Below are 43,441 nucleotides of genomic sequence, written 5' to 3' on the forward strand. Positions count from 1 at the left end.
TATTTCACTTAACTCGTTTTTATCCGAACTAGGTACATTTATTGTATCAACATCTTGTATGTTATGCAAACTTTTGTTATTCTTTGTATATGGAAAATATTTTGGACAAAACTGACCGAGCTCTGAAGCTCCGCAACTACTCCCCAAAGACTCATAAAGCGTATACATTCTATATAAAAGAGTATATCAGTTTTTGTAAAGGGAAAGGAATTAAAGACAAGCAAAAAGCTATTGAGGATTATTTGCTCGATAAGCATATGCGGAAACAATCTCCGCAAACAATCAATCTGGCCCTTAACGCTGTAAAGTTCTTGTATGCGGAAGTTCTTAAAGATCCGCAAAAGATTGACCTAAAATTTGCGAAGAGAAGTAAAAAGTTACCGATCGTATTATCACGCTCTGAAATTCAGAAGATTATTGAAGCAACTGATAATTCAAAATATAAGCTTATGATCTCGCTCGGGTATGCATGCGGCTTGCGAGTAAGTGAGGTAGTAAGCTTAAAGGTTGCAGACTTAGATATTGATGAGCTTGTTGTGCATATCAAGGGAGCAAAGGGTAAAAAGGATAGGATTAGTGTGTTGCCAGAAAAATTGCAAAATGACTTGCGTAACATCATTGCTGGTAAGAGTCGGAATGATTTTATTTTTGCTTCTAATCGAGGAGGTGCGCTCACAACCACATCTCTGCAGAAGATGTTTCGCAAAAGTTTATCAAGGGCACAAGTGCAGAAGCCAGCAACTTTTCACTCGCTTCGTCACTCCTTCGCTACACATTTACTAGAAAATGGCACAGACGTCCGATATGTGCAAGAGTTGCTCGGGCACAGCAACATACGAACAACACAAATATACACACAGGTTACTAATCCAAAGTTAAAAAATATTAAGAGTCCATTATAAAATCGCAGAGCGAAGCAATGAAAAGAGAGAAACAAATTAAATCTTGGAAAAACAGGGTCGCTATCGAACGATTATTTGTTTTATAATAAATCGAAGATCCACGATAATTTAATTTTCTATTGAGCGGAGGGGTGTCCGAGTGGTTTAAGGAGCACGCTTGGAAAGCGTGTGGGCGCAAGCCCTCATGGGTTCGAATCCCATCCCCTCCGCTAAGTAGAAAATTATTATCAGGACTGTGCGGGGCAACCCGCCCGTGGGTTCCTCCGATTTGACTGCAAAATCGAGAGTCCTCGATGTGATCGTTAAATCAAAGATTTGTGATTATCACATCGGGAGAATCCCACCCTCTCCGCCAAATATAAAACCCCTCTACGAGGGGTTTTATTGTATTAAAAAACTTTAGCTATCCGCTCCATTGCCCAGTCAATATTGTTATGAGTGGTAATAAGCGGTGGTGCAAACCTGACTACATTTCCATGTGTATTGTTGCACAGAATACCATTTTCCTTAAGTTTAAGGCAAAAGTCTCGAGCGGGACCGGCGTCTTCTTTCAGCTCAATACCAAGCATAAGCCCTTTGCCGCGAATCTCTTTAATGTGTGGCGACTTTAAAGACGCAAGCTCTTTCTTTAAACGGTCCCCTATTGCGCGCGCGTTACGCGCCATACCCTCTTCTTTTAACGCCTTAAGGGCGGCGAGCGCCGCAGCGCTCCCAAGCGGATTCCCGCCAAAAGTAGAACCGTGATCTCCCGGGCCGAGTACATCCATTATTTTACGGTTGGCAACAACAGCGGAAACAGGATATGCTCCGCCACCGAGCGCTTTACCTAAAATATAGATATCAGGCACGACACCTTCATGGTCGCACGCAAACATTCTGCCTGTTCTGCCAAGTCCTGTCTGAATTTCATCTGCCATAAATAAAACGTTTTCCTTGGTGCACAATCCCCGCAAAGCAGTAAGATAGCCCTCAGGTGGCACAATTATACCGCCTTCGCCCTGAATAGGTTCTACAAGAATTGCCACGGTATTTTCTGTTACAGCAGATGTAACGGCATCCAAATCACCATACTCCACAAGCTTAAACCCGGGGGTAAAAGGACCGAAACCTTCCCTGTACTGCCCCTGAGAAGAAAAACCAACTATTGTAGTTGTTCTGCCGTGAAAGTTGTTGCCAAATACAACAATTTCGGCTTTACCTTGCGGTATTCCCTTCTCCTGATAACCCCATTTTCTGGCTATCTTTATGGCGGACTCAACCGCTTCAGCTCCTGTGTTCATTGGCAAAACTGCTTCTTTTTTGCAAAGCCTAGCCAGATATTCTACAAATTCTCCAAGGCGCGTGCTGTAAAAAGCACACGAGGTAAGATACAGTTCCGAAGCTTGTTTTGTCAGTGCTTCAACAATTTTAGGATGATTATGTCCCTGGTTTAAAGCTGAATACGCGGAAAGAAAATCCATATACTTATTTCCTTCCATGTCCCATACCCAGACACCTGCTCCCCTTTCAATTACGACGGGAATCCGGTCGTAGTTGTGGGCTCCCCACTTTTTTACAGATTCAATTACACTATCGCTTGCGGACATAATTCCTCCTTTTAAGTACTAAAGAAAGTATACCTACAATCCCCCTGTAACGCAATAAAAACGACCTTTAGGCCGTTTTTATTGCGTTTGATACCACTTACCTTACAATTTCAAAGTTTTTCTTTGGCGGCAAATTCTTTTTAAACTCTTGATTTTATCCGTTCTAGCAATTCTTCTGCCAACCCTCTTGTCGCGGCAGTAATGATTGGAGTTTTTTCTTTTTGTCCAAATTCCAAATATTTTTTATCTCCAATTGATACGCCTTCCAAATCAACCATCACAGCACCGGCCTCTGTTTCTAGCCCATACGCGACAGCAATTTCGAGATTGTTTTTACGCGTACATTCAAGAGCTAAGTCTGCAACGCCAGAGGCGACATCAACATAGTGAACAGCAGAAGAACCCACGGAAAAATCTCGTGATGTGGGTTTGAAATCTTGTAATTTTCTTGAAAAAGTATCTTTATTTATTTCAAAGTATTCATCAATATATATGTTTACATCGGGGCTTAGTTGGGTTCTATCCGAAGAATGAATTTGTGTTCTTTGGATTCCCTCAACAACAAAAGCTCCATTATTTTTTTGTGCAATAAACAAACGTTTGGTTGGGTGCTCCATTATTCCGCTAGTAAGGTAATCTTCATAATTTGGATCAACAGTGTTAAAAATTCCAAACATTGTTCCGTACCGGGCGCGCCCCCTTTCTTTTTTATAAACATTTGATCCGTCCAGCCCGTCTAAAATTCCTAAATAGCGCGGATTTTCTGTTATATCGACTTGTCCATGTTCTTCAGAAATAACGCGAATTGGAACTCCCGTCTCTTTCAGAAAATCGAGGATTGCTTTTTCACACTCTATGTCAACTCTCAACGCGGTTTCTCCGAATTGGTTTTTTTGAACAAGTTCTTCGCCGGCTTCACCAAGATTATCGTGTACCGATAATGCTCTGCGCAAACTATCAACGGTTGTTTGCTCAAATCGTTCTTTCCATTCGATTGAATTTTCCATTTTTTCAATTTTATCCATACTCATTTTATTAAATCTTCTATTGAAACGTCCAGCGCCTTAGCGATTTTTGCTATCACTTGGACGCTCGGCTTTTTCACAAAGTCGCCCTAAATTTTTTTATAGCGTTTGATTTTCAACACTCATACTCTACATCTCTTTTAACGCCTTTACTCTTTCCTGTACGGGTGGGTGCGTCATAAATAACTTTGCGAATTTGCCAACTTCCTTATCTTGAGCACCTCTTTTGTCAGCTTTAAATGGGTTTTCAAAAAATAAGTGTGCTGTAGCGTTGTTTGCAAAACGCATCTTTGTCGGATCCTGTGATATTTTTTCCAAAGCGCTTGCAAGCCCCTCAGGATAACGCGTTAAAAGAGCGCCCGACGCATCGGCAAGAAATTCTCTTTTACGAGACACGGCCAGTTTTAAAATTGTAGCTAAAATAGGCGCCAATATCATGGCCACCAAGCCAACTATCATAATAACTCCTCCGGCTCTTGAATCGTTATTTCTTCCGCCAACACCACCCCAAAGCATACTGCGAAATAAAATATCAGTTGCATAAATTATCACACCTGCCAAAACCACAACAACAGTTGAAACAAGCATGTCGCGATTGCCAATATGGCTCATCTCATGCGCCAAAACACCTTCAAGTTCGGGTCTGTCTAAAATCTCAAGAAGGCCTGTTGTTACAGCAACCACTGCGTGTTCCGGATTACGCCCTGTAGCAAACGCGTTTGGAGCTCTCTCTTCAAGAACATATAATTTGGGCTTAGGTAGTCCCGCGGTAATTGCAAGATTTTCTATAATATTATGTATTTCTTCAAATCTGCCCTCATCCGGCACAGGCTTAGCGCGTGTCATAGCAATTACCATTTTATCGCTCCACCAGTAGCTTCCCACGCTCATAAATATACTGATTGCAATAGCTATAACAAGTATTCCCGGAGCATTAAAATAATAACTAAGAAACCAGCCTAAAAACATTGTTAAAATAAAAAAACCCGTGATTAAAAACCACGTCTTTCTGATGTTTGAATCCTTGTGAGTGTAAAGTGATGCCATATTAGTAAAAATAAAGGGGCTAAACTTAGTTTAGCCCATAACACTTGAGGTAAAACTCTTTTTTACTGTGGTCCGGTGAAAATGATCCGACACCAAGCCCAAGAGAGCTGGAAAACAAAAACTCATTAAAAACTGCTATAAAAAGAGACGGATGAAAATCTTTTTCCACATTCTTTCCAAATATTTCGCTATATTCGAAACTATTATGAAATTTAACACAAAGCGGGCAGTAATCTTCGGAGGCCCACCCAAAACCAGATGAACCACACATGTGTTTTTTAAACACAAGATCGCCATGAAATTTTTTTGCCACAATGCGCAAAATATCTTTATCAATCCATTTTGTCAGAAGATTCGGTACTAACTTAGACTGTTCTTGAAGCCATTTCCACGTCTCATCAATAACATTTTGAGAAATATTTTCATTTTCAAGAACCTCTCTAAAATCCTTCTCGTCCACCTTACCTCCTAAATGAGCTGACTATATACTACCAAACTTTTTAAATAACTTCAACTTGTCTAAAACTCCACATTAGGAACACCTCGCTCTGTTTCTATCTCTATCTTAAAGAGTTCCTCGTGCTTAAAACGAAACATTCCCGCTATAAGATTAGTTGGAACAGATTCTATTGTTGTATTGTAATCACGGACATTGGTGTTGTAAAAGCGTCGGGCTGCCTGTATCTTATTTTCTGTATCGGAAAGCTCCCTTTGAAGCTCAAGGAAGTTTTGGGACGCCTTTAGGTCCGGGTAATTCTCTGATACCGCAAAAAGGCTCTTTAAAGCGTCTGTAAGCATGTTTTCTCCCTTCTGGCGGTCTTCAGGACTTTGCGCCTGCATAACCTCGGTTCGCGCCTTTGTGACGTTTTGAAGAACTTCTCTTTCGTGGGTCATATAACCCTTAACCGTATCAACAAGATTAGGGATAAGATCGTGCCTTCTCTTTAACTGAACGTCTATATCTGCCCAAGCTTCGCGTACACGGTTTCGACTTCTTATTAACCCGTTGTACATAAAAACAACGGCAAGAGCCAAAAATATTAAAACTGCTGAAAATATTACTACTGTATCCATAAAATTAAATTTAATTATATTCCTTTCTTACACATATACATTATACACCATTATTTTTTAATTAAGAAACCCCGCCAATACCCCGCACAGAATTTTGATTGTTGCGCAAGGCGGCACGCTCTCCACAGGAAAGGGCTATTCGCCCCCGCGTGCCGATAGATAATAATCAAAGAATGCAATTAACTACAAATTTAATATTATTATGTCCTGGCAAAATTTATGCGGGGTAAGGCTACACTAAATTCAAAAGCCGGTATTAACCGGCTTTTTCATTAAGTGAGTGCCTTACATCATTCCGCCCATTCCCGGGGGCATGCCCCCGGCCATTCCTCCTTCCGAATCTTTGTCATCTTCGGGGTTATCGGAAATTGTTGCCTCTGTTGTAAGAAGCATTCCTGTCGCCGAAGATGCATTTTGTAAAGCCGAGCGCACAACTTTTGTCGGGTCCATTACTCCTCCTTTTTTAAGATCCTCTTCCTGCATAGTCTTGAAATTAAACCCGTTAGCGCCCTCTGCTCCACGCACTTTATTTACCATTACACCCGTATCCATTCCCGCGTTTTCTGCGAGCTGGCGAAGGGGCGCTTCAAGCGCGCGGTAAACTATCTCCACGCCAACCTGCTCATCTTTATCATCAAGCTCAAGTTTGCGCACTGCTTCAGACATTCTTATGTAAGCTACACCTCCACCGGGTACAATACCCTCTTCAATAGCGGCGCGAGCAGCATTTAACGCGTCTTCAAGTTTTTGTTGTTTTTGTTTTGATTCTACTTCTGTTGCGGCCCCTACTTTTATCACAGCCACACCACCTGCCATCTTGGCAAGCCGTTCCTGTAATTTCTCTTTGTCAAAATCGGAATCTGACGCATCAATCGCGTTTTTTATTTGCGCTACTCGTTTTTCTATCGCGTCCTTCTTTCCTTGTCCACCTATTATAGTAGTACTCTCTTTTGTAGATGTTACCTTGTCGGCGGTTCCCAGCATATTTAATTCAACATTTTCAAGTTTTTGCCCTCTATCCTCCGCTATAAACTCGCCGCCGGTTAAAATCGCTATATCTTCCAGCATTTCTTTTCTTCTGTCTCCAAATCCAGGTGGCTTAACAGCAAGAGTGTTAAACGTACCGCGCAGTTTATTTACAACAAGGGTCGCGAGAGCTTCTCCTTCAACATCTTCTGCTATTATTACAAGGTCTTTTTTACCGCTCTGCGCTAATTTTTCCAAAATAGGAACAATATCACTCATAGCGGATATTTTCTGATTTGTTATTAGAATATATGGCTTTTCATAAACAGCTTCCATGCGTTCGGCATTAGTAACCATATAGGCAGAGATGTAACCCTTATCAAACTGAAGGCCTTCTACAAGCTCCTTACTAAGACCAAAGGTTTGTGACTCCTCTACCGTTACAACACCGTCCTTGCCAACCTCTGATATTGCCTCAGCAATTATATGACCCATCTCTTTGTCGTCGGCAGAATTTGTAGCTACATGCTCAATATCCTCCTTCTTTTCAGATATCTGCTCCGATATGTTAGCGAGCTCCTCAACCGCTGCCTCAACAGCCTTATCTATACCGCGCTTTAAAGCACGCGGGCTCGCTCCCGCTGCAATATTTTTAAATCCTTCGTTTAAAATAGCCTGGGCAAGTATGGTTGCCGAAGTCGTACCATCTCCCGCCGCCTCATTTGTCTGGTTGGCAACATCTTTAACAAGCGCGGCACCCATGTTTTCAATCTTATCCTTAAGTTCTATTTCCTTTGCTATAGTAACGCCATCATTTGTTACCATGGGAGCGCCGTACCCACGGTCTACAAGAACATTCCTGCCCTTGGGACCAAGTGTTACGCGCACAGCATCGGCTAATTTATTAACTCCCGATTGAAGTTTTCTTCTTGCTTCTTCACCATATAAAATTTCTTTACTCATAAATTTTGTGGCTAAGCCCTTTGGGCCGCCATCCCGGCCGTTAGGCCTAGGGATTCGCTCCGCCTCACAAAACAAGATTACACTGATAACAACTGATACCACTGATGATTTTTACATGCATCAGCGTAATCAGCCATTATCTGTGATATCTAAGCGAGCCTGTCTGCCGGCAGGCAGGCGGAGCGAGCTTTTAATTATTCTAACTTAGCAATTATGTCGTCTGCTTTTACGAGCAAATATTCTCTGCCTTCAAATTTTAAGGGTTCAGATGAATATCCGCGTGTAAACAAAACCGTGTCCCCTTTTTTGACTTCAAGGGCAATTGTTTCCCCTTCATCATTTTTTCTACCGGGACCAACGGCAACAACTGTACCCTGTTCAGGACCCTTTTTGTCTACGCTTTCTGGCAAAACAATACCGCTCTCTGTAACCTCTTCGGGTTTTTGAGGCTCAATAATAACATTATCTCGCAATGGACTGACTCTCATATTGTTTTTTCACTTCGTTCGCAAACAGGTTCTAGGTATTAGGAGTTAGGTACTAGTCTAATACCTAAAAGCTAAAACCTGATACCTGCGAGCGAAGCGAGCTTAATTTATAACATTACCCATTGTAATAAAATTAGCACTCACTTGTCAATACTGCTAATGTTTCGGCAGGCTCAACATCTTCTTTTATGTTTCGGCAGGCCCCCACACCAAAATCTTTGGTGTGGGGGGCAAGCTCAACTTTCTACACAGTCAAATAAAAACCCGCATCTGATTAATGCGAGAACACTGCTACATAACCTCCTTAACTTTTTTATTATCTGTTTTTTTCACCATCCTGTTCGTCGGTAGACGAGCTTGCAAAAGTAGCAACAGGATGTTGTATTCTTATACTTTCTTCTCTTTGTGCTTTATTTTTATCGCCGGCATGTCTTTGACTGCGTTCTTTCATTCTTTCTCTAACCTTCTCCTGGGCTATAAATAAAGCTGTTGCGCGCGGGCTTGTTTTATTTTCAATGCTTTCCTGTATAACTTTTCTTGCAACTTTATTTATTTTCTTCTCAATTAGACTAAACATTTTGTCTATATCGTAACCCCTAAACTCCGCGTACGAGGATATTACGCCCCCGGCATTTGCGACAAAATCGGGTACTATCAATACTCCTTTCTTAAATAACTCTTCCTGTATTTTTTCTGACATAGAAATATTCGCGCCCTCTACAATTATTCTTGCATTTATCTTATTTTTGTTTTTTTCGTTTATAACATCCGTAACGCTCGCCGGTATAAGTACATCAACTTTTGTTTCCAAAACCTTTCCGGGAGATATGTGCTTAGCTTTTTTGTAAGTTTTTAAAGGCATTTTATTTTCGGCAACATCAAAAAGTTCCGGTGACAAACCATCGGGATTATACAATCCCGTCTCCTTATCGGCAATTGCTATAACTTTTGCGCCCATTTCCTGTAGGAATTTAAACGCGAAAGAACCGACATTGCCAAACCCATGAATGGCCACAGTAGCTCCGTTTAAATCTAACTTATCAAACTTGGCGGCAACTTTCGTAGATACGGCAACTCCGTATCCCGTAGTGCCGAGCTCGTGCGGTATCCCTTGACGCTTTTTTCCGTTAAATACAGTGTACTCATCTTTACTGTGACCTGTAGCCCCCCTAAAATCGTTTATAGCATCTGTAAACCACTGCATTTCTTTTTTACCGGTTCCAACGTCGGGCGCCGATACATACATTTTGGGTACAAAAGACTTTATAGCGTGGGCATATGCCTGTACATACTCTTTTTTCTTCTCGTCCGACCCGCCATTCCAAATTATTCCACCCTTAGCGCCTCCAAACGGAAGTTCAGCCAGTGCTGTTTTCCACGTCATTGTTCTTGCAAGTCTAAATACTTCCTGCGCTGTAACATCCGGAGTCATGCGAAAACCCCCCTTGCCTCTGCCAAATGCTGTATTATCAATAACTAAAAAACCGCGCATTCCAACACGCGGATTATAAACTTCCAGAACTTTTTCAGGTCCAAACTCGTCGTGCACAATTACGTGTGACTCGCCCTCTTTGTTTTTTATTTTCTTGCTCACGTCCTCTTTTAATAAATACCGGACCAAATAATTAAGCTACAATTTTATAATACCACCATCGTAGATTTATGTCACCTGTGGAAAACATGCAAGACATACAAGACATATTTAAAAAATACATCTGTAAAATTTAAATAAAAGAAGTTATAATTGAATTAAGCACAAATAGAAAAAGGAGAACAGCCGTGCGTCTAATGCTCAAAAAATTACTCCTTATAACAGTCGGGGCACTGTTTGCAATAGTTCTTAAACAGCTTGTCGTAATATTTTTAGATACTCTTCCTGTAAACGAGGAGGAGGTAAAAATGTTTGCCAAAAAAATACGCAACATGAGTACTGAGGAAATCATAAAAGAAGCAATAAAGAACCTTAAGTGAACTAAAAATCCCCCGCAAACACGGGGGTTTTATTTTATATAAGCAAGATGTTATTCTACTTCTTCCTGTTTACTCTTTTTTATAAACGCGAGATACAAAAACACAGTGCTTCCCGTTATAAGCAAAATTGAAATATCGGCGGCAAGACAGTACACACACACCGCTTTTAATACCCCGAACTGAAGAAAAAGGAGAACAAGGGAAATTAAAGCGCCCGGTATTGTCATCAAGGCAAACAGTTTAAATATCTTCTCCTTTTTCATATCAAGATATGCTACAAGCATTATGAGAAGCGACAGGAAATACCCCAACCCCAAAAGAGAAGTGGGTATTGGGCCTATTTTTGAATACTGACTTGTTGTTACCTCCTCACAACCTTTCAGTACTGTACAGGTAGGCACCTCTCCAAGATAGAAAGTTGCCGTTAAGTACGCGGATACTGAAAAGCCAACAAAACTGAAAAACAGCAGGGTGAATATCCACTTATTGCTTATCTTAGTTTGCGAGCGCTCCATCAAGGAGGGCTTTAAGTTCGTCATAATCTCTTGGGTTTTGTATCTTGTCTCCGTTCAAAAAGAATGTAGGGGTACCGCTTACTCCAGAACTAAAACCGCTGTCGTAATCATTATTTACGCGCTGCTCAGATGCATCAGAAAGCATATCGTTTCTAAATTGTTCTGTGTTAAGCCCTAAATCTTCCGCGTATCCAACAAAAGTGTCTTCTGGGTTACCGATATTAGACCAGCTTGGCTGTTCCGCGTACAACATGTCGTGCATCTCCCAAAACATCCCCTGACTTTCGGCTGCAACAGCTGCCTGAGAGGCAAGTTGCGCGTTGCGGTGTATCTGCCTTAAAGGAAAGTGCCTAAATACAAACGCGATAGAATCGCCGTATTCCTCCTTCATCTCTTTAAGCATTGGCGTATAGCTCCTGCACGCGGGGCACTGAAAATCTTCGTATGCCACAAGCACAACACCGGATTCGGCGTTGCCCGCGACATGGTCTTCGGCTGTAACTTCGTTTGAGAGCTTAACATTCTCCAAATCCGGAGCCTGGTTTGAAGCAAGTTTTACCACACCCCAAAGAGATGCGACAATAATCAGCGACGTAGAGCCCCAAATAACCATCTTTTTTGCCTTTTGTTTTTTCGCGGCCTGTAATTTTTGTTCCGCTTTTTGTTTTTTACTTAACTCGTACTTTTCTTTTTTTGTGTGTTTTTTATTTTCTTCCATAAAAAATAATTCTTAATAATTATAATTGCATAATAAATATTACCATAAAATGAACACACATCCAATAGAGCTTATGCTCATTCTTCCTGTATTTAACCAAAAAAAAGCACATTGTCCGCCCACCAATGTGATTTAGACAAAATAAAAACAGTGTCCGCCCACCTGGATTCGAACCAGGGACCACTGGCTTAAAAGGCCATTGCTCTACCAACTGAGCTATGGGCGGACACTGTTTTTATTTTTAAAAGGTGTAAATAGATTTATCTCTACCAAACTTACATACCCAAGAGTTTTAAGATTTTAGTGCAGTTCTAGGCGCAGGCGAGGAACGCAGCGGAGTTTACATATTAGTAAATGAAGCGAGTACCGCAGCCTGCAACAACGAAATGTGCTAAAATCTTAAAACTCTAAACCTTTCTTGAAACTGCTATGGCTACAAGCGGAGCCGCAGCCCATACGAAGGCGGCCGTTGAAGAAAGGAAAAATTCAGCCATAAAGGGAGAAACCTCCCTACCAAACAATAAATTTATATCATTAAAAAGAAGACTTGTCAAAAACCCCGCTAACGCAACGCTTAAAAATACGACCTGCCAAAAAGGGCCTTTCCTTCGTTTCATTTTTGGAAATGACAACTTCAAATACGTACCTGAAAATACGTAATAGAGAAAAAAGGTAAACACAAACAGTAGTACAAGGTTAACCACGCCGTGAGTCAAGCCGGGAAACCTGCTTACAAACCACTCTCTATACGGAAAGAACTCAAGAAGCACAATACTTCCATAAACACTCAAGGCAAAAGATGTGAGGTTTTTTCTGCCCGCATTCATGCCATAGAGCACACCGGCAACAAAAATAAAGAATACAACCACAATATCCCATGTGAACGATAAGAAGGCCTGTGCTTTAAATATGTCTGTAATGTCCATTTTTATAATCCCTCTTCACGAAGTTTTTTAAATAATGACTCTGTCTTTTTTGTAACCTTTTTAGGTATATCTACATTTACTTCAACAAAATGGTCTCCCCTTCCCCTGCTTCTCAATTTGGGCATACCCTTTGAACGCATGCGTATAAGTTCGCCACTTTGAGTGCCCATGGGAACTTTTAAATCCACCTTTCCATCTATTGTATCCACTTTTATTGTATCACCCAGTACTGCCTGAGAAACATTAACATTTACAGAACTGTACAAATCAGACTCTCTGCGTTTAAAAACGCTGTGCGGTTTTACTCTAATATGCGCGTAAAGAGCCCCGGAGGAGCCATTCGTACCCGCCTCACCGGCGCCTTCTATCTTAACAGCGCTGCCATCACTTATTCCGGCCGGTATGTCTACTGTAACATTAACCGAATCCTGAATCCTTCCCTCTCCATAACATTTAGTACATTTTTTATCAGGAATACTCCCTCCACCGTTGCACTCAGGACATGTCTGAACATTCTCAAAAACACCAAGAAAGGTTCTTTGTTGCTGTTTGATCTTCCCGACACCGCGGCAAGTTGGGCATGTTATCATTTTAGAACCCGGCTCGTGCTTTTTCCCGCCACACCTTTCACATACCACATGGGTCTGATACGAGACATCTTTTTGTGTCCCTAAGTACGCTTCCTCCAGTGTAATTTCCAAACTTACTTCAATATCTCTGCCGCGAGTTTCACGCCTGCCCCGCCTATCGCCAGGCGAAGCCCCTCCGCCAAAAAATTGTTCAAAAATATCCCCCAAATCAAACTCCACACCTTGTCCGCGGAAAGGATTTCCTTGCCCGCCAAACGGGTTTCCCTGGGCACCTCCGCCAAAACTTTGTCCAAACTGGTCATATTGCTGTCGCTTTGAATCATCGCTCAAAACCTGATAAGCCTCGTTTATCTCTTTAAACTTGTCCTCATCTCCCCCACCTTTATCAGGATGGTGTTGATGTGCCAATTTGCGATATGCTTTTTTTATTTCCTCTTTTGAGGCTCCTTTAGAAACCCCTAGGATATCGTAGTAATTCTTCATAGTTTTTGTGCCCGCCTACCGGCAGGCAGGCACTAACGCTCACAAAAAGTATAAAGTATACAGTATTCAGTATACAGGGGTGCTTTGTAATTAGCTTTGCTGAATACTCTATACTCTATACTATATACTGCATACTTGAACGAGCGTGAAACACGAGTTCTAAGCTCGCGAAGCGAGCTTATTCCAAAACAGGCACCTGCTTCACTGTTGTTACCTCCTTTAAGACTATAATATTATACAACAAAAGAACCTTAATAACAAGTAGAAAGAGTCCTGTAGAAACCCACACAAAAGGTAGAAAAACAAAACGTAATGTAAGAAATATACCGAATACAAACAGTGCGGGCAACACACTCTTATACGGAGTAAGGATATTATCTATAGTTTCATTTATCCAGGCGAGACTAAATTCCTCAACTGTGATACTTCCCGCTTCTTCCCCAAAAAAATCCGGTAACGCGCCTGAATCAAACTGCCCCGACATCTCACCGGGTAAAAAGCGGGCCATAAAACCATTTATTAAAACCTCCTGAAACTCTTCCACTGTCATGCCTGTCTCATAGCCGGGCGCGACAAACCTTAACGAATATTCCACAGGCGCAAAAACGACACTGTACACGCTTTCAGGTATCTGTGGTTCCTCTACATAGTACTGCAATACAAAACTGTTGTAGACAAAAGAAATCATAATAGCTAAGGCGGTAAAAAATAAGGGGAGAAATTTTCGGGAAAGATAATACGGCCTAAAGTCGGCTATAAAATTTTTAAATCTCTGAGCTCTAAAATGGGCTAAAAACAGTACAGAGGTAAACAGCAAAACACCTACGAAATTAAAATCGTAAAAACCATACAATACAAAAAGAAGTGTACCCGTAAATACATAGAGAAAATAGGTTAGATGCTTACGCGCGAACAAAACCAGCAAACTATACACAACAGCTAAAATAAGTCCCAATATAATTACAGAGGACACAAAAAGAGATGATGTTACTCTAAGTGCCAAAGAATAAGTAAGCAAACTCCAAAAAGCCAGATTAAGACTTACAAAAATTATTCCAAGCCATACCTGTTTTTTGGGAATGTCGGGCATTTTGAAATTTTTAACAAAGCTTTCTTTCATATATTTATAATACCACAATAAAAAACCCCGCTTATATCTATGCAACGGGGTTTGAAATTAAAACTCCTGTTATGTTGAGGAGTTTTTTCTTAAGGCGGTTGAACACGCGTTCGTTATATACATCAGAAAAAATAGTGAGTTTACAGGACTCGCCTGTTCTGTTGTTAAAATGCTTAACCATAAGTTCGCAAAATATATCAACGCGGGAATCTAACTCTTCATCTGTTCCCGAAAATTGAATGTACCAGACAACATGCCAGTTGGTTGATTTAATCGTAGCCCACCGGACCATAAGGTCCAGTTCTTCGGCGTTATATTGAAACACATCTATGGGTCTTATACCTATACTGTGTACAGTTCTTTCAAGTTCAAATATGGGGGTAAAAAAACGCTCCTTCATTACATAGTGATAAAAATCACCATGAACCACATTGATGTGTATCAAGTTATCCTCCCTTCTGTTGTTGTAAAATTGAAAGTGCTACTTAGGTTATATAACGAATTAAACCAATTGTCAAAAAACTTATTCAAGCATTATCTGAACATCCGCGCCATCCTTTAACTCCGCGAGTATTTTTTCCACTTCTCCCTGTGTTTTTTGATCTCTAAGCAGTTCTTCTATCTGAGGCTTTAATTCTTCCAGTTCCGGTGCTTCAGGGTTCTGGGCTTTGTATTCGGTGTAAAAATTGTTTACCTCTTCTTCTGAAACAACAACAAGCTCGCTGCTAATTACCTCGTCAAAATACTTCTGTACCGTAAGTTGTGTTTTTATATTTTCTCTTAGAATATCTCGTGTAAGGCCGTTATCTTTTAACGCTTCTTCAAAAGCCTGTTCGCTCTCAAAATTACCGGCGGTAGCTTCAAACTGGGCGTCAACCTCTTCGCTTGTAACGCTTATATTTCTGGCCTCTGTGTCCTGTAATATTAACTCCTCATTTATCATAAAATCAAGAGCCTGTTTTTCTATCTCGCTATATGTGGCAGGGTCGCTTAAATCCGCGCCTTGCGCCTCATAAGATGTTTTATTCTGCAAAATACGGGCATCCAACTCTACTCTGGTTATCTTTTCTCCATTAACGGTGGCTACAACTTTACTGTTATCGGTTGTTCCGCCTAAAAATGGAAGAGTTCCTGTCATATAAAGCGTACCGCCCACAAGCACAAGCGCTATAACCACAGAGGTAACAACAAGAAGCATTTTGTTGTTACCTCCCGATGTAGCTAAGTTTTTCTGTGTTGTTTTAGCATTATCTTCTGATACTGTTTCGTTAACTACTTCAGTCTCTTTTTCTTTGTTGTCTTTTTTGTTTTTTTCTTCTGACATAGTTTTGTTAACTTCGTTCACAAAACAGGTGCTAGGAATTAGGATTTAGGTATTAGTCTAATACCTAAAAGCTAAAACCTGATACCTATAAAGCGAGCGAAGCGAGCTTAATTTTTAACACTTCATCCAACAATAACATTATTTAAGAACTACTCCAAATATGCCTTGCGGACAGATTAAATAAATGTTACTATTTTTTCAGATTCGCTCTTTAAAAAGGAGGTCAGTATGACCTGCATTGCAGCCATATTAGACAAAGATGCCATATGGATGGGGTGTGACAGCATGATATCAAGCGGAGATCGCTCCAGTATGATAGACAGCAAGATTATAAAAAAAGGAAATATAATTATGGGTTTCGCTGGAGGGTTAAGAGATATAAACCTTTTGAAATTTGGATTTGATGCGCCGAACCAGGACAAAAAAATGTCTGATTACGAATATGTAGCTACTGTGTTTTCAAGCTCAATTCGTGAAAGATTGAAAAAATTCGGAGCGTTAAATGTTCAAGACCGGGAAGAGACAGGCAATGCACATATACTTATGGGTTACAAAAAAAGATTATATCAAATGTATTTTGATTTCGGCGCGGAAAGAATAGAGGGAGTTAACTTTTACGCAAGTGGAAGTGGAGCATCACTAGCGCTTGGTTCGCTATATTCAACGGAAAACTCTGCTCTTACGCCTGAAGAAAGAATACGCCTTGCATTATCCGCGGCTGAAAAATTTACAAGGTCTGTAGGCGGGCCGTTTATAATAGAACAGCTTAAATTTTCCTAATAACAGTGTAGTTCTAAAATATTAAAAAAAAATGATAGCGCGAACGAAAGGAGGCTTAAATGAATTTACACATAAACAGCAATGCAACACTTAAAGCTACAAAAACGGCGCAGGAAAAGATACTTGAAAGCGCAAAAGCGGAAAAGGAAAATAAAGACCTTGAAAAACTGCCCTTAGTGCGCGTATCTGTAAAACCGGGTGGATGTTCGGGGTTTCTATATGAGATGTTCTTTGAGAAAGAAGCAGAGGCGGAAGACGAAATAATACAGCTGGGGGATGTAAGTGTTGTTATAGACCCTCAAAGCGCTGAAAAGATAAAGGGTACGACTCTTAACTATGTGGAAACATTAGAGATGAGCGGGTTCAAGTTTAACAACCCAAACGCCAGTCGCACATGCGGGTGCGGAAGCTCATTCGGGTAGTTCGACAGGTTTCGATGGTGAGTCCACCGAACCGCTCACTATTTTTAGATAGTTCAGTAAGATAACTACTTAGTACAAAAACAAAACGGCTCATTTTGAGCCGTTTTTTAAATAGTTCACAAATAGTACTTCCGGACGAGTACGCCACCTTTGAGTGCCGCACCTATTTATGCATACAGATACTATTGTTTTTTTAGTGCTTAACTTCCTGCTTATCACAAAATAGTGCGTGCACTTAAGTGGTGTACTTTCCTGCATATTTGCCTCCTATGCATGTGCTGATTACAAAATATATCAAATATTACCTTGTGTCAAAATAAAATCGACTCATATACATGAGTCGATTTAAAAGAATGCATCACGAGCATGAGTCGATTTTCGCTAATTGACTCATATATATGAGTCAATTATTTACTCGCTTTGAAAGCCGATATTTCCACCTTTTGGCGCCTCCGCTATTTCTACTTTGCCATGCTGCTTTTCGTATTTTTCAATATTCTCTTTTAAAGCGTTCGCAAGTCGCTTCATGTGCCCTGGGCTTAGAATTATGCGGTCAAGCAACTGCCCCGCGGGCGGATGCGCCAAAAAGAAGTCTAAAATAAACTCCTCTTTTGTATGCGGCACCTGTGCCATATTGGCGTAGCGCCCCTTCAACTGCTCATCATTCGCCTTAATCTGCATTTTTTGTTGTTTGGTTGATTTTCTATAGTTTTTTATTTAATTTTTATTTGATAAAACTGCTCCTTTTTCCTTGATTAAATATTTTTATATGTATTATCATTTCTTCGCTCAATAGCCAAAATTGATATGTTATCGTTTGTTTTTATAAAGATGATTCTAAATTGACCCTTTCGTACACGAAAAAGACTATTATGGCCTTTTAACTTTTTAACATCTAAATCGCGCCAATCTAAAGAAATAATTTTCTCAATTAATTTTTCAAGAATAATCCTTTCTTCTTTGTTAAATTTAGAGAGAAGTTTTCTAAGAGGAGGCATTTAATTTGCGAAGTTCCTTTAATATCTTTCTGGCATCTACACCGTTTTTGTTGATCTGAGTAAAGTCTGTAACAACCTCCCACTGCCCCTCCTCATCCGGAGGTGTAATGCGAAAAACAGGACGAGAGCGTCTAACAACTGTAAAAGACTCCCCTCTATGCACTTTTTTTATGTACTTATCCATATGCAAACGCAGCTCCTTAAGCCCTATAATATCCTCTTTTTTTTGTTTTTTATTTTTTGTAGCCATAGCTTTTTCTAATCTCAAAATTATCCTCTATGTTTAAAGTTTAACCTTAGATAAACTTTAAGTCAAGCTTTACGCATCCAATTCTTTAAAAATTATATCAAATAAGTACTGAAAACAAAACAGCCCATGCTTTGGGCTGTTTAAGGAACTTTACATGCTGGCGTTATGCCGGCTGTTTTTGAGTTTCTAACTCCAATTCTTTCAATGCGTTATAAACCTGTAATGGCTCTAAGAAAGGAACAAGCCATGCGGTTCTTGGGTCTGGTCTATATGGCATGCCTGTTAACTTTTTAATGAATTCCTTTACCGCCGGGTTCAACTCTGGCCAAACTGATACAAATCTACGGCTAAAGCTCAGTGCTACACGATCATCAGGATAACCTGATAAACTCTTAAACCCACCTCTGCTACTGGCATCGCAAATAACAACGTCATGCTCCTTTAGCAGGTCCTGAATTTTCTCACCATGCTTACCATTTGCCTCCTTGTCATAAAATGATATAAAAGGACAATCTATCATCGCAACTTTCATCTTTTCTCCTTTCGAATCGTATGCTGATACTCAGCGTCATGTATCATATCTCCTGAGTCCTGCACTAAAACTTGCTTGAAAAAATCCGGTGAAAGCCCTAAAAACCATTTATGTTGAGTAGGCTTTGCACCGCTCATTACTCCGTAAGGCGGCCCGCCAAGCTCTACTGATTCAATTCTCCTCTTCATCTTTTCTCCTATCTCGCTTGCGATGACGATATAATACTATAAGCAATTCAATTTGTCAACTTATCTCAAAGTGGCATCGGTAGGTGCCACTTTTTTTATTTAATTCATTTTTCAATCATTAAGACAAAAATTAAAGCGCCTCATCCGACGCCTTAATCTGCAAATGCTGTTGATTTTGATTTGGTTGATTTTCCATAATGTTTTGATAACTGCGTTCACAAATAATTTTTAATTTTAAATTTGAAATTTATCAATAGGAATTAGTCATTTGTAAAGCTTTAGCGAGCTTAATTTTAAATAATAAAGGGTCTTGACTTGCGCCAAGACCCTTATTGTGCAAAATAGCTTAATGTTTTTTCTCGCATATCATCTGCGAGTTGTTTTATTTTATCTGCGCTCATTTCCAGTGAGCTCAGGTCATGAGGGGCCCAAATTACTCCGGCGTTAATTTTTGGAATATTCTTTAATTTGTAAAACGCCTCGCGATAAAGCCGGTGCCGATTTTTAGCGTAATACCACATATCTCCAAAGATCCAGCGGCCGAAAATTTTCTCGCGAAGGTGCGGCTTAGCATGAAAAGCGGCATCAAAAGTCCTGTTGGGTATAACCAATATGTCGGTTGGATCAAATTTTTCTATTATTAATTCAATGGGAAAAGGGTTGCCGAAAGATCCGTCAAAATAATCTTTTCCATTAATTTCCACCGGCCTACCCCAGAGCTTGCCGGGCAATGCGGCTGAAGCTATTACAGTAGAAATTATATCGGGTGAGGCAGTTTTTGCGTCAATTATGGCAGGTTTTTTTGTTTGTAGCTCTGTCGCAACTACGCAAAGCTCAGAACGGTGACGTTGTATCACGTTTGTATCCAGTGCTTTAGGGCCTTCGCGAAAAACGCTTTCTAAATACTTTAAGTCCGTTATTGGTCGCCTGCTTGCCTTAACAAATCTGCCAGCCAGCTCTTCATGATAAATTGAAGTTCCAAGCACCATCTGCTCTTTTCCTGCCAAAAAATACGCGCAATCACACGCGCCAGCAGAGATCCCTACCGTCGTATCAAATACATTGCCAAGTCCGAGCTCATGAAGCGCTATGCATGCAGCACTGCCGCCAACTCCAACCATTCCCCCGCCAAGAATAACGAGCAGAGGGCGAATTTCTTTGTGCGCAGAGTCTTCCGCCTCCAGTAATTCTTTTTTAAGGTACAATCTTTCAACAACTTTGCTGTCATTAAAAGGCAATTCAAACACCTCCTTTCGTCTCTTTATCTTCGGTTTGAATAGCCACATAATACTATAAATTTAGTGAAAAGTAAAGGGTAGGATTTTGTTTTACAAAATCCGTACGTTTCAGGTTTTAAGAGGTAAGCGAAGCGAGCTTAATTTTATTAATTATACTAAAGAAGAGTTGAAAATAAAAAAATAGGCACTGTCTAATTTTTGGATTGATTTTGCATATATTTTTAGTTTAATTATTTTTCTCTGCTTCAAATGCCAGAGGTAAAAGTTCTGAAAGTTTAGCAATGGTTGCGGAACTTTTTGCTTTATTAACCATATAAATATCTACATCACCCTGCTCTGTTTCACCTATTGCTTCCCAAAGCATTTCCCTGCAAGGCCCGCAGGGCGAAGTAATACTATCACCTTGTTTTTTATCAGAGGTAGAATAGACCACTACTCTGTCTATACTTTTTATATCATCAAAGAATGCTTTATCCAGCGCCATTCTTTCGGCACACGTACCGTTACTCCACGACCATCTTTTCACATTTGCACCCAGGAATCTATCATCGCCCGAAATAATAACCGCCCCTACTTTTGTATTTTTATCCCGAGGATAAGCATGCTTCTCTGCGGTTTCTTGAGCAAGATCAGCATCTTTTTTTATTTCCTTGGGGAGGTCTTTATATTTTATTTCTTGCATATGTTTTACAAATTAATTTTAAGCGGAGCCCTGCCTGCCGGCTCGCCTCGCTCCCTCGGCGGAGCGGGCAGGCAGACAAACTTTCTTTTAAACCTATAGCCACCAGCAGTTGCTGCTGGTGGCTTAAACCACCAAACTTATAAAAAAGTTTCCCGCAAAACGGGAAACTTTTTTAGTTTATTCCTTTTTATCCTCAGGATCCGAAGGGTCTTCTTCTTCATCCTTGTTTTCCTCTGTAAATTCGCCCTCTTTCGCCTCAGAACTGTTTTCTGTTTTCTGTTCACTGTTTTCTGATCCTACCTCGTGGTCCGCCTGGTCTTCCTGCTTCTGTGCCTCTTGCTGTGTGGCTTTATATATCTCTTCGCCCAGCTTTTGTGAAGCAGTGCTCAGTTCCTGCACTGCCTTTTTAATATCCTCAGATGTAGCATCTTCCTTTGCGCGTACCCCATTAAGCGCTTTTACTTTTTCTTCTATATCTGTCTTTATGCTTTCGTCTACCTTGTCTCCGTGCTCCTTCAAAGATTTTTCTGTGGCATAAGCTAAAGTTTCTGCTTCATTTTTTGCATCAACAAGCTCTTTTTTCTTTTTATCTTCCTCCTCGTGAGTTTCGGCATCTTTTTTCATCTTTTCAACTTCTTCATCGCTTAAACCGCTTGAAGCTTCAATCCGGACTGACTGCTCTTTTCCTGTTGCTTTGTCTTTTGCATTCACATTTAAAATACCATTTGCGTCTATGTCAAATGTAACTTCAACCTGAGGCATGCCACGAGGCGCGGGAGGAATACCGTCCAGCATGAACTGCCCGAGCAATTTATTGTCTTGAGCCATTTGACGCTCACCCTGAAACACCTTTATCTCTACCTGTGGCTGACTGTCTGCCGCGGTAGAAAACACCTGCGACTTCTTTGTCGGGATGGTTGTGTTTTTTTCAATAAGAGGGGTTAGTACGCCTCCCAATGTTTCAATTCCCAAAGTTAAAGGGGTTACATCAAGCAATAGCATGGCATTTACATCCCCGCCCATAATTCCTCCCTGAATAGCGGCGCCAAGCGCTACTACTTCATCGGGGTTAATATCTTTATGAGGCTCTTTGCCAAACAAATTCTTTACACTTTCTGTAATGGCGGGCATTCTGGTTTGACCCCCCACCATAATTACCTCGTTTATATCGGAAAGCTCAAACCCGGCATCCTTTACAGTCTGGCGTGTTCTATCTTCAGCGCGCTTTATGTATTCGCTTACAAGTTCTTCCAATTTCGCTCGGCTCAGTTTTAAGTTAAGATGTTTTGGTCCTGAAGCATCGCTTGTTATAAACGGAATGTTTATCTCTGCCTCGGTCGTACTGGAAAGCTCGTGTTTAGCATTTTCAGCGGCATCTTTAAGGCGTTGTTTGGCTAAATTATCGTTTGACAGGTCTACCCCTTCTACTTTTTTAAATTCCTCTACTATCCAGTTCATAATTTCGCGGTCAAAGTCTTCGCCTCCAAGATGTGTGTCTCCACCTGTACTTTTTACTTCTATGGTATCCTCGGATACTTCAAGAACAGAGACGTCAAAAGTTCCGCCCCCAAAATCATAGACTACTATTTTTTCATCTTTTTTCTTGTTAAAACCGTACGCCAAAGCGGCGGCTGTTGGCTCGTTTATAATGCGCTTTACATTAAAGCCCGCAATAGCTCCGGCATCTTTTGTTGCCTTTCTTTGTGAATCATCAAAATATGCGGGAACGGTAATTACTACATCTTCTATCTTTTCTCCCAGACGATCCTCCGCGTCCTGTTTTAATTTCTGCAAAACCATAGCTGATACCTCAGCCGGACGCAGCCATTTATCTCCGAGCTTTATTTCCACCTCCCCCTTGTCCCCATTTTTTGTCTCAAAGGGTACGGACTTTATAACTTCCTGTGCCTCAGCATCAGAAAACTTTCGCCCAATAAGTCGTTTGGCTGAAAAAATAGTATTCACGGGGTTGGTTACCGCCTGGCGCTTTGCCAAAAGACCAACAAGCCTGTCACCATTCTTTGCTAAAGCTACAATTGAAGGTGTCGTGCGATTCCCTTCTTTGTTCTCAATTATCTTCGGCTCGCCGCCTTCTACGACAGCCATTGCCGAGTTTGTTGTTCCTAAATCTATTCCTAAAATTTTTGACATAGTAACTTTTTTTTCGCTACGCTCACAAAACAGGTGCTAGGTATTAGGGGTTAGGTATTAGTCTAATACCTAAAAGCTAAAACCTAATACCTGTGAGCGAAGCGAGCTTAATTATTTTTTTAATACTACTTTTGCGGGTCTTACTACTTTTCCTTCTTCAACCCCGCCCGCGATATGTCCCATCCAATATCCCTTTTGCATAACCTCATCTACCGTATCCCCTTCTCCTTCAACTGCCCAATGGATGGCCGGGTCAAATTCATCGCCAGGTTTAACTTCTATCTCATGAACTTCCATCTCTCTAAGTTTAACAGTCATCTGCTTGTATGCCTGCTCTACTCCTGTATACCACTCACTTGCCTGAATTTCTTTTGACGCGTGGCGCATCATAAGCTCAAAATTATCTGCAACCTCAAGGAGTTTTTCCGCGGCATCTTCTTTTATATACCTCTTTGATTCGTCTATCGTTTTTTGAATCTCTTTTTTATAGTTGGCAAAATTCGCGCGCTCCCGCTGCCAACCATCCAGATACTCTTTCGCTTCCTTTTGAGCCTTTTTCATCTTTTTGTGAATCTTTTTAATATCTTCAGCCACATCGTCGGCTACATTCTCAACTATATAATCAAAACCTTCCTGCTCGGAATCTGTTGATTCGTCTTTTTTGTTTTTTTCTTCTGCCATAGTTTTTGTTTTGGCTTCGCCTCACAATAACCGCTGATGTATGCAGATTTTTGCGGATTCTATGCTGATGCTGTCCGCATTAATCTGCTGCAATCCGTATTAATCCGCGGTTTAAGCGAGCCTGTCTGCGTGCGGAACGCACAGGCAGGCGAAGCGAGCTTAATTTTTATTCCTCAAACAAACTCCTTATCTCGCTAAGAAGCTGTAGGTTTTCGTTGTAATGCATTCTCATCGGTCCTATTATGCCAAACACTCCTCTTTCTGAACCATTAAAATCGGATGTAAAAGCCATCAAGCTAAAAGGAAGGGCTTTCTCCGAATCACCTGCCCGCGCGTTGCGCGCAGGCGGGCTAAAATCTCCTATATAAACCCTAACATCATCCTGTATAGCTTTGTACAACTGATCAAGCCTTTTTTCAAGAGAATCGGCATATTCAACTATATCACGTATATTTTCCGTAGTTATAAACTCGGGTTCATCCAAAAGATACCTTAGGCCTTCTTTGTAAAAATGGTTAATACTCAAAAGTCCTGCAAATGCCATTGCGTTTGTCATCTCGGCTAAATGGCGGGACAACATGTGTGCCGCGGCATCGGGAGATTCGCGCATAGCCTCACGCAAATCCTTTTTAAACTTTGAACTTACATTTGAACTCTTCTTCTCTTTTTGGCGCTCAGATTTTCCTTCGCCAGTGCTTTGGCGGGCAGGCATCCCCGCCTTCGCCGAGGCTTCGGTGGGCAGGTCTCTGGAACCAAGCGATACTTTATCCACAAAAAACTGGTACGCTTTCCGTGTTGGTATTCTACCTGCGGATGTGTGTGGTTGATGTAAAAACCCAGACTCGTCCAAAACTGCCATTATATTGCGCAGTGTGGCAGAGCTAAAATTATACTTGTACTTTTCAAGTAGCTGATGCGAACTTACAGGCTCCGCTGTTTTTATGTATTCCTCCACAATGTCCAGAAGAATTTGTTCGTTACGATTAGATTTATGTTCTTGCTTCATATAGAAATTTTGCTTACAAACTTTTCACAACAAAACCTGAGAGAGGACCCAGCACATAAAATCCAATCTTTTATGTGCTGTGGTGTTCGTTCCGATTAGACCTATCCATACAACAACTATTTTATTATATTTAGCACTCTTGTGTCAATACTGCTAATATTTCGGTGAGCTCAATATTCTTACTTGTCCCCACACCAAAATCTTTGGTGTGGGGACAGGCTCAATATATTTTTATCCTAAATCGTTAAAAAACTGTGAATGCTTTAAAAATTTGTGATATGCTACAATTATTAAAATATAAGCAACATGCAAATATACGACACATTGAGCAGGCAAAAAAAAGAGCTGGACTATCCTAAAGATAAAGTCCTTCAAATTTTTGTATGCGGACCTACGGTTTATGACTACTCGCACATAGGCCATGCAAGGACTTACGTGGCTTTTGATATGTTCGTAAAATATCTTAGGTACAAAGGATATAAGGTTAAATACCTGCAAAACATAACAGACATTGACGACAAAATAATAAATCGCGCCGCGGAAAACAAAGAAGAACCCAAAAAACTTGCTAAACGATTTGAAAAAGAGTACCACACAGACATGGAGGCCTTAGGTGTTACAAGTATAGATGAATATCAGCGCGCAACCGACCATGTTCCCGAAATTATCTCCCAGATAGAACGTCTTTTAGAAAAAGGGGTAGCTTACGAAATTGAAGGTGACGGTATATATTACGACATTTTAAAATTCGCAGGTTACGGAAAGCTTTCAAGACGTACCGCTCTTGCAGCTGAAGATGCCACAAGCCGCATTGACGAAAGTATAAAAAAACACAACAAGGGAGATTTTGCCCTTTGGAAGTTCTCTTCCCAAAAAACAGATGAGCCTACATGGCCAAGCCCGTGGGGAAACGGACGTCCCGGTTGGCATATTGAAGATACCGCAATAACCGAAAAACACTTAGGCGAGCAGTATGACATTCACGGAGGCGCCCGAGACCTTATATTCCCTCACCACGAAGCAGAGATTGCTCAAATGGAAGCAATAAGCGGCAAAGAACCTCTTGTTAACTACTGGATGCACCCGGGGTTTCTTACAATAAACGGAGAAAAAATGTCAAAATCTCTAAATAACTTTACAACAATAAAAGATACTCTAAAAAAATATTCGCCCCAAACTCTTCGTCTTTTTTTTACAACTAAACATTATCGCTCCCCTATTGATTACACCCCTGAAGGATTAGATGAGGCAAAATCCAACGAAGAACGCCTTGAGGAATTTTGGCTGAACCTAAAAAATATTGAAATCAATAAAGACGAGACATCTGATACAGAAGAGATTGTTATAATAATGAGTAATTTCTGGGATTATCTGGATGATGACTTTAACACACCCAAGGCTTTTGGAGAGCTGTTTCGGCTTGTTAGCTTTGTTTACAAACAAGAAACTTTAAGCGCGGAGGGTAAAGAAATAGTTTTGGAATTTCTCAAAACTATAAACAACATCTTTAATATGGTGGATGAGCAAAAGATGGAAAATGCCATAAAGATACCGCCCGATATTATAGACCTCGCGGACAAAAGAGAAAAAGCGCGGGAAGACAAAAAATGGGAAAAGGCAGACGAACTAAGAGAAAAAATAGAAGAGGCGGGCTACACCGTAAAAGACACAGAAGACGGACCGCAAATTAAAAAGAAATAACCGCAGATTAATGCGGATCAAGCCGATAAAATACAGATAAAAAGCCTCGCATTCGCGAGGCTTTTGGTTTCGGCATAGAATCTGTTAAAATCAGCATAAATCAGCGGTTTTAACTTACATCATATCTTGCCCAGACAAGATCGTGGTCGGACTCGGGAGTGGTAACTTTGCCATATTTAAAAAATGGCAACTCGCTCGCGACAATGTCGTAATGTCTTGGCATATCTATGCCTATTTTCCCCATCCATGAAGGAACTTTTTGTATCCACTTCGCTTTGCCGTAAAGCCGGCTAAAATAATATGTAGGTTCATGCCCAAGCGGATCTTTTACATTAAAAAACTTAAGAGCGGAACTTATAGCGCGGCGGTGCATCATCTTAGTCCACGCAAACAGATTTGTATCTCCGCATATAACAAGTCTCTTAGATATATCTCTTTTGCCCAACTCCTCTTGTATCGCAGCCATTTGCCGCTGTCTTAATTTATTTCCACCAAACGCTGTAAGGTGAAGACTCACCACAGTAAAGGGCTCACTTCCCCGCATGCGCAAACGGGCAACAGCGGCATATCTTTGCATAGGCCTTTTTTCTGAAGCAACTATTTTTGCCATCCTTGAGTACTCTTTTTTTTCGGGAAGCTTTATAGAAAACTGATCCACACAATCGAGCATATCAGAATCGTATATGATGCCCGGACTTGGAAATTCATTAAAAAAGTAGTTTTTATAATTTGCCCCCAAAGACCGGCTTATCTTGTCTATGTGAGCTACACCATTTTGTATTACATTTTCCTGTATGCAAAAAACACTGAGGCCTTCTTCTTCTTTTAAGTTTTTGTAGTATCTTATAAGTGCATCAAGCCAAACCCCACGCATAAGATTGTGCGCTGCAAAAACAATGCCTTCTTTTATGTTTTTTACCTCGGATTCCATATATTTATTATACTATATAAACCACTTAACTGTTCCCCCCAAAAAGAGGGCTTTGTACCAACAAAGGTATTGGTGTATAATCTTAGTGTGCAATCTAAATATTGCTGTCCACAGCTTAACCACAAGTGAAATAGATTTTTTCTAAAACTTAATGGTATCATTTATATAACATGCCAAACTCTTCCAAAAACGACCGCCTTCCACCACAGGATATTGACGCAGAAATGTCTGTACTCGGATCCATTTTAATGGACAAGGATTCTCTTTTTAAAGTGGCGGATCTTTTGAACTCAAGCGATTTTTACTTAAATACACACGGGGTAATTTACGAAACAATGCTGGAGCTGTCTGAAAAAGGACAGCCACTTGATATACTTAGTGTCAGCAGTAAATTGAAGGAAAAAAAGAAGCTCGATGATATAGGCGGAAAAAGCGCTCTAACCAAGCTTGTGAATTCCGTACCCTCTGCAATGCATGTTGCACACTATGCCGACCTGGTTCACAAAAAATCTCTTCTCAGAAAGATGATACAGGCATCATACGACATAGGACAGCTGGGTTACAGAGAAGACGAAGATGTTGATGTACTTTTAGACGAAGCGGAAAAACAGGTATTTCAAATATCCCAAAGAATAAATTCCCAGAGTTTCTATCCGCTTAAACACAATCTTGAAGAAGCGTTTGAAAGAATTGACAACCTGCACAAAAACTCAGGAATAATGCGCGGCGTACCTACAGGGTTTACAGACCTAGACAACTATCTCGCGGGGCTTCAAAAATCAGACCTGGTGATACTCGCGGCCCGACCGTCTCTTGGTAAATCGGCCTTAGCTATGGATATAGTGCGCCACGTTGCTGTTGAGCAAAAAGTTCCAGTCGGTGTATTCAGTCTTGAGATGAGCCGCGACCAGGTAGTAGACAGACTTATTGCCTCAGAAGCAGGTGTGGACCTCTGGAGGCTTCGCACGGGGAAGCTATCTTCCAAAGGAGAACACAATGACTTTACTAAGATACAAAATGCTCTTGGAAGCCTATCAGAAGCCCCTGTTTACATTGACGACGGACTAGTATCCTCTGTCCTTCAAATGCGCGCTATGGCAAGAAGGTTGCAAGCGGAACGCGGCTTAGGACTGCTTGTGGTAGACTACCTCCAGCTTATCCAACCCAGGAGCATAAGTGATAACATGGTCCAACAAATAACCGAGATATCACGCTCGCTAAAATCCCTTGCGCGAGAATTAAATGTGCCTGTTCTGGCTTTGAGTCAGCTATCACGAGCGGTAGAACAAAGACCTGACAGAACGCCAAAGCTTTCAGATCTTAGAGATTCGGGGTCCATAGAACAGGATGCCGACGTTGTGTTATTTATATCCCGCGATGTACGAAACGAAGAGGATAATATAGCAGAAATACATATAGCAAAGCACAGAAACGGACCAACAGGAAAAGTTGAGTTATTTTTTGACAGAAAAGCTGCGTCATTCAAAAACCTGGACAAAAAGTTGTACGCCAACTATACCCCGCCGCCAATGCCGGATAGCGAAGATGAGATAGATGTCGGGGATATACCGAGTTAAGTTCGCTTCGCTTTATAGGTATCAGGTTTTAGCTTTTAGGTATTAGACTAATACCTAACTCCTAATACCTAGCACCTGTTTTGTGAGGCGAAGCCGAATCCCTAGGCCTAACGGCCGGGATGGCGGCCCAAAGGGCTTAGCCACAAAATCTATGTTACCCAAACCCTTACAAGAACTACAACAAATTTTTGAAAAATTCCCGGGAATAGGTCCGCGCCAAGCGAGCCGTTTTTCTTTTTTTCTTTTAAAGCAGCCACCTGAAGAATTGGAACGGATGGCAGACGCGATAAAATCACTTACGAAAGAGGTTGGTTTATGCAACACATGTTACCTGCCGGCTTCGGGAAGCACCTCATGTGTTGTCTGTTCTGACAATAAACGCGATAACTCAATTATTTATATAGTTGAAAAAGAAAGCGATGCTATAGCCATGGAAGATGCGAAAATGTTTAATGGAACCTATCTTGTTTTAGGGGAAAACATATCTCCAATAGGAAAGAGTGACGCAGCAAAAGAAAGATTACGCACATTTTTAAAAAAAGTAAAAAATGAAAACAACATAAAGGAAGTTGTGCTGGCGCTAAACAATACCCGGGAGGGAAATTTTACAACAATGTACATTGAAGAGATGTTCAAAAAAAACATAGAAGGTGCAGAGGTGAAACTAACACGCCTGGGGCGGGGGCTTTCAACCGGAAGCGAACTTGAATACGCGGATGAAGAAACACTGAGGAATGCGTTTGAGAATAGAAGATAAACCACTGATACATGCTGATTTAGCGGATTTTATGCCGAAAGCAAAACCTCGCTAAAGCGAGGTTTTTTATCTGTATTTTATCAGCTTGATCCGCATTGATCTGCGGTTATTTCTTGGCTGTTGCCTTCTTTTTGGGTGCCACTTTTTTGGTTTCTGGTTTTTTAACTGTTTCCTGCCTGCCTGCCGAAGCCTCGGCGTAGGCAGGTTTACTGTTTTCTGTTTTCTGACTACCTCCTTTATGTATTTCTGTTATTTCTACTTCTGTATACGGCTGGCGGTGACCCTTCTTTTTACTGTAGCGCTTTCTTTTCTTTTTCTTAAAAACTATTACTTTATCCCCTTTTCCATGTTCTACAACACGGCCGGTAACACTGACACCGGATAAGTTTGGAGTACCAACATCTACTCCCCTTCCATCGGCATAAAGCAAAACTTCTTTAAACTCAATATCCTTGCCCTCTTTTTCGGGAAGCTTTTCAAATTTAAGCTTACTGCCTTCGGAAACTTTATACTGTTTCCCCCCTGTCTTTATAATTACAAATTTATCACTCATAATTCTTGTTCACTTCGTTCACAAGTAGGTTTTAAGTATTAAGAGTTAGGTATTAGACTAGTACCTAAAAGCTAAAACCTGATACCTGCTCGCAAAGCGAGCTTATACACTAGTAAACTATAAATCATTTTATAGAATAATGCAAGATTTGCATTTAACTTTACCTATGTTACTATATTTGCGGTACTTTAACAAGTACATATCCGCCTATGCATAAAGCTATGGCGAGATAGATCGGTTCCCAGACGACTGCTTTGAGGTTTGCTGTTTTAAGCTGCCAACAGAGGATGGAGTTGTGGGAAAAGACAAGGTCCACGACACTTTGTGTCGGGACAGAAGGAGGCAAAGATGCCACAGGAAAATGAAAAATGCTGCGAGCATAATTGCTACAAAAACCAGGAAGAAGAGATTACCTCTGAAGAAGCGGTGAAAATACTAAAAGAAGATATACCATTTTTTTTGAAAAAACACTCTAAAGAATTTAATGCTTTTAGCCTGTTTGAGAAAGTTTTAGGAGTTGAAGAAAATCAAGAAAAATTCCACTTAACGGGTGAAACCGCAGGCGAAGGGTTTTTACTGCACTGGAATCTTTTTTTATGGGTCGGAAGCGCCTGGCCATTAAGGCTTTCTGTAGAATATACAGGCGGCAAGTTGGAAATTACGCAAGTCAGGATCTATGATGAAAATCGTCTTGCAGAAATAATATCTTCAGGAGACTTACCCGCAAAAGCAGTAAAAGCTCTTTATGCAGACCTGCTTAACCTTGAGCACATGCGGCAGAGTGGGGAATGGGACCTTACCTGGGCAAAACCTTCAAAAATAAGAGAGTGGAACCACAATATTAGAGAGTTAATTTGTGAAAAAACAGGTTTAAACATAGGTACGCTGGGCAAAATAATGAACAATTATGAAGCCATGCAAAAAATAATTGTAAAAATGAACGCATATAAAGAAGGTCTCAAAAAAGCAATACAGGGACTTGAAGAATCAAAACAATTCACAAAAAGCCCCCAACTTAAAGAATTGAGAGAAGAGCTTGAAATCATCTTAGATCCAAACAAACATGCCTACGAATTCTATAACAATTAGCACATTTAAAAAAACACCGCGTAATGCGGTGTTTTTATTTTAGCGGAATCAGGCCTTCTGTGAACAGTTTTCCAAATATCCGGTTTTAAACCATCTCGCAGGCGGAGCGGGCATCGTTTTTTTAACACGCCAACGCGTTGGCGTGTTAAAAAAGAGTGACGCCGAGAGTGAGGGCATAAATCCTCGCTGGGGATGAGCCCTCTCTTTAAAATACAAAATACGCTTTAGAAGCACAGGAATGAGTCAGATTCGCGAAGCGAGGGTAAAGGAGTAGTTTATCTACTTCAATGCCCGAGCGACAAAGGAGATGGCTCATTCCTGTGCTTCCCGAAGGGCGGGTGTATATTTTCCATATCCTTTGTTTTCATCGCTCATGCACATCTGTGCATTTCACTCTTCAGGCCTAGGCTATGGAAAATATTCACTCCGCTAAATGAATTCTGTATTTTAAAGAGAGGGCCGGACCCGTGTGCAAAAATCGGAGTATTTGGAAAACTGACAAGCATTAAAAATCTACAAAACTAAAAATCAAATCTCTACCACCGCACCCCAAGTGTCATAACCTGGCGATGCGGTAAACAAAACTATTTGAAAATCATGGGATAATCTCTTAAGTACATGCCGCATATTATCTTTTCTTTCCTCGTCAAAATTAACAAATGGGTCGTCCAAAAGCATTACGGGTCGGCGTAAATATTTTAAGCCCTCCACGCCATCTGTGTTTTGTGTATCCGCCCCGGTCTGTCCCGGGATAGAGGGATTATATAAAAGTTGTACAAAAGCAAAACGACTAACTATGTAGAGCTGGTCAATAGCCCCGGTTGAAAGTACACTAACATCCACATAATCATCTTTTTCGGGGCTAAATACCTCCAGGTTAAATTCGTCGTCAAGCCGTACCTCCGTATATTTTTCAGAGGTTATCTGCCCTATATACTCTGACATCATGCGTTCCAGGGCTTCGCGTGTTTTTTTAAGAGAGCGGGACTGAGCCTCCTGCAAAACGTCTTTCACTACCACATATAATTCGGCCCGGCGCTTTAAACGCTCCAAAGATGTTTTGAGAGCAGATATTTTTTCTTCTGTCTCTGTTATGTCCTCCTGTGATATATTTTGTCCCTCAAGGCGCGCTTTTGCTTCCAGGTATTTGTTATTCGTCTTTTTTATTTCCTTATCCAACTCTTCAAGTTGGCGCTCCAGTTCATGTTGCCGTTTCGTAGTTGGGGGCTCTGTTTTTTGCTCTTCTGTTATTTTCGCCTGTTCTATTCCAAGCTGACGCTCAAGTTCTTTCTTTTTTTGAAGAAATTGCTTTATGTCTTTTCCGCGTAATAAAGTTTTTTGCTGTTTATCTATACTTTCAAGCCGGAGTTTCATTTCTTGTATGTGCTTATTATGCTCATGTGCATGTGCCGGACTCTCCAAATTAAATTCTGAAAGCATCCCTTCAAGTTCTTTTTCATATTCCTTTAGATCTTTTTCTCTTTTCTCCTTTTCCCCCTCAAGATCTTTTAAACCTACCGATTCCGAATATTTTCCGGATATAAACATATACGCTGCAAACAATCCCAGTAAAATCCAAGAGACAAAAAATACTTTAAAAACGAAACCCAAAAGACCCAGTAATATAAGCGCAAAACTCACACCAAAAGTTAGGCGCGCGGAAGGGTAATACTTTGTAAGTTTGTGGTCTTTAAGTTCCGATATCCGTGAGTTTAGCTCCTCAAGCCTGTCACGATTAAGCCTTATCTTGCTTGTTGCATCTTCCATTCTTTCCAACTCCTTATCTGTAACAGGCTTAGTTTCTTTAATTTTAGACTGCAGCTCTTGCGCCTCTTTGCTAAGTATGTCAAACGCGTTTACATCTTCAAGAACGCTGTCCAACTCCTTTCCTACTTTTTCTGACTCTTGCAAAGCAATAAAATACTGCTTGTTGGCATCGTATTCACGCTGAGCAAGATCTTTTTCTTTTTCCAGACCATTGAGCTTTTCTTCAAATTCTTTAAATATTACCTGAGCCTGCTCTTTTTCGCTAAGGCGTTTTTTCATATCATCAAGATTGCCGCGTAACTCTTTTATATTCTCCTCAATCATTTTAATTTTTCCGTAATTCTCGCGCTTAACCGGGCGGGACGCGTCAAGCCCTTTTGTGAGGTCCTCAAACCCTTTTTTTAACTTTTTTAATATCTGCGATATGGAAGCACCGCTTGATGTGCCTGCCACCATATCACGCATGCGCTCAACTATTTTTTTCTTATCCTTACTGTCTAAAATAAGACTATCTCTAAAAATCACAGACAAATTACCAAACAGCTCTTTACTGGAATAACCGCCTAATTCTTCTAACTTGGCTGAAACCTCTCTAAAATCATGAGACAAAATATCGCCATCTATATTTTTCAAAAATACGCGCTGTTTTTCAAAATCTTTCTCTAAAATATAGTTTTCACCGCCTGACTCAAAAGAAATATTCAACTGATAAAGATCTTCTGTATGCCAGCTCTGGTGATCTTTTATATACTGGGGAACATTTGAAGATGTGGGGTCAAAAAATAAGGCGGCTACAAGCGCCTCACGCACGGTTGATTTACCCGCTTCGTTGTTTCCTTTCAAAACAGTAATATCCGCGGGAAAATCCACTTTAGTATCCCTAAATTTTTTAAAGTTATTTAATTGTAAGGATTTAATATACATGCCATTATTGCCCGCAAAGGCAAGCAACTTGTTGCGCCGCGCGAGTGGTTGCAATTATGAGCACCCCGCCCTTATTTTGCCTTGTACACCCTAGCGGCGCAAGGGGCGAATAGCCCCTGCCCTATGCGGGCACAGCGCCGCGGGATTTTAACTCACTTAAACTCATAATCCCGCTTTAGTTATTTATACGAAGCAAAATAAGGGCGGGGTAATAACTTACTAAATTCGCTACGCTCATTAAGTCAAGTTATTACATCCGGGTCATAAAATGCCTCCAAACCCAGTTGCAACGCCTCTTCATATAGCTTCCTTTCTTCTTCATCTTTCGCGTTACTTATTTTTTCTTCCATAAGTTCCACAAACTGTCCGCTTATTAATATGGAAGAATGTTCAGGTGAAGCGCCGGTCTCATTTGCGAGCATGCGGCTTTTGTTTTGTACGCGCAAGCGCCAAAACTTACCCCCGAGGTCTTCCTCAATCGCATCAACATTAACTACAATCTTATTCCGATTAGTGCCTGTTATGTTTGCGGTAAAAATAAGATTATCATCCGCGTACTCTTCTATTTTGCGCGCTATCTCAGCCGCATCTTCTATCTCCTCAATGTTTATCTCAATCTCTTTTGCCTCGCGGGCTCCTATTTGTACCGGCTTAACATCTGTAACACCATACTCTACAGTGCCAACTATTACATAACCGGCGCCACTCTGGCTTATGGACAACATCTCAGGAGAACCGGAGTAATACGCTGTAACACCTCCTTTGCTTTCTTCTCTAAGAGAGTGCCAGTCTCCAAGCGCGACATAATCAGCTCCGCTTTCTTCTATCTCTTTTGAACTAATTGGCCAATCGGGACTCTTTGCTTGTCCCACAACTCCACCATGCGCCATAATAATCTTTTCAGCTTGGCGCTGGTTATCTGTTTTTACCATTGGGCTTTCAGCTGACTTGTTGGTCGTATTAGCTTTGGCATATACCTCTGTATTTATATCTTCAAAATAGGTCTTAGTGCCCTCTGAGTCGGTAAACAAAAATACACCCTCTTTCTCAAGACCGGAAAAATGCTTGCCTAAGTCTTTTTTGTCTCCGAGTTTAAAATCGTGATTACCGGGTATAAGGCACACTCTAATACCGGCGGTATTTAGACGCGCAAACTCGCCTTTTACAAAGTCTATATTCTTTTGGGAGGGGTGGTTTGAATCAAACAAATCTCCCGCAACCAAAAACAGGTTAACCTTTTCGCTTATCGCGAGGTTCACAATATCGGAAAAGGTCTGTCTTAACTGTTCACGCTGTTCATTTGCTTTCTCGCCAAGTATTTCAAACTTAGCGCCTAAATGAATATCAGAAGTATGTAGAAATTTCATAATTTGCCCAAGAGGGCGAATTAATTTTAATTAATGAGCACCGATTGGCTGTAAATTATAGAACCGAGCACTCAGTGTACACAGCTGTAAAAAAATTTAAAACAAGTTTCGCGATTACTTGCAGATATTCCAATCATACATACTGAGTGCTCGGTCGAAAGATGCTAAGCTCGTGCCTCGCTAAGAATCTTTTCGAAAAACCCAAAACTTATACCCTACAAAGTTCCAGACAAAAACAACCACAGTTCCCAAAAGCGCTCCTATGCTTGCCCATAGTTTTGGGGTAATTCCAAATTGCGGACCTACAACATTCACGGTCAAGGTTGCTGTACCAACATTCAAAAAGAATCCTATAACACTAACAGACATAAATTGAGTAAATTCTTTTCCGATCTTTTCTTGCTTGCTTTCAAATGTCCACCACTTGTTCCACGCGTAACTGTTCAAAGCCGCAACTATAAAAGATGCTCCTTTAAACACGCTAAACATGGTGCCCGCGCTAATTCCTGTAACAAGTATAAGTAGGTTTAAAACACCGAGATCTAAAAATGTATTTAAAGCTCCCACCATAGCAAATTTTGCAGCCTGGTATAAAATAGCTACTTTTTTAGCTATAAAATACGCAGAGTACATACCCGCAACAGCTAAAATGGGTAAAACAACCGCGAGCATTAAAGCTCCCTGTAACGTTGAAAACGTAGTTACAACACCCGCGGGAAGAGGCATTTCTGCCACATTCACACTACCTACTACAAACAAAAGCCACGCTATGGCCTCTCCTATAACTAAACTTCCTACTATGTCTGCCCTATTGAAGTGTACACTTTTTGATTTAACATCTTCTTGATTTTGAGTTTTTTCTTGCATGGGGATAATCCTTCGGTACAGCTCAGGATAAAATTTATTTAAACAAACCTGAGAAGAATGTAAAACAAGTTTTACATTGAATTTACCGAAATGGGGATAAATTTAACTTATATTTATTATCATAGCACATATTAAAGTGTACAATGAAGTTAATAAACTAAATAGTTGCCCACATGTAAAAAGGGTAACAAATACATACTATATGGGTTACTTTAAAGGAGAAATATCTATGGAAAAAACTAAAAAATTTTCCGCTTCAATACTAATAGCCACCCTGCTTTTGGGAACAATGGGGCTATTAATGATGGTGGAAAGCAGTAAAACATCCACTATTGTGGATGAATCGCCACACATTGTAGCAGGATACGCGTATGTTGCAAAAAGGGATTATAGACTAAATCCCGAACACCCCCCGCTTATTAAAATGGCGGCGGGTCTACCACTCGCGTTTCAAGATGTTAATTTTATAGAGGGGCGGCAGTCCTGGGTCGAGGACATTAACGGACAATGGTCGGGAGGAAGTGAATTTCTGCACTGGCAAGGAAATGACCCGCGCCAAATAATGTTTTGGAGCAGGCTTGGGCCAACTATTATTACCCTTCTTATAGGCGTGCTTATTTTCATATGGGCAAGGCAGTTATACGGAAGCACTGCAGGTCTTTTTGCCCTAACTCTTTTTGTTTTCTCTCCGACATTTTTAGCGCACGGCCCTCTTGTAACTACGGACGCCGGAGCTGCTTTCGCTTTTATTTTTGCTTCATATTTCTTCTTTAAATATTTATATAACCAAAATAGGAAGAATCTCATCTGGGCAGGTGTGGCATTTGGAATTGCCCAGCTAATGAAGTTCTCACTTATTTTAATTGTTCCCTTTTTCACAGTAGCGGTAATAATGTGGGTTGTTTTCAAAGACAGGCAAGGCAAAGTTTGGTCCCTGCAAACCCTTAACAGAGTAATGCTTTATTTTGGAAAACTTATGCTTATAGGCATAATTGGACTTATTGTTGTGTATCCTGTATACGCGTACACAGTATCAAATTACCCCGTAGAGCGGCAGGTTGCAGACACGATATGGACACTTAACAGCCATCCATGGAACACGAATCCTGATTCAGCAGCACAAGGAGTAGGACCCAGCGGAATTCCCGCAGTTGTTGTAACCATGGCTGAAAACCCTGTGTTGCGCCCTTACGCGCAATTCTTCCTCGGACACCTTATGGTGTTCCAGCGTGTTGCGGGAGGAAACACCGTTTACTATCTGGGTGATGTCGCCGAAAGCGCGTGGCTAAGCTACTTTCCTGTTGTCTTCTTCCTTAAAGAGCCTACCGCTCTCTTTATACTGCTAAGCATAGCAACATCTGCTGTATTTATTGCATTCTTTAGACAGATAAACACAACCACAAAAAATCTACCAGGAGTAAAGGAAAAGCTCAAAAAAATTATAGACGTAAAGAGCGAATGGATAAGCAAATACTTTCTTGAAACTTCTTTCCTTTTCTTTATATTCTTTTACTGGTTTGTAAGTATTATAGGAAATCTAAATATTGGTGTGCGCCATGTTCTGCCAACATTTCCCTTCATATACATAGTTTTAGCCGGAATTTTACACAGATGGCTGCACCCCGGAATAAACCTAAAAGGGCTTCCACTGCTTGAGCAAATAAAATCTGTGTTTTCAACCATAATGAAGCAATGGACAAAGGGAGGAGTCATAGCTATTCTTTTACTCTGGTACATACTGAGTTCTCTTTCGGCATTTCCACACATGCTTGCTTACTTCAACGAACTTGTTGGCGGACCTGCAAATGGGCACAAGTACGTTGTAGATTCAAACCTGGACTGGGGGCAGGATATGTACGGGTTGCAGGAATATGTAGAAAAAAACAATATTGAAAAGATAAAAGTTGATTATTTTGGCGGATCCAGCCCTGAGTATTTCCTGGGAAACAAGTATGAAAGATTTAACCCATTTGACCCGGGAGAACGCGAAGGATGGATTGCGGTTTCAGGAACACTAATGATGAATGGGCGAGGAATACCCACTAAGGGATTCCAGGGAAGCACAACACACTACAGATGGATAGAAGAGTATGAACCGGTAGAGATTATAGGACACTCAATATTTATCTATTACATACCTGGGGAATAGCTTTTAGGTTTTAGCTATTAGCTTTTAGTAAACAAAAAAGGCGAGCTAATGCTCGCCTTTTTAAATTAGGAACTAATTGTATTAGAATCAGGGTGTTTTTTTATTCTGTTTCTTCAACCTCTGACTCTGCATTTTTGTATTTATATAGCAAGTATATAAACGGTTCACTCGGCGAGAATAAAAATTTATTTTTATTCTGCGCCTCCCTGCCATTTATAAAAAACCTTGTTTCCTAACCTAAGGTCTATATATTCAAGCTCATTCACTCTTGCTCCTATTTTTTCATCCAAAACCAGTACAAAATTTTCAACTGATTCTATTACAGGATTAGAGCGCGAAAAATATATATCCCAATCCGAGTAATGTACCTTTATGGTGTTCCACTCTTCTATGGTTACATGTGTGGGCCTGTTATACGCAATCTCAAGCGCTTCTACTAATTTATCCAGGTAATCGGACGTCTCTGTATCTAAGACCTGCTGAGGAAGCGTGACATCCGGTGTCCTTGTGTCGCGTATAGCAACAATAATAGACCCTCTGGAAACTCCCGGTGCATCTTCGTATACAAACCCTTCTGTGTCATAAAAATAACAAGGCGCCACGGCAGGGTTGCCGGCGTAATTACACCATATTCCTTTTTGTTTTCGTTCGATTACTTCTATGTTTAGCGCGTTAGGAGGGCTTAGTTTTACATCCACGCTTTTTATTTTTGGAATATCCCTTAAGATGCCTACTTCAAACTTATTTTTAGGAAAAAGAATGGTATTGTTACGATTTAAAAAAACGAGTACTTTCTCTTCCGCTGTTTTCTCATAATATGCCTTTAAATTACTTGCGAGCTCTTCATTTACACCATTTATACTTACTTCTTTAATTTCAAACTCGCCTGAGAATAAAAAATAATAAACAAGAACTGCTACGACTACTAAAAAAATTGAAACCACCACAAAATACTTTGTAAAAATAAATTTACGCACAAAAGAAACCCTCTTGCGCTTCCGCTTCCGAGGGTTTTTATTTTTTATAACAGCATCAAAATTCTTAACTCTTTTGTTTTTCTTTTTAAATGCCATAAATATTCGTGTCTGGGGTTTATGTTTTTAAACGTCGTAAGCCCGTCTCGCCTGAGGCTTGCCGAGGTGGACGGGAATGAGGGAGCTTTGTGCAAATACCCGAAGTGAGTAGGAAAAACGATTTTGTCGTAAGACCTACCTTTTACTATAAGCAAAAGGTAGCTATCGTTTTTCCGTTAAATGAACTAGGCTGTATTTGCCAAAGTGAGTGAATGGCAGCGTGTGAGAAAACATAAACCCCAGACACGAATTATCTTCTACCCAATTTTACTAAAATCAACATATTTCCGGAGCGCTTTTGGTATTTTTACAGTACCATCAGCCTGTTGATGGTTTTCAAGCAGGGCAATAAGTATGCGCCCTACAGCAAATGCTGTGCCATTTAATATGTGTACAAATTCGGTGTTGTTTCCTTCCTTTGTTTTGTATCTAATATTGAGCCTACGTGCCTGAAAATCTGTCGCGTTACTTGTTGAATGCGTCTCGCGATACTTGCCTTCGCTCGGCACCCATGCCTCAATATCAAATTTTTGTGCCATAGGAAATCCTGTATCTCCTGTACATATATCTACAACCTGATACGGTAATTCTAATGCCTTCATAAACCCCTCTTCCAGAGAAAGTAAGAACCTGTGCTCTTCCCTGCTTTTTTCAGGATGCACAAAAGATACCATCTCTACCTTATCAAACTGATGCACTCTTAATATTCCCCTGGTATCTTTTCCATAAGAACCGGCCTCGCGGCGAAAACAAGTTGAAAAGGCCACAAATCTCTTAGGCAGGTCGGCTTCATTCAAGACCTCGTTTGCAAAATAAGGAACAACTGACTGTTCTGATGTTCCCACAAGATACATGTCGTCTTTTTCAAGGTGGTATATATCTTCTTCTCCTCCCTGAGTGGTATATCCGAGCTTGTCCATAAATTCAGGACGAACAAGAACAGGAGGTATTATTGGTGTAAAACCTTCTTCCATCAAGGTGTCCATTGCAAAATTCACAAGCGCGAACTCAAGCCTAACAGCCTGGTTTTTAAGATATCCGAAACGGGTTCCCGATATTTTCGCGGCCCGCTCTGTGTCTATTAAATCGTGTTGCGCCGCTATTTCCATATAATCCTTGGGTTCAAAATCAAACTCCGGCAGTTTACCTTCTTTACGGGCTACAACATTTTCGGTATCATCTTTGCCCACGGGAACATCCCCAAAAGGCATATTTGGAATAGCCAGCAAAAGCTTATCTAAAGAATTTTTTATTTCATTCAGTTTTTCTTCTTTTTCCTTAAGCTCTTTTTTTAATTTCTCAGCATCTTTTAAATGCTTTTCTCTTTTATCTTTATCCGCTAAAAGCTTAGAAAGTTCGTTTCTTTTAGAACGCAGCTCTTCAACTTGCTGCAAAATATTTCTGTATTCTTCATCCAGTTTTAAAACTTCTTTTACATCAATAATAACGCCTTTTACTTTGGCGCCTTTTTCAACTTCTTTTGGATTTTCGCGTATGTAATTTATATCCAGCATAATTGTTTCGGCTCCGCCTCACGAAAAGTATAAAGTATACAGTATTTAGTATACAGGGGTGCTTTATAATTAGCTTTGCTTAATACTATATACTAAATACTGTATACTTGAACGAGCGTGGAGCGCGAGTTCTAAGCTCGCGAAGCGAGCTTTAATAATATGAATCTACATAAAACTGAGCGCCTTCCAAAGCAAAATCATCAGCCTCTGCCTGTTCATCAAACTCCCTCTCCCAACTCATGGGCATTTCGGAATTTTGAGCTTCATCCATGGGCACTATTAAAACGCTTGGAACCCATTTTCCGCTTTCATCGTCCTGATACGACTGAGATGTTATTTTATAACCTTTGTATTCTATTTCTTCTGCCATGATGTTAGTTAAGTTTTAGTATAAAATTACTTATTCCACCATTACCCCCTCAAGCGGATATCCTGCCTCTTTCCAGCCGGCAAGTCCGTCCTCAAAATCCGCCACATTTGTGTACCCCTCCTCTACCAGCTTGCGCGCTGCAGAAGGAGATGCCTGACATGTTGCGGATGAGCAGTGTACTATTATTTCCTTATCTTTGTCCCCTTCTGTAACTTTTTCCATTCTTTCAACAAACCCGCTTTCGTGTACATCTACATTAACTGAGCCCGGAATGCGCATGCCTTCAAAAGAGGATGCTGAAAGCACATTAACCAAAAGAAAATCCTCTTTGGAATCAAGCTTGTTTTTAAGTTCTTGCGCGGAAACTATTTTATAATCAGCCATAAATAAAAAGTGTATTAATTTTATATACTCAGTATAAACCAGATGGAAGGTCGTTCGCAACCCTGAATAAGATATTTAAAAAAATGAAAATTAAATTGTTATAAACCAAAATATTAGTTATGTAAACTTTTCAACAAACTTATTTTCTGATACCCTACTACCAGATAAAGTTACAAAGTAAGAATCTCTATTTACCGATGTGTAAACCTTGTATAATTACAGCTATATTATTTCTTCTGATAGCTACAGGCGTGTTTTTTTACTTGTGGAACGAGGCGCATGCAGCTGAAGTTGGGGAGGTTGTTATAAATGAAATTGCATGGATGGGAACAGAAAACTCTCCGGCAGATGAGTGGATTGAACTATATAATACAACTAATTCCGATATAGACATCACAGGCTGGGGAATTTACGAAGACTCGGGAGATACTTTAATTGAACCTCTTGAGGACATAATAAAAGCTAATTCATACTACTTAATAGAAAGAACAGATGATACAACTGTACCTACTGTGCCTGCCAGCCAAGAACCTACGCCTTGGGGCGGGAATGGCTTAATAAATCTTCCGAGTGGCGAACATTTAACCTTAGAGGATGCAGGAAATAATATCATTGATGAAGTAAACGCGATTGAAGGCTGGCCCGCCGGCAACAATGATACAAAAGCTACCATGGAACGAACGGAAAGCGGAACCTGGCAAACAGGCCCTGTGGGTGGGACGCCAAAAGCCCAAAATTCTTCAACAGAATCGGAATCGCAAGAAGAGCCTGAACCCGAGCCAGAACCTGAACCACAGGAAGAACCTGAGTCAACCTCGGAACTGGAACCCGAACCTGAACCAGAACCTGCATCTGAGCCAGAGCCTGAGGAAACGCAAGAAGAAGAGCAACCAGAAACAGAAGAACCAAGCGAACCTCAATTTACCAAAACAAAAGATGTTATAATATCCGAATTTATCCCAAATCCTGAAGGAAGTGACTCAGAAAACGAATGGATAGAACTTTACAACACGGGAGAGGGCATCATAGATATTTCAGGTTGGTTTTTAGATGATATAGAGGGCGGTTCAAAACCATTTGAATTTCCTAATGGCACAACTGTGCTTCCCAGTGAATACAGAGTATTTTCAATAAAACTCACAAAAATTTCTTTGCATAATACCCAACCCGATGCGGTACGCCTGCTTTACCCTGATAATTCAATAGCAGATGAAGTAGAATATTTTGAAAAAGCTGACGAGGGAACCTCTTACGCGCTTGTAGCCGGAAACTGGACATGGACAGACAACGCGACGCCAGGATACGCAAACCAGGAGCCGAGTCCGGCAACAAGTGACAAGAAACAGGCGACAAAAAAAAGTACTGCAACCGCAACAAAAACTGGAAATATAAACGATGATCCTTCGGCAGGCTCCGCGCCAAAGGGCGGGCAGGCAGGACAAGATTCTTCGGATGAAAACTCCTATACAGACAATAAAACACTAACAGCAGAAGAATTTTCAGCCCAAATAGGCGGGGACAATACAGGAAGAGGTGGTTTTTTACCCGTTATCTTAGGAATCTTTATAGCCCTGATTGGAGGAACAGGATTCTTAATTTTATATAAAAAAATATCGCAGTAATTATAAATTCAGCAGATTAGCGTTCACCACAAATCTTGGCCCGGTTTTTACCGGAAAAGAAAAACCCCCGATATGGGGGTTTTTGTTAAAATGAACTACAATTCTTGCCCTTGTGTTACTGTTTTGTTTTTATGGGCAATATATTTCTTACTTTGGTTGTCATTGGCTCT

The 43,441-nt window shown here is 40.6% G+C and carries 44 protein-coding genes and 2 tRNA genes; 11 read left to right on the forward strand and 35 right to left on the reverse strand.

Going from position 1 to position 43,441, the window contains the following annotated elements; translation table 11 throughout:
- Positions 1-89 precede the first annotated feature (89 nt).
- Both WDZ40_00945 and WDZ40_00950 read left to right on the forward strand, forming a co-directional pair.
- Positions 90-902, forward strand: a complete 813-nt coding sequence (locus WDZ40_00945; protein ID MEX0877413.1) for a tyrosine-type recombinase/integrase — start codon at positions 90-92, stop codon at positions 900-902.
- A 125-nt stretch (positions 903-1,027) separates the two neighbouring features.
- Positions 1,028-1,111 (forward strand) — tRNA-Ser (locus WDZ40_00950).
- A gap of 180 nt (positions 1,112-1,291) precedes the next feature.
- On the opposite strand, the gene rocD is transcribed toward WDZ40_00950, so the two are convergent.
- The 8 genes from rocD to WDZ40_00990 form a co-directional block, all read right to left on the reverse strand.
- The gene (gene rocD / locus WDZ40_00955; GenBank protein MEX0877414.1) at positions 1,292-2,488 is read right to left on the reverse strand and encodes an ornithine--oxo-acid transaminase; all 1,197 of its coding nucleotides are present in this window, start codon (positions 2,486-2,488) and stop codon (positions 1,292-1,294) included.
- A 140-nt stretch (positions 2,489-2,628) separates the two neighbouring features.
- Positions 2,629-3,513 (reverse strand): inositol monophosphatase family protein, encoded by an 885-nt coding sequence (locus tag WDZ40_00960; GenBank protein MEX0877415.1) that lies wholly within the window; start codon positions 3,511-3,513, stop codon positions 2,629-2,631.
- 129 nt (positions 3,514-3,642) lie between these two features.
- Positions 3,643-4,560, reverse strand: coding sequence for a M48 family metallopeptidase (locus WDZ40_00965; GenBank protein ID MEX0877416.1), 918 nt, complete (start codon positions 4,558-4,560; stop codon positions 3,643-3,645).
- A gap of 25 nt (positions 4,561-4,585) precedes the next feature.
- Entirely contained in the window at positions 4,586-5,020 is a 435-nt protein-coding gene (locus WDZ40_00970; protein MEX0877417.1) for a hypothetical protein, read from the reverse strand.
- A gap of 59 nt (positions 5,021-5,079) precedes the next feature.
- Positions 5,080-5,634: a LemA family protein gene (locus tag WDZ40_00975; GenBank protein MEX0877418.1), complete on the reverse strand. Its 555-nt coding sequence runs from the start codon at positions 5,632-5,634 to the stop codon at positions 5,080-5,082.
- A 285-nt stretch (positions 5,635-5,919) separates the two neighbouring features.
- Complete coding sequence (gene groL / locus WDZ40_00980; protein MEX0877419.1) at positions 5,920-7,563, reverse strand: chaperonin GroEL; 1,644 nt, start codon at positions 7,561-7,563, stop codon at positions 5,920-5,922.
- Between the two features lie 194 nt (positions 7,564-7,757).
- A complete protein-coding gene (locus WDZ40_00985) occupies positions 7,758-8,051 on the reverse strand; it encodes a co-chaperone GroES (protein MEX0877420.1) in 294 nt (97 codons plus the stop codon).
- Positions 8,052-8,367: 316 nt separating this feature from the next.
- Positions 8,368-9,645, reverse strand: a complete 1,278-nt coding sequence (locus tag WDZ40_00990; protein MEX0877421.1) for a Glu/Leu/Phe/Val dehydrogenase — start codon at positions 9,643-9,645, stop codon at positions 8,368-8,370.
- Positions 9,646-9,839: 194 nt separating this feature from the next.
- Between WDZ40_00990 and WDZ40_00995 the strand changes: the two genes are divergently transcribed.
- Positions 9,840-10,022, forward strand: coding sequence for a hypothetical protein (locus tag WDZ40_00995; protein ID MEX0877422.1), 183 nt, complete (start codon positions 9,840-9,842; stop codon positions 10,020-10,022).
- 50 nt (positions 10,023-10,072) lie between these two features.
- Here the strand turns inward: WDZ40_00995 and WDZ40_01000 are convergent, their stop codons facing one another.
- The 8 genes from WDZ40_01000 to WDZ40_01035 all read right to left on the reverse strand — a co-directional run bounded on the left by WDZ40_01000 (position 10,073) and on the right by WDZ40_01035 (position 15,698).
- Positions 10,073-10,561, reverse strand: a complete 489-nt coding sequence (locus tag WDZ40_01000) for a vitamin K epoxide reductase family protein (GenBank protein ID MEX0877423.1) — start codon at positions 10,559-10,561, stop codon at positions 10,073-10,075.
- On the reverse strand, positions 10,518-11,255 hold the full coding sequence (locus WDZ40_01005) for a DsbA family protein (protein MEX0877424.1): 738 nt from the start codon (positions 11,253-11,255) through the stop codon (positions 10,518-10,520). Before WDZ40_01005 ends, WDZ40_01000 begins: the two co-directional genes overlap by 44 nt.
- Before the next feature lie 153 nt (positions 11,256-11,408).
- Positions 11,409-11,481: transfer RNA gene (locus WDZ40_01010), tRNA-Lys, on the reverse strand.
- 181 nt (positions 11,482-11,662) lie between these two features.
- Positions 11,663-12,181 (reverse strand): hypothetical protein, encoded by a 519-nt coding sequence (locus WDZ40_01015; GenBank protein ID MEX0877425.1) that lies wholly within the window; start codon positions 12,179-12,181, stop codon positions 11,663-11,665.
- Positions 12,182-12,183: 2 nt separating this feature from the next.
- Positions 12,184-13,254 (reverse strand): molecular chaperone DnaJ, encoded by a 1,071-nt coding sequence (dnaJ, locus tag WDZ40_01020; protein MEX0877426.1) that lies wholly within the window; start codon positions 13,252-13,254, stop codon positions 12,184-12,186.
- 178 nt (positions 13,255-13,432) lie between these two features.
- Positions 13,433-14,374 (reverse strand): hypothetical protein, encoded by a 942-nt coding sequence (locus tag WDZ40_01025; protein ID MEX0877427.1) that lies wholly within the window; start codon positions 14,372-14,374, stop codon positions 13,433-13,435.
- A gap of 37 nt (positions 14,375-14,411) precedes the next feature.
- Entirely contained in the window at positions 14,412-14,819 is a 408-nt protein-coding gene (locus WDZ40_01030) for a hypothetical protein (protein ID MEX0877428.1), read from the reverse strand.
- Positions 14,820-14,897: 78 nt separating this feature from the next.
- On the reverse strand, positions 14,898-15,698 hold the full coding sequence (locus WDZ40_01035) for a SurA N-terminal domain-containing protein (protein MEX0877429.1): 801 nt from the start codon (positions 15,696-15,698) through the stop codon (positions 14,898-14,900).
- Between the two features lie 228 nt (positions 15,699-15,926).
- Here WDZ40_01035 and WDZ40_01040 point away from each other — a divergent pair, with 228 nt between their 5' ends.
- Positions 15,927-16,478 carry a hypothetical protein gene (locus tag WDZ40_01040; protein ID MEX0877430.1) on the forward strand — a complete coding sequence of 184 codons (552 nt, stop codon included), beginning with the start codon at positions 15,927-15,929 and terminating at the stop codon, positions 16,476-16,478.
- A 59-nt stretch (positions 16,479-16,537) separates the two neighbouring features.
- A complete protein-coding gene (locus WDZ40_01045; GenBank protein MEX0877431.1) occupies positions 16,538-16,900 on the forward strand; it encodes an iron-sulfur cluster assembly accessory protein in 363 nt (120 codons plus the stop codon).
- A 411-nt stretch (positions 16,901-17,311) separates the two neighbouring features.
- Here the strand turns inward: WDZ40_01045 and WDZ40_01050 are convergent, their stop codons facing one another.
- The 10 genes from WDZ40_01050 to WDZ40_01095 all read right to left on the reverse strand — a co-directional run bounded on the left by WDZ40_01050 (position 17,312) and on the right by WDZ40_01095 (position 24,626).
- The gene (locus WDZ40_01050; GenBank protein MEX0877432.1) at positions 17,312-17,617 is read right to left on the reverse strand and encodes a DUF3467 domain-containing protein; all 306 of its coding nucleotides are present in this window, start codon (positions 17,615-17,617) and stop codon (positions 17,312-17,314) included.
- 38 nt (positions 17,618-17,655) lie between these two features.
- A complete protein-coding gene (locus WDZ40_01055) occupies positions 17,656-17,898 on the reverse strand; it encodes a hypothetical protein (GenBank protein MEX0877433.1) in 243 nt (80 codons plus the stop codon).
- Positions 17,885-18,148 carry a type II toxin-antitoxin system prevent-host-death family antitoxin gene (locus WDZ40_01060; GenBank protein MEX0877434.1) on the reverse strand — a complete coding sequence of 88 codons (264 nt, stop codon included), beginning with the start codon at positions 18,146-18,148 and terminating at the stop codon, positions 17,885-17,887. The genes WDZ40_01055 and WDZ40_01060 overlap by 14 nt, the downstream gene beginning before the upstream one ends.
- A 163-nt stretch (positions 18,149-18,311) precedes the next feature.
- Complete coding sequence (locus WDZ40_01065) at positions 18,312-18,680, reverse strand: hypothetical protein (protein ID MEX0877435.1); 369 nt, start codon at positions 18,678-18,680, stop codon at positions 18,312-18,314.
- The gene (locus WDZ40_01070; GenBank protein ID MEX0877436.1) at positions 18,677-18,868 is read right to left on the reverse strand and encodes a hypothetical protein; all 192 of its coding nucleotides are present in this window, start codon (positions 18,866-18,868) and stop codon (positions 18,677-18,679) included. Before WDZ40_01070 ends, WDZ40_01065 begins: the two co-directional genes overlap by 4 nt.
- Positions 18,869-19,197: 329 nt before the next feature.
- Positions 19,198-20,154, reverse strand: coding sequence for a patatin-like phospholipase family protein (locus tag WDZ40_01075; GenBank protein ID MEX0877437.1), 957 nt, complete (start codon positions 20,152-20,154; stop codon positions 19,198-19,200).
- Between the two features lie 178 nt (positions 20,155-20,332).
- Positions 20,333-20,788, reverse strand: a complete 456-nt coding sequence (locus WDZ40_01080) for a hypothetical protein (GenBank protein MEX0877438.1) — start codon at positions 20,786-20,788, stop codon at positions 20,333-20,335.
- 177 nt (positions 20,789-20,965) lie between these two features.
- Positions 20,966-22,939: a molecular chaperone DnaK gene (dnaK, locus tag WDZ40_01085; GenBank protein ID MEX0877439.1), complete on the reverse strand. Its 1,974-nt coding sequence runs from the start codon at positions 22,937-22,939 to the stop codon at positions 20,966-20,968.
- 111 nt (positions 22,940-23,050) lie between these two features.
- Entirely contained in the window at positions 23,051-23,620 is a 570-nt protein-coding gene (locus WDZ40_01090; GenBank protein ID MEX0877440.1) for a nucleotide exchange factor GrpE, read from the reverse strand.
- 166 nt (positions 23,621-23,786) lie between these two features.
- A complete protein-coding gene (locus WDZ40_01095) occupies positions 23,787-24,626 on the reverse strand; it encodes a hypothetical protein (GenBank protein MEX0877441.1) in 840 nt (279 codons plus the stop codon).
- A gap of 306 nt (positions 24,627-24,932) precedes the next feature.
- On the opposite strand from WDZ40_01095, the gene cysS reads away from it, so the two are divergent.
- Positions 24,933-26,327, forward strand: coding sequence for a cysteine--tRNA ligase (cysS, locus tag WDZ40_01100; GenBank protein MEX0877442.1), 1,395 nt, complete (start codon positions 24,933-24,935; stop codon positions 26,325-26,327).
- Positions 26,328-26,436: 109 nt separating this feature from the next.
- Here the strand turns inward: cysS and WDZ40_01105 are convergent, their stop codons facing one another.
- On the reverse strand, positions 26,437-27,258 hold the full coding sequence (locus WDZ40_01105; GenBank protein ID MEX0877443.1) for a hypothetical protein: 822 nt from the start codon (positions 27,256-27,258) through the stop codon (positions 26,437-26,439).
- 170 nt (positions 27,259-27,428) lie between these two features.
- On the opposite strand from WDZ40_01105, the gene dnaB reads away from it, so the two are divergent.
- Positions 27,429-28,835, forward strand: coding sequence for a replicative DNA helicase (dnaB, locus tag WDZ40_01110; protein MEX0877444.1), 1,407 nt, complete (start codon positions 27,429-27,431; stop codon positions 28,833-28,835).
- A 151-nt stretch (positions 28,836-28,986) separates the two neighbouring features.
- Positions 28,987-29,592, forward strand: coding sequence for a recombination mediator RecR (gene recR / locus WDZ40_01115; GenBank protein MEX0877445.1), 606 nt, complete (start codon positions 28,987-28,989; stop codon positions 29,590-29,592).
- 106 nt (positions 29,593-29,698) lie between these two features.
- Here recR and rplU read toward each other — a convergent pair whose 3' ends face one another.
- Positions 29,699-30,145: a 50S ribosomal protein L21 gene (rplU, locus tag WDZ40_01120; GenBank protein MEX0877446.1), complete on the reverse strand. Its 447-nt coding sequence runs from the start codon at positions 30,143-30,145 to the stop codon at positions 29,699-29,701.
- Positions 30,146-30,493: 348 nt separating this feature from the next.
- On the opposite strand from rplU, the gene WDZ40_01125 reads away from it, so the two are divergent.
- Entirely contained in the window at positions 30,494-31,234 is a 741-nt protein-coding gene (locus WDZ40_01125) for a hypothetical protein (GenBank protein ID MEX0877447.1), read from the forward strand.
- A gap of 528 nt (positions 31,235-31,762) precedes the next feature.
- Here WDZ40_01125 and WDZ40_01130 read toward each other — a convergent pair.
- The 3 genes from WDZ40_01130 to WDZ40_01140 all read right to left on the reverse strand — a co-directional run bounded on the left by WDZ40_01130 (position 31,763) and on the right by WDZ40_01140 (position 36,159).
- Positions 31,763-33,925, reverse strand: a complete 2,163-nt coding sequence (locus WDZ40_01130) for an AAA family ATPase (protein MEX0877448.1) — start codon at positions 33,923-33,925, stop codon at positions 31,763-31,765.
- Between the two features lie 242 nt (positions 33,926-34,167).
- Complete coding sequence (locus tag WDZ40_01135; protein MEX0877449.1) at positions 34,168-35,292, reverse strand: DNA repair exonuclease; 1,125 nt, start codon at positions 35,290-35,292, stop codon at positions 34,168-34,170.
- 180 nt (positions 35,293-35,472) lie between these two features.
- The gene (locus WDZ40_01140) at positions 35,473-36,159 is read right to left on the reverse strand and encodes a GtrA family protein (GenBank protein ID MEX0877450.1); all 687 of its coding nucleotides are present in this window, start codon (positions 36,157-36,159) and stop codon (positions 35,473-35,475) included.
- A gap of 202 nt (positions 36,160-36,361) precedes the next feature.
- On the opposite strand from WDZ40_01140, the gene WDZ40_01145 reads away from it, so the two are divergent.
- Complete coding sequence (locus WDZ40_01145) at positions 36,362-38,308, forward strand: glycosyltransferase family 39 protein (protein MEX0877451.1); 1,947 nt, start codon at positions 36,362-36,364, stop codon at positions 38,306-38,308.
- Positions 38,309-38,499: 191 nt separating this feature from the next.
- Here the strand turns inward: WDZ40_01145 and WDZ40_01150 are convergent, their stop codons facing one another.
- From WDZ40_01150 to WDZ40_01165, 4 genes are all read right to left on the reverse strand, one after another.
- Positions 38,500-39,381, reverse strand: a complete 882-nt coding sequence (locus WDZ40_01150) for a hypothetical protein (GenBank protein ID MEX0877452.1) — start codon at positions 39,379-39,381, stop codon at positions 38,500-38,502.
- Between the two features lie 257 nt (positions 39,382-39,638).
- On the reverse strand, positions 39,639-40,895 hold the full coding sequence (serS, locus tag WDZ40_01155; protein ID MEX0877453.1) for a serine--tRNA ligase: 1,257 nt from the start codon (positions 40,893-40,895) through the stop codon (positions 39,639-39,641).
- Between the two features lie 151 nt (positions 40,896-41,046).
- Positions 41,047-41,265, reverse strand: a complete 219-nt coding sequence (locus tag WDZ40_01160) for a hypothetical protein (GenBank protein MEX0877454.1) — start codon at positions 41,263-41,265, stop codon at positions 41,047-41,049.
- Positions 41,266-41,295: 30 nt separating this feature from the next.
- Positions 41,296-41,649, reverse strand: a complete 354-nt coding sequence (locus tag WDZ40_01165) for a rhodanese-like domain-containing protein (GenBank protein MEX0877455.1) — start codon at positions 41,647-41,649, stop codon at positions 41,296-41,298.
- A gap of 197 nt (positions 41,650-41,846) precedes the next feature.
- On the opposite strand from WDZ40_01165, the gene WDZ40_01170 reads away from it, so the two are divergent.
- The gene (locus tag WDZ40_01170) at positions 41,847-43,271 is read left to right on the forward strand and encodes a lamin tail domain-containing protein (protein ID MEX0877456.1); all 1,425 of its coding nucleotides are present in this window, start codon (positions 41,847-41,849) and stop codon (positions 43,269-43,271) included.
- Positions 43,272-43,441 lie beyond the last annotated feature (170 nt).

The organism is Candidatus Spechtbacterales bacterium (assembly GCA_040879145.1).
GTDB lineage: Bacteria > Patescibacteriota > Minisyncoccia > Spechtbacterales > 2-12-FULL-38-22 > JAWVZY01.

What these genes read in the sequence shown, in the direction of transcription:
- WDZ40_00945 (MEX0877413.1), top strand. Translation starts at nt 90, where the DNA reads ATGGAAAATATTTTGGACAAAACTGACCGAGCTCTGAAGCTCCGCAAC.
- rocD (MEX0877414.1), bottom strand. Translation starts at nt 2,488, where the DNA reads ATGTCCGCAAGCGATAGTGTAATTGAATCTGTAAAAAAGTGGGGAGCC.
- WDZ40_00960 (MEX0877415.1), bottom strand. Translation starts at nt 3,513, where the DNA reads ATGGATAAAATTGAAAAAATGGAAAATTCAATCGAATGGAAAGAACGA.
- WDZ40_00965 (MEX0877416.1), bottom strand. Translation starts at nt 4,560, where the DNA reads ATGGCATCACTTTACACTCACAAGGATTCAAACATCAGAAAGACGTGG.
- WDZ40_00975 (MEX0877418.1), bottom strand. Translation starts at nt 5,634, where the DNA reads ATGGATACAGTAGTAATATTTTCAGCAGTTTTAATATTTTTGGCTCTT.
- groL (MEX0877419.1), bottom strand. Translation starts at nt 7,563, where the DNA reads ATGAGTAAAGAAATTTTATATGGTGAAGAAGCAAGAAGAAAACTTCAA.
- WDZ40_00985 (MEX0877420.1), bottom strand. Translation starts at nt 8,051, where the DNA reads ATGAGAGTCAGTCCATTGCGAGATAATGTTATTATTGAGCCTCAAAAA.
- WDZ40_00995 (MEX0877422.1), top strand. Translation starts at nt 9,840, where the DNA reads ATGCTCAAAAAATTACTCCTTATAACAGTCGGGGCACTGTTTGCAATA.
- WDZ40_01000 (MEX0877423.1), bottom strand. Translation starts at nt 10,561, where the DNA reads ATGACGAACTTAAAGCCCTCCTTGATGGAGCGCTCGCAAACTAAGATA.
- WDZ40_01005 (MEX0877424.1), bottom strand. Translation starts at nt 11,255, where the DNA reads ATGGAAGAAAATAAAAAACACACAAAAAAAGAAAAGTACGAGTTAAGT.
- WDZ40_01015 (MEX0877425.1), bottom strand. Translation starts at nt 12,181, where the DNA reads ATGGACATTACAGACATATTTAAAGCACAGGCCTTCTTATCGTTCACA.
- dnaJ (MEX0877426.1), bottom strand. Translation starts at nt 13,254, where the DNA reads ATGAAGAATTACTACGATATCCTAGGGGTTTCTAAAGGAGCCTCAAAA.
- WDZ40_01025 (MEX0877427.1), bottom strand. Translation starts at nt 14,374, where the DNA reads ATGAAAGAAAGCTTTGTTAAAAATTTCAAAATGCCCGACATTCCCAAA.
- WDZ40_01035 (MEX0877429.1), bottom strand. Translation starts at nt 15,698, where the DNA reads ATGTCAGAAGAAAAAAACAAAAAAGACAACAAAGAAAAAGAGACTGAA.
- WDZ40_01040 (MEX0877430.1), top strand. Translation starts at nt 15,927, where the DNA reads ATGACCTGCATTGCAGCCATATTAGACAAAGATGCCATATGGATGGGG.
- WDZ40_01045 (MEX0877431.1), top strand. Translation starts at nt 16,538, where the DNA reads ATGAATTTACACATAAACAGCAATGCAACACTTAAAGCTACAAAAACG.
- WDZ40_01055 (MEX0877433.1), bottom strand. Translation starts at nt 17,898, where the DNA reads ATGCCTCCTCTTAGAAAACTTCTCTCTAAATTTAACAAAGAAGAAAGG.
- WDZ40_01060 (MEX0877434.1), bottom strand. Translation starts at nt 18,148, where the DNA reads ATGGCTACAAAAAATAAAAAACAAAAAAAAGAGGATATTATAGGGCTT.
- WDZ40_01065 (MEX0877435.1), bottom strand. Translation starts at nt 18,680, where the DNA reads ATGAAAGTTGCGATGATAGATTGTCCTTTTATATCATTTTATGACAAG.
- WDZ40_01070 (MEX0877436.1), bottom strand. Translation starts at nt 18,868, where the DNA reads ATGAAGAGGAGAATTGAATCAGTAGAGCTTGGCGGGCCGCCTTACGGA.
- WDZ40_01075 (MEX0877437.1), bottom strand. Translation starts at nt 20,154, where the DNA reads ATGTGGCTATTCAAACCGAAGATAAAGAGACGAAAGGAGGTGTTTGAA.
- WDZ40_01080 (MEX0877438.1), bottom strand. Translation starts at nt 20,788, where the DNA reads ATGCAAGAAATAAAATATAAAGACCTCCCCAAGGAAATAAAAAAAGAT.
- dnaK (MEX0877439.1), bottom strand. Translation starts at nt 22,939, where the DNA reads ATGTCAAAAATTTTAGGAATAGATTTAGGAACAACAAACTCGGCAATG.
- WDZ40_01090 (MEX0877440.1), bottom strand. Translation starts at nt 23,620, where the DNA reads ATGGCAGAAGAAAAAAACAAAAAAGACGAATCAACAGATTCCGAGCAG.
- WDZ40_01095 (MEX0877441.1), bottom strand. Translation starts at nt 24,626, where the DNA reads ATGAAGCAAGAACATAAATCTAATCGTAACGAACAAATTCTTCTGGAC.
- cysS (MEX0877442.1), top strand. Translation starts at nt 24,933, where the DNA reads ATGCAAATATACGACACATTGAGCAGGCAAAAAAAAGAGCTGGACTAT.
- WDZ40_01105 (MEX0877443.1), bottom strand. Translation starts at nt 27,258, where the DNA reads ATGGAATCCGAGGTAAAAAACATAAAAGAAGGCATTGTTTTTGCAGCG.
- dnaB (MEX0877444.1), top strand. Translation starts at nt 27,429, where the DNA reads ATGCCAAACTCTTCCAAAAACGACCGCCTTCCACCACAGGATATTGAC.
- recR (MEX0877445.1), top strand. Translation starts at nt 28,987, where the DNA reads ATGTTACCCAAACCCTTACAAGAACTACAACAAATTTTTGAAAAATTC.
- rplU (MEX0877446.1), bottom strand. Translation starts at nt 30,145, where the DNA reads ATGAGTGATAAATTTGTAATTATAAAGACAGGGGGGAAACAGTATAAA.
- WDZ40_01125 (MEX0877447.1), top strand. Translation starts at nt 30,494, where the DNA reads ATGCCACAGGAAAATGAAAAATGCTGCGAGCATAATTGCTACAAAAAC.
- WDZ40_01130 (MEX0877448.1), bottom strand. Translation starts at nt 33,925, where the DNA reads ATGTATATTAAATCCTTACAATTAAATAACTTTAAAAAATTTAGGGAT.
- WDZ40_01135 (MEX0877449.1), bottom strand. Translation starts at nt 35,292, where the DNA reads ATGAAATTTCTACATACTTCTGATATTCATTTAGGCGCTAAGTTTGAA.
- WDZ40_01140 (MEX0877450.1), bottom strand. Translation starts at nt 36,159, where the DNA reads ATGCAAGAAAAAACTCAAAATCAAGAAGATGTTAAATCAAAAAGTGTA.
- WDZ40_01145 (MEX0877451.1), top strand. Translation starts at nt 36,362, where the DNA reads ATGGGTTACTTTAAAGGAGAAATATCTATGGAAAAAACTAAAAAATTT.
- WDZ40_01150 (MEX0877452.1), bottom strand. Translation starts at nt 39,381, where the DNA reads ATGGCATTTAAAAAGAAAAACAAAAGAGTTAAGAATTTTGATGCTGTT.
- serS (MEX0877453.1), bottom strand. Translation starts at nt 40,895, where the DNA reads ATGCTGGATATAAATTACATACGCGAAAATCCAAAAGAAGTTGAAAAA.
- WDZ40_01160 (MEX0877454.1), bottom strand. Translation starts at nt 41,265, where the DNA reads ATGGCAGAAGAAATAGAATACAAAGGTTATAAAATAACATCTCAGTCG.
- WDZ40_01165 (MEX0877455.1), bottom strand. Translation starts at nt 41,649, where the DNA reads ATGGCTGATTATAAAATAGTTTCCGCGCAAGAACTTAAAAACAAGCTT.
- WDZ40_01170 (MEX0877456.1), top strand. Translation starts at nt 41,847, where the DNA reads ATGTGTAAACCTTGTATAATTACAGCTATATTATTTCTTCTGATAGCT.